The sequence below is a fragment of the Streptomyces sp. MAI_2237 genome, from assembly GCF_054189285.1.
The window spans coordinates 1028139-1085193 of the sequence record NZ_JAJPGQ010000009.1; the positions used below are offsets into that span (position 1 = coordinate 1028139).

Below are 57055 nucleotides of genomic sequence, written 5' to 3' on the forward strand. Positions count from 1 at the left end.
GCACCACGAGTTCACCGTGCCGGTCCCGGTCGACGACGCCTGGCGGACGCTCCTGGACGTCGAGCGGATCGCACCGTGCATGCCGGGGGCGAGCGTCGAGGAGTACGACGGCAAGACCGTCACCGGCTCGGTGAAGGTGAAGGTGGGCCCGATCACCGTGACCTACAAGGGCACGGCCGTCTTCGAGGAGCAGGACGACTCCGCGCACCGCATGGTGCTGATCGCCAGCGGCCGGGAGACGCGCGGGCAGGGCACCGCCCGGGCCACGGTCACCAGCACCCTGGCCGAGCGCGACGGCGGCACGGCCGTGTCGGTGCGCACCGACCTGACGGTGACCGGGCGTCCGGCGCAGTTCGGGCGCGGGGTGATGTCGGAGGTGGGCGACCGGATCATCGGCCAGTTCGCCGAGTGTCTGTCCCAGCGGCTGGGCGAACCGGCGGCACCCGAGCCCGCGGTGCGGGAGGAGCCGGAGGAGACCGAGCCGCTCGACCTGTTCCGCACGGCGGGGGTACCGGTGGCCAAGCGGGCGGCGGTGGGCGTCGCGGCGGCCCTGGTGGTGGCGGTGGTGTACGCCGGTCTGCGGCGCCGGAGGGGGCACTGAGACACCGGCCCGGCGCGGTCTCTTCGAAGCTCGGCGAAAAAGTGTGAAAAGCGCTCGAATGGGGTAGGGGGCAACAACGAGGCAGGCTGCCTCACCGCAGTGTCTCTGCGGGAAGGAGGTCCGTGAAAGCGCACACTCGAATCACCGGGCCGCTCGCCGCATCTGCAGCGGCCCGGACCCATGAGTCGCGCCGATCGGATCACCCCTCGCCTCCGGCACGCCTGACGGGGAGCAGCGCACCCGGCAGCACGGCCAGCGCGAGCACCGCGGCCGCCGTGTGGAGGCCCGCGGCGCCGAGCGCGACCGCGTGGAACCCCCGTACGAAACGCGGGCCGTCCGTGGGCGGTCCGGCGATAGCGCCCGCCACCGCGATGCCTATGGCACCCCCGGTCTGACGTGCGGTGTTGTTCACGGCCGAGGCCAGCCCCGAGCGACGGGCCGGTACGGCGGCGATCGCCGCGGCGACGACCGCCGGGGTCAGAAAGCCCATGCCGACGCCCCACAGCAGGAACGCGGGCGACAGCACCGCGTAGCCCGTGTGTGCCCCGGCGCGCACCAGCATACTGATGATCGCGAGCGTGCCCGGCAGCAGCAGGGCGGCGCCGACGCCCTGCACCACCCGGGCGGCGACCAGGACCGGTACGCCGGGGGCCAGTCCGCAGGCCAGCGAGCCGGCACCGAAGACGACGAGGCCGCCGAGCACCACGCGCCGGTGTCCGTACAGGTCGCCGGCCGTGCCGCTGTTCAGCATCAGGGCGGCGAGGGCCAGTGCGTAGCCGTCGACGACCCACTGCAGGCCGCCGACGTCGGTGCCCGGACGCGATCCGATCGCGGGCAGGGCGACGTTGACGATGGTGACGTCGAGCAGCACCAGGAAGTACCCGACGCACATCACGACGAGGACGGTGCGCGGCGAGCCTGCGTGCCGGGCGGGGTTCACCGCGCGTCGCAGGAGGGTTGCCGGTGTGACAGCCATGACTCTTCGACAGCAGCCGGGTCCGACAGCCCCTCGGACAGGGCGGGACCGTCGGCTGTGCCGGGTGCCCCGGGCCCGCTTCCGTGAAACCGGCCGCTAGCGCGGCGGCAGCCGGTGCAGCAGTACGTCCGTCAGCCGTCCGTCCTCGACGCCGGCGGTCATGTACGTGCAGTGCGGCTGGCGTCGGCGGTCGGTGGGCGAGCCGGGGTTGAGCAGGCGCAGGCCCCCGGGGGCCGTGGTGTCCCACGGGATGTGGCTGTGCCCGAAGACCAGGACGTCGAGGTCCGGGAAGCGGGCGGCGCAGCGCGCCTCTCGGCCCTGGGCGGCTCCCGTCTCGTGCACGACGCCGAACCGCAGCCCGCCGATCTCCACGCGAGCGACCTCGGGCAGCCGGGCGCGCAGGTCGGGACCGTCGTTGTTGCCGTGGACGCCGACGAGCCTGCGGCACCGGCTCTCCAGGAGGTCGAGGGTCGCGGTGTCGACCCAGTCCCCGGCGTGGAGGACGACGTCGGCGCGCGGCAGTTCGGCGAGGAGCGGCGCGGGCAGTTCCCTGGCCCGCTTGGGCAGGTGGGTGTCGGACATCAGGAGCAGGCGCACACGGCCAGGCTACGACCTCCGGATCTTCAGGTGAGGCTGAACAGTTTGAACTGGACAGCCTGAACTGGACAGTCCGAACTGGACAGTCTGAACTGAAGAAAATAGTGTGGGCCGCATGAGCGCAGCGACGCCCGGCTCCTCCGGCGGCATCACCGGCTCCGCCGCGCGGGCCGCACGCGACCTGCGGGTCGTCCTCAGCCGGCTGCGGCGGCGGATCCGGGAGGTCGCGGAGGACGACGAGCTCACCCCGCCGCAGGTCTCCGCGCTCACCCTGGTCGCCAAGCACGGTGCCGCCACGGCGAGCGCGTTGGCCACCGCGGAGGGCGTACGGCCGCAGTCGATGGCCACCACGCTCGCCGCTCTGGACCGGCACGGCCTGATCCGCCGCAGCCCCGATCCCGCCGACGGCCGCCGTCGACTGGTCACCCTCACCGAGGACGGGCACCGGCGCGTCGAGGGCGACCGGCTGGCGCGCGAGGAGTGGCTGGCCCGCGCACTGCAGGACCGGTTCACCGAGGACGAGCGGCAGACGCTCCTGGAGGGACTGGCCCTGCTGGAGCGGCTCACGCAACCGTGACCGCACCGCCCCGCAGCGGCGTTCTGCTTCCCTCTCACCGATGAAAGGCCCGACGTCATGACCGTCACCGCCCTCGACCCGCGCACCGCCCTCGTCGTGATCGACCTACAGAGCGGCATCGTCGGCGCGCCCACCCAGCCGTACACCGGCGCCGAGGTCGTCACCCGGTCGGCTCGACTCGCCGACGCGTTCCGCGCCCACGGCCTGCCCGTGGTCCTGGTGCGGGTCTCCTTCGCCGCCGACGGCGGCGACGCGGTCCCCGGCCGGACCGAGACGCCCCGGCCCGGCGGCGCCCTGCCCGAGGGCTGGGACCGGATCGTCGGCGAACTCTCCGGCCACGACGGCGACATCACCGTCACCAAGCACAACTGGGGCGCCTTCCACGGCACCGACCTCGACGTCCAGCTGCGCCGCCGCGGAGTCACCCAGATCGTGCTGACCGGCATCGCCACCAGCATCGGCGTGGAGTCGACGGCGCGCGCCGCGTACGAGCACGGCTACCACGTCACCCTCGCCACCGACGCGATGAGCGACCGGTCCGCCGAGGCCCACGCGAACAGCGTCGAGCGGATCTTCCCGCGGCTGGGCGAGACCGGCACCACCGCCGAGATCCTGGAACTGCTCGCCAAGACGCACGACTGACCGGCCGGCGACGGCACTTGCACGGGCGGGGCGGAGTGGGACGAGGCACCCGACCGGGTTAGCATCTGGCCACCGCCCGAACACATACGGCAAGCGAACCGAGGGGGCTCGGAAGCCCGATGCCGGTCAAGGTCAGCGTCATCGTCCCGGTCTACAACCCGGGGCCGTACATCGAGGACTGCATCGCCTCGCTGCTCGAGCAGTCCCTGCCGCCCGACGAGTACGAGGCCGTCTTCGTCGACGACGGCTCCACCGACGGCACCCCGGCCCGGCTCGACGAGCTCGCCGCCAAGGAGCCCCGGGTCCGCGTGATCCACCAGGAGAACTCCGGCTGGTCCGGCAAGCCGCGCAACGTCGGCATCGAGGCCGCCCACGGCGAGTACGTCATGTTCGTCGACAACGACGACAGCCTCGGCACCGAGGCCCTGGAGCGGATGTACGGCTATGGGAAGGCCAACGGCGCGGACGTCGTCGTCGGCAAGATGGCCGGCCGCGGCCGCTCGGTGCCGGTTGAGCTGTTCCGCCGCAACCGGCCGCGGGCCTCCGTGGAGGACGCCCCGCTCATCGACAGCCTCACCCCGCACAAGATGTTCCGCAAGGCGTTCCTCGACGAGACCGGCCTGCGCTTCCCGGAGGGCAGACGGCGCCTGGAGGACCATGTCTTCGTGGTCGAGGCCTACCTGCGCGCCGCCAACGTCTCCGTGATCGGCGACTACGTCTGCTACTACCACATCCGCCGCGACGACGCGGCCAACGCCGGCATCCAGCAGTTCGAGCCCGTCGGCTACTTCAAGAACCTGCGCGAGGCGCTCGACGTCGTCGAGCGGTACACCGAACCGGGACCGGTCCGCGACTCCCTGCACCGCCGCTGGCTGCGGGTGGAGATGGTGGAGCGGCTGCGCGGCAGGCGCTTCCTGAAGCTGGCGGACGACTACCGGCGCAAGCTGTTCGAGGAGATCCACCGCATCACCACCGAGCGCTTCGGCCCCGGTGTGGCGGCGGGTCTGCAGCCCACCCAGCAGGTGGTCGCCGCGCTGATCGCGGCTCATCGGTACGACGATGTCGTGGCCTTCGCCGAGTGGGAGGCCGGCCTCTCGCTGCGCGCCGTGCCCGGCGAGATCGAGTGGCGCGAGGGCGCGCTGCGCGTGGAGATCGCCGCGGAGTTCACGACGGGCGGCGCGCCGCTGACGTTCCCCGGCGGCGGGGGCCGCGCCCCGCTGGACGGCCCGCCGCCGAACGTCGCCGAGGCGGTGGCCTGGGTGGGCTCCGACGTGGTCGCCCGGTTCGGCAAGGCCGCCGTGGACCTGCTGGTACGCGAGCGGTCCACCGCCGCCCAGTACTTCCAGCCGGTCGAGGTCACCCGGGAGATCGTGCCCGTCGGGGACAGCGGGAACGTCCGGCTGGTACTGCGGGCCGCGGCGACCGTGGACCCGGCCGCCGCGGTGGACGGCGGGCCGCTGGGCGCGGGCCTGTGGGACGCCTACGCCCGGGTCAGGATGGGCGGCTGGAGCAAGGAGGCACGGATCGGCCCGGGCCCGCGCAAGGCACGTGCCGCCGCCTTCGCCGCCGTCGTCGGCGGGCATGTGGTGCTGCCGTACTGGACGGACCAGCACGACAACCTCTCCCTGGACGTCGACCGCGCGAACAAGCGCCTCGGCCTGGACCGCCTCGACCCCGAGACGGTCACCGTCTCCGGCGACCGGGTGCGCGTGCCGCTGCCGCTGCACGTCCCCGTCGACAGTGCCGTGCTGGTGCGGCTGACCTCGCAGGGCCGCTCGGTGGACACACCCGGCACGCTCGCCCCGGCCGGGGAGGGTGCCGTGCTCGAGGCGTCCCTGCCCGTGGGCGAACTGGGCGGCGGGACCTGGCGGACCGCGCTGTGCCCGGCACCCGGCGACGCGGACGCGCGGTCCCTGCCGCTGCCGCTCACCCTGCGGGCGGTCAACGGCTCGGTCACGGTGGTCCGCGCCCCGCGGCCCTCGGCCGTGGGGCGGCTGGCCCGCAGGGTGCGCCGTGCGCTCGCCGCGGTCCTCGGACGGCGTACGGCATCGGCTTCAAAGGCTCGAAAGGCGTGACAGCGTGCGATCACTGGGTATAGAAGGCGCTTGGGCGCTCGAACCGAAGATCTTCCACGACGAGCGGGGCAACTTTCACGAGTGGTACCGCGGAGCCGAGTTCCGCGAGGCGACCGGGTACGACCTGTCGCTGCGGCAGGCCAACCTCTCGGTCTCCCGCTGGGGCGTGGTGCGCGGCGTGCACTTCGCGGACACGCCGCCCGGGCAGGCCAAGTACCTCACCTGTGTGCGCGGGGCCGTCCTGGACGTGGTGGTCGACCTGCGCGTCGGCTCGCCGACGTTCGCGCAGTGGGAGGCGGTGCGCCTCGACGACGACACCCGGCACGCCGTGTTCATCGCGGAGGGGCTCGGCCACGCCTTCATGGCCCTGACCGACGACGCGACCGTGGTGTACCTGACGTCGGAGGGCTACGCGCCCGAGCGGGAGCACGCCGTGCACGCCCTCGACCCGGACCTGGGCATCACCTGGCCCGAGGGCATCCGTCCGGCGCTCTCCCCGAAGGACGAGCAGGCTCCGTCGCTGGCCGAGGCCCGGGAGACCGGGCTGCTGCCGTCGTACGAAGCCTGCTCCGCCTACTACGAGGAGCTGCGGGGCCGCTCGGTCAGCGACTGACGGCGAGCGGCTGCAGCGCGGACCTCAGCGGCTCCCAGCCCCGGGAGCGGCTGAGGCCCGCGGTTGCGGGCGCGCACCAGTGGCCGCCAGAAGTCGGCCTCCAGCAGGGTCTCCGGTGTGACCGCCTTGACGCGCTCCAGGACCGACTCGGGCACCTTCTGCGGGTCGGGCACGTCGAACTCGGCCATGATGTCGTCGTACTTGTCGTTCAGCACGGTGTTCTTCGGGTCGGCGCCGAAGACGACGAGCTGACCGGTGGGCTGGGTGTCCACCAGGACCGTCACCAGGTCCGGGCGGTAGCGGCCCAGAATCTCGATGACCTTGTAGACGTCGCCGGTCCAGGCCGTGGTGTGCCGGTCGCGGGCCGCCTCGTCGATGCTGCGCGGCAGCATGTCGTCGAAGACGATCACGCTGGACCAGTCGGAGTGCTTCTCGATGTTGATGAAGTCCCGCAGCGCGTACTCGAACAGGTGCATGCCGTCGATGAACGACAGGTCGAGCGTGGTGCGCCGCCAGTGGCCCAGCGGGCTGCGGCCCCGGCGCAGGTTGCGCAGCGGGTGGCGGCCGCCCTTGAGGTGCGCGAGGGGGTTGTCGCGGGCGAAGAAGTCGTCGCTGGTGGCCTTCACCAGGTGGACGTCGCACTTGATCTCCGTGACCACCTTGAAGGCCGGGTCGACGGCGATGCTGGGCACGCGCGACAGCTTCAGGCTGCGGCCGTCGTTGACTCCGATCTCCAGGTAGTTGCGGTTGGCGGTGGCCTTGTGCAGGCCCCGCAGGAACTCGTGGCGTTTCACGAAGGGGACTCCTTGCGGATCAGGGGAAGTGCCTCGTGCAGGGCGGCGCGCCAGTCGCGCAGCGGCGGCAGGCCCAGCTGCCGCCAGCGGTCGTGGCCGAGAACGCTGTACGCGGGCCGGGGCGCCGGACGGGGGAAGGCCCCGCTGCCGACCGGCCGTACCCGCTCGGGGTCGGCGCCGAGGCCGCGGAAGACCTCGCGGGCCAGCTCGCACCAGGTGGCCTCGCCGGAGCTGGTGGCGTGCAGGACACCGCTCGCGCCCCGGCCCACGTGAGGGCCGAGGTCGGCGACGCGTGCGGCGACGTCCGCGCTCCAGGTGGGCTGCCCGCGCTGGTCGTCGACGACGTCGAGGGTGTCGCGGCGGGACTCCAGGTCGATCATCGTGCGGACGAAACTACGCCCGTGGACCCCGTAGAGCCAAGCGGTTCGCACGATCGCGCTCGCTGCGGGGAGCTCCTCGGCCACGGCCCGCTCGCCGGCCAGCTTGGTGCGGCCGTAGGCGGTGCGCGGGCCCGTGGGGTGGTCCTCCGGGTAGGGGGTGCCGGCGTCGCCGGCGAAGACGTAGTCGGTGGAGACGTGGATCAGCCGGGCGCCGAACGCCGCGCAGGCGCGGGCGAGGTTGCGGGGGCCGTCGCCGTTGATGGCGAGGGCCCGTTCCTCGTCGGTCTCCGCGTCGTCGACGGCCGTGTACGCGGCGCAGTTGACGACCAGTTCGGGGCGGTGTCCGGCCAGCGCCGCCTCGACCGCGTCCGGCCGGGTGATGTCCAGGGCCGCGCGGTCGAGGCCGGTGACGTCCTCGCCGCGCCGGGCCAGTTCCTCGACGGTGTCCCGGCCGAGCATGCCGCCGGCACCGGTGACCAGCCACTTCATACCGACCGCCGCTTCAGGGGCTCCCACCAGGAGCGGTGGTCGCGGTACCAGGCGATCGTCTCGGCGAGGCCGGTGGTGAAGTCGTGGCGGGGGCGGTAGCCGAGCTCCTCGCGGGCCTTGCTCCAGTCGACCGAGTAGCGCAGGTCGTGGCCCTTGCGGTCCTCGACGTGCTCCACCATGTCCCAGTCGGCCCCGCAGGCCTCCAGCAGCAGAGCGGTGAGTTCCTTGTTGCTCAGCTCGGTGCCGCCGCCGATGTTGTAGACCTCGCCGGGGCGGCCCTTGGTGCGCACCAGGTCGACGCCGAGGCAGTGGTCCTCGACGTGCAGCCAGTCGCGGACGTTGAGGCCCTCGCCGTAGAGCGGGACCTTCTTGCCGTCCAGGAGGTTGGTCACGAACAGCGGGATGACCTTCTCGGGGTACTGGTGCGGGCCGTAGTTGTTCGAGCAGCGGGTGACGCGGACGTCCAGGCCGTGGGTGCGATGGTAGGCGAGGGCGAGCAGGTCGGAGGAGGCCTTGGAGGCGGAGTAGGGCGAGTTGGGCCGCAGCGGGTGGTCCTCGGGCCAGGAGCCCTGCTCGATCGAGCCGTAGACCTCGTCGGTGGAGATGTGCACGAAGGGACCCACGCGGTGGCGCAGCGCCGCGTCCAGCAGGGTCTGGGTGCCGACGACGTTGGTGAGGACGAAGTCGGTGGCGCCGCTGATCGAGCGGTCCACGTGCGACTCGGCCGCGAAGTGCACCACCTGGTCGGCCTCGGCGACCAGTTTGTCGACGAGTTCGGCGTCGCGGATGTCGCCCTGCACGAACTCCAGCCGAGGATGGTCGAGTTCGAGGTTGTCGAGGTTGCCGGCGTAGGTGAGTTTGTCCAGCACGGTGATCCGGGGCGCGTCGGGCGCTCCGGGGGCCAGCAGCATGCGGACGTAGGCGGAGCCGATGAATCCGGCGGCGCCGGTGACGAGGAGATTCATGTATGGATCTGCACCTTGCTGTGATCGCCGAGGACGAGACGGTGGGCGCTGGGGACACTGGGGGCGGGTGTCACCTCGACGTGCCGGCCGATGAGCGAGTTCTCGATGCGGCCCACGCCGAGGATGGAGGAGTCGCGCAGGACGATGGAGAACTCCAGCTCGCTGTCGGTGATCCGGCAGTTCTCCGCGACGGAGGTGAAGGGACCGACGTAGGAGTCCTCGACGACGGTGCCGGCGCCGATCACGACGGGCCCCACGATCCGTGAGCGCTCCACGCGTGCGCCCTCCTCGATCACGACGCGCCCTATCGTCTCGGACTCCTCGTCGACCTCGCCGTCGATACGGCGGTCGAGGCCCTCCAGGACGGTCCGGTTGACCTCGAGCATGTCGACGACGTTCCCCGTGTCCTTCCAGTAGCCCTTGATGACCGTACAGCGGACGTCGGCACGGGCGTCGATGAGGTGCTGGATGGCGTGGGTGATCTCCAGTTCGCCCCGCCAGGACGGGCGGATGGCGCGCACCGCCTCGTGGATGAGCGGGGTGAACAGGTAGACGCCGACGAGGGCGAAATCGCTCTTGGGGTGTTCGGGCTTCTCCTCCAGGCCGACGACCTGCCCGGAGGCGTCGAGTTCGGCGACACCGAAGGAGCGGGGATCGGCCACCTGGGTGAGCAGGATCTGGGCATCGGGGCGGTTCGTGCGGAACTCCTCGACGAGGCCGCTGATGCCTCCGACGATGAAGTTGTCGCCGAGGTACATGACGAAGTCGTCGTCGCCGAGCCAGTCCCGCGCGATCAGCACCGCGTGGGCCAGCCCGAGGGGCCGCTCCTGGGGGATGTAGGTGATCTCAAGGCCGAACTTGGATCCGTCACCGACCGCTTCCTGGATCTCCTCGGCGGTGTCTCCCACGATGACACCGACCTCGGTGATACCGGCCGCGGCGATGGACTCCAGACCGTAGAAAAGCACGGCCTTGTTGGCCACGGGCACGAGCTGCTTGGCCGACGTGTGCGTGATCGGCCTCAATCGAGTACCGGCGCCGCCGGACAGCACGAGAGCCTTCATTCGGTTCACCCTAGCGTCGATCGCCCTAAAGAGGGCGTTCGGTCAGGGCCTGCGGGAGGCAAAGGCGCTGCGCCGCCTCGGCGGCGGCGCAGCGGATGTCCTGGTGCGGGCGGGCGACCGGGGGACGGTCAGTCCTCGCCCCGCACGATGTTCCATTCGGTGTCCGGCAGGGCCGATCGGGTGGTGCTCGCGTCCACGACGGCCGGCAGGCAGGTGCGCACGCCCTCGCCGCGCAGCTGCCGTGCCTTCAACGAGCCGTTGTCCGGCCTGGCGAGGGCGGGTTTCTCGGTGGTGTGCGACGTCACGGCGGCTCATCTTCCTTCTGCCTCGATGCTGCTCGTGCGGGTCCCCCGCCGAGGTCGTGTCAAACACCGCCGGCAGCGGGAGGCCCCCCCCTGACGGCAGACACCAGGGCGTGGCGCGAGGGGTCGCCGCGGGTCGCGGCGGTAGCGTCGCCGCGGTTCGTGGAGGAGGACGATGACCGAGCCGCCGCAACTGTCGCAACCGACCGTCCCCGCGCCCAGCGCCTCCCGGAACACGCTGGGTGCGGCGCTTCTGCGCTGGGCCTCGACGACCGATCACAAGGTGATCGGGCGCCTGTACATGGTGACGGCGTTCTGCTTCTTCCTGTTCGCCGGGCTGCTGGCGCTCGCCATACGGGCCGAACTGGCCCGTCCGGGGCTGCAGTTCATGAACGAGCAGACCTACAACCAGCTCTTCACGATCCACGGCACGATCATGATGCTGCTGTTCGCGACGCCGATGTTCGCCGGGTTCGCGAACGCGGTGATGCCGCTGCAGATCGGCGCCCCGGACGTGGCGTTCCCGCGGCTGAACGCCCTGTCGTACTGGATGTACCTGTTCGGCGGGCTGATGGTGGCGTCCGGTTTCGTGGTGCCGGGCGGGGCGGCGGCGTTCGGCTGGTTCGCCTACGCGCCGCTCAACAGCTCCTACCACTCCCCCGGCGCGGGCGGGGACCTGTGGGTGATGGGCCTGGTGGTGACGGGCGTGTCGACGACGCTCGGCGCCGTCAACTTCATCACCACCGTCCTGTGTCTGCGCGCCCCCGGCATGACGATGTTCCGGATGCCGATCTTCACCTGGAACGTGCTGTTCACGTCGGTGCTGGTGCTGCCCGCGTTCCCGGTGCTGACCGCCGCCCTGCTGGCGCTGGAGGCGGACCGCAAGTTCGGGGCGCACGTCTTCGATCCGGCGAACGGCGGCGCGCTGCTGTGGCAGCACCTGTTCTGGTTCTTCGGCCACCCCGAGGTGTACATCGTGGCGCTGCCGTTCTTCGGGATCATCTCGGAGATCATCCCGGTGTTCGCCCGCAAGCCCCTGTTCGGCTATCTGCCGATGATCGGGGCGACCATCGCCATCACGATGCTGTCCGCGGTGGTGTGGGCGCACCACATGTTCGCCACCGGCGCGGTGCTGCTGCCGTTCTTCTCGCTGATGTCGTTCCTGATCGCGGTGCCGACCGGCATCAAGTTCTTCGCGTGGATCGGCACCATGCGCGGCGGGTCGCTGTCGTTCGAGACGCCGATGCTGTGGGCGTTCGGCTTTCTGATGTCGTTCCTGCTGGGCGGTCTGAGCGGGGTGCTGATCGCGTCCCCGCCGCTCGACTTCCACCTCACCGACTCGTACTTCATCGTCGCCCACCTGCACTACGTCCTGTTCGGCACCGTGGTGTTCGCGATGTTCGCCGGGTTCTACTTCTGGTGGCCGAAGTTCACCGGGAAGATGCTCGACGAACGGCTCGGCAAGGTGCACTTCTGGCTGCTGTTCCCCGCCTTCCAGCTGACGTTCCTGGTGCAGCACTGGCTGGGCGAGGCGGGCATGCCCCGCCGCTACGCCGACTACCTTCCCGCGGACGGCTTCACGCTCCTCAACACCCTGTCATCGATCGGGGCCTTCCTGCTCGGCGCCTCCACCCTGCCCTTCCTCTACAACGTCTGGCGCACCGCCCGGTACGGCCGCCCGGTCACCGAGGACGATCCGTGGGGCTACGGCCGTGGTCTGGAGTGGGCCACCGCCTGCCCGCCGCCGCGGCACAACTTCGTGGCCCTGCCCAAGGTGCGTTCGGAGTCACCGGCGTTCGACGTGCGCCATCCGGCGGTCGTGCGCGCGGCGAGCGAGGAGGCGGCGCGATGAAGGCGGAGTCGCTGTTCTTCGGTGGCGTGGCGCTGTTCTTCGCGGGAACCGCCGCGTTGTACGGCTGGTGGGCGCGGGAGCCCGCCGGGTCGGCGGTGCTCGCCGTCGCGTTCCTGATGGCCGCCCTGATCTCCTTCTTCACCGCGATCCAGTACCGGCGCAAGGGGCGGCGCCCGCAGGACCGTACCGACGCCGAAGTGGCCGACGCCGCGGGGCCGGTGGAGTTCTTCCCGCCCGGCAGCCCGTGGCCCGTCGTCACGGCGTTCGGTTTCTCGGTGACCGCGCTGGGGGTGGTCTACGGGCTGTGGCTGTTCCTCATCGGCTGCGCGGTGCTGGCCCGGGGCGTCACGGGGTTCGTGTTCCAGTACGTGCATCGGGGCGAGGGTCCCCGGGACTGACCGGGAGCCCGGGGGCGCCGGGCCGGATGTCGGTGACGGGGCGGTGACCGGTCTCGTAGCCGCCCTCGACGGTCTGCCGCACCTCGCCGGTCTCCTCGCCCTCGACGAGCCGTTCCCGCTCGGCGTCGGTGAGGGCGTGGCACAGGCGCCGGGTGAGCAGGAAGGCCGCGACCGGGGCGAGGACGAGGGCCGTGCGCAGGATCCAGGTGAGCGTGTTCACCGAGACGCGGAAGGTCTGCGCCATGACGTCGTTGCCGCCGGCCAGCAGCAGCACGACGAAGAAGGTGACGCCGGCGGCGCCGAGGGCGGTGCGGACGGGGCGGTCCCTGGGCCGGTCGCACAGGTGCCGTTCCAGGTGCCACTCGCCGGTCAGGCGCTGCTCGGCGAAGGGGTAGGCGAACAGGGCGAGGAAGAGCAGGCCGGGCAGGACGACCGCCGGGAGCAGGACGTTCCACATGAGGGTGTGGCCGGCGAGGTTCGTCTCCCACGGCGGTACCAGCCGCAGCGCGCCCTCCAGGAAGCCGACGTACCAGTCGGGCTGGGAGCCGGTGGAGGCCTGGTCGGGGCGGTAGGGGCCGTAGGTCCACACCGGGTTGATCTGGGCGAGGCCGCCGAGCAGGGCGAGCATGCCGAAGACGATCGCGGACAGGCCGCCCGAGGAGGCGGCGAACTGCGGGTAGAGGGGTTTGCCGACGACGTTGTCCGGTGTGTGCCCCGGTCCGCGCCACTGGGTGTGCTTGAGGTGGAACACCAGGATCAGGTGCACGGTGACCAGGCCGAGCAGCGCCCCGGGCAGCAGCAGGACGTGCAGGCCGTAGAGACGGGGGACGATGTCGTGGCCGGGGTACTGGCCGCCGAAGACGAACAGCGCGGTGTACGTGCCCACGACAGGGATCGACAGCATGATCCCTTGGGCGATGCGCAGGCCGGTGCCGGACAGCAGGTCGTCCGGCAGGGAGTAGCCGGCGAAGCCCTCGGCGAGGGCCAGGACGAACAGCGTGACGCCGATGATCCAGTTGACCTCGCGGGGTCTGCGGAAGGCGCCCGTGAAGAAGATCCGCAGCAGGTGGAGGCCGATCGCGGCGAGGAACACGAGGGCCGCCCAGTGGTGCGTCTGCCGGATGAGCAGGCCGCCGCGCACGTCGAAGCTGATGCGCAGGGTGGAGTCGAAGGCGTCCGACACGCGCACGCCCCGCAGGGGGACGTAGGAGCCGTCGTAGACGACCTCGCGCATCTCCGGGTGGAAGAAGAACGTCAGCCACACCCCGGTCAGGACCAGCACGAGGAGGCTGTAGAGGGCCAGTTCGCCCAGGAGGAACGACCAGTGGTCGGGGAACGCCTTGCGCAGCAGCGGGCCGCCGCCGTCGAGGAGGGGCAGCCTGGCGTCGGCGGCCTCGGCCGGCCGCTCCCCCGTACGTGCCGTCGAACGTCGCACTCCCGACCGCCTCCCTGACCAGCGTCGCCGTGATGTCCATCCCACGCGGCGGCGGGTGGGCAGTGCCGGGGAGGCGGAAAACCCTCGTTCGGGTGGTCAGTCGTTGGGCCGGGCCACGCTGATGTCCCCCAGGGCCGACTCCGGGTCGCGTTCCATGGCCAGATCGGCGAGGGAGACGATGCCGACGGGCCGGCCGTGGTCGACGACCGGGATCCGGCGTACGGCGTGCTCGCGCATGAGCGTGATCGCGCGGTCGAGGTCGTCGTCGGGGGCGACGGTGACCAGGTCGTCGCTGCAGGCGCCGGCCACGGTGCTCTCCTCGGGGTCGCCGCCCTCGGCGAGGGAGCGCACCACCAGGTCGCGGTCGGTGACCAGGCCGCGCAGCCGGTCGCCGTCCGTCACGAGGACGGCGCCGAGGTCCTGGTCGCGCATGATGCGGGCCACGGCGGTCACCGAGGTCTGCGGGCCGACCGTCGTCGGGTCGGCGGTCATGATGTCGCTGACGTGCTGGGGCATGACGTGCCCTCCTGGCTGCCGGACGGCGGCGCAGGTCGCCGCCGTCCGCTCCGGGTACCCGGGGCCGCGCCGGTCAGGCGGTGCCGAGCGCGGTGCGCAGGGTGGCGACGGCCTGGTTGATGGCGGCTTCGGCGGCGTGGGTCTCGCGCAGGGCGTTGAGCATGACGAAGTCGTGGATGATGCCCTGGTAGCGCACGGCGGTGACGGGGACGCCGGCGGTGCGGAGCTTGTTGGCGTAGGCCTCGCCCTCGTCGCGCAGCACGTCGGCCTCGCCGGTGATGACCAGGGCCGGGGGCAGTCCGGTCAGCTGCTCGGTGGAGGCGCGCAGCGGGGAGGCGGTGATCTGCGCCCGCTCGGCCTCGTCGGTCGTGTACTGGTCCCAGAACCACCGCATGCCGTCGCGGCGCAGGAAGTAGCCGGTGGCGAACTGGTGGTAGGAGGCGGTGTCGAAGCTCGCGTCGGTCACCGGGTAGAACAGCACCTGCTGCACCAGGGGTACGTCACCGCGCTCCTTGGCCATCAAGGTCAGTGCGGCGGTCATGTTGCCGCCGACCGAGTCACCGGCCACAGCCAGCCGTGCGGCATCCAGGCCCTGGTCGGCCCCCTCCCGCACGATCCACTGGGCGACGGCGTAGTTCTGCTCGATGGCGACGGGGTAGCGGGCCTCGGGCGAGAGGTCGTACTCGGGGAAGACCACGGCGGCGTTGGCGCCGACGGCGAGTTCGCGGACCAGGCGGTCGTGGGTGTGGGCGTTGCCGAACACCCAGCCCGCGCCGTGGATGTAGAGGATCACCGGAAGGGTTTCGGTGGTGCCGGCCGGGCGGACGACGCGCGCCCGGACGCTGCCGGTCGGGCCGCCGGAGACGGTGATCCACTCCTCGTCGACGGCCGGCTTGCCGATCTCGCCGGACTGCACCTCGTCGACCGTCTTACGGCCCTCGGCGGGCGGCAGGTCGAACAGGTAGGGCGGGTTGGCGGTGGCCTCGACGAAGGCCTGCGCGGCGGGTTCGAGGACGGGGCGGGGTGCGGTGCTGTCGGTCATGACGGCCTCCTCGGGTCGGGTGCCGCGGGCGCGCCCCGGCGGGGGCACCGGGCGGGTGCGGCACGAGAAGAAGAGTAGCGCTCGATTAAGTCGCACACAACTTAATCGACTCCGACATGATGGCGTTCGATTCAGTCGAACGCACTGGAACGCTAGACTCGGTGATCGCCGTGGACCGCACCGCACTCGGGAGCCGCACCGTGAGCCCAGCCCCAGGGGAGCCCAGCGAGGGCTCGCTCCTCCTCGACGACCAGCTCTGCTTCGCGCTCTACGCCGCCTCGCGCGCCGTCACCGCGCGCTACCGCCCCCTGCTCGACGAACTCGGCCTGACCTACCCGCAGTACCTGGTGATGCTCGTCCTGTGGGAGCGGGACTCGATCTCCGTGCGCGATCTCGGCGCGTCCCTCCAGCTGGAGTCCAACACCCTGTCCCCCCTGCTCAAGCGCCTGGAGGGCAACGGGCTGCTGCGCCGGGAACGGCGCGCGGAGGACGAGCGGTCCGTCGCGATCCGGCTCACCGAGGCGGGCGCCGCGCTGCGCGAGCGGGCCCTGGCCGTCCCGCTCGCCATCGGCGACGCCATGGGGCTGACGCCCGAACAGGACGCCCTGGCCAAGCAGTTGCTGCGACTGATCACGGCCAACGTCAGCGAACGCTGAGCGCCACCTCGGCCCACACCTGCTTGCCCCCGCTGACCGGCACGGTCCCCCAGGTGTCCGACATGGCCTCCACCAGGAGGATGCCGCGGCCGCCGGTCGCCTCCCAGCTGATGCTCGTCGGCTTGGCCGGGGTGCGGGGCGAGGCGTCGGCGACCGCGACGCGCAGCCGGTTGTCGAGGAGGGTGAGGTCGAGCCGGACGCGGCCGTCGGTGTGCACGAGGGCGTTGGTGACCAGTTCGGAGACGATGAGCAGGGCGGCGTCCCGGTTCCCCGCGGGCACGCCCCAGGAGCGCAGGGTGCGCCGGGTGAAGCGGCGGGCGTGCCCGACGGCCTCGGGAACCCGCCACACCGTCCAGCCCTCGCGCAGCGGCCGCAGGGCCATGCCGTCGTAGCGCAGCAGGAGCAGGGCGATGTCGTCGGCGCGGTGCGCGTTGCCGAGCAGGGCGTCGGCGACCAGGCCGAGGTGGTCGGGGTCGGAGGCGGCGAGTTCGCGGGCCAGGCGGTCCATGCCGGTGTCGATGTCGGCCTCGGCGGACTCGACCAGCCCGTCGGTGGTCAGCGCGACGACGGTGCCGGGGCTCAGCCGCAGCACGCTCATCGGAAAGTCGGCCCGCTCCATCACCCCCAGCGGGGGCCCGCCGTCGGATTCGGGGATCTCGGTACGGCCGTCCGGGTGACGCAGCACCGGCGGAAGGTGGCCGGCGCGGACGTACCAGGCGGAGCCCTCCTCCATGTCGACGTCGACGTAGCAGCAGGTGGCGAAGAGGTCGGTCTCGATGTCCAGCAGCAGGCGGTTGGCGTGGGAGACGACGACGTCCGGCGGGTGGCCCTCGACGGCGTAGGCGCGCAGCGCCGTGCGCATCTGGCCCATCAGGGTGGCCGCGGCCGTGCTGTGGCCCTGGACGTCACCGATGACGAGGGCCACGTGGTTGTCGGGCAGCGGGATCACGTCGTACCAGTCGCCGCCCACCTCCAGGCCGGCGGTGGCGGGCAGGTAGCGGGCGACGGCGACCGCGCCGGGCAGCGTGGGCAGGCGGCGCGGGAGCAGCTGGCGCTGGAGCATGCCGACCAGCTCGTGCTCGGCGTCGAAGGCGTGGGCGCGCATCAGGGCCTGTCCGGCCAGACCGGCGGAGGCGGTCAGCAGGGCGCGCTCGTCGGGCCCGAAGTCGTGCGGGGTGTCCCAGCCGATCAGGCAGGCGCCGGCCATACGGCCCGCGGCGGACAGCGGCAGCACGGCGAGGCCGCCGGGACCGACATCGGCCAGCGCGGGCTCCAGGGCGGTGCCGGCGGGCCAGATCTGCGCCCGGCCCTCGCGCAGCGCGGCGGCCAGCGTCGGCATGGCGCGCACCGGGGCGTCCGGCCACTCCGAGCGCCACTCCAGCTGCCACAGCTCGGGCCAGGACTCCGGCTCGGGCGGGTCGAGGACCGTGACGACGAGCCGCTCCCCCTCCAGCTCGGCCAGCGCGATCCGGTCCGCCCGCAGCGGCTTGCGCAGGGCGGCGACCACGGCCTGGCTGACGTCCCGGACGGTGCCCGCGGTCGCGAGGGCGGCGGCCAGGCGCTGGACCCGTGCCACGTCCGTGACGTCGGAACGCAGCGAGGAGGCGTCGGCGACCGTGCCCACGAGCCGGGCCGACCGGCCCTCGCCGCCGGGCAGCAGACGGCCGCGCAGCCGCAGCCACTTCGGCGGGCCCGCGGGCTGCAGCACCCGGAACTCCAGCTCGCGCTCGCCAATGGACATGTGGTCGGCCTCGACGACGGACATCAGCGAGGGCAGGTCCTCGGGCACGGTCAGGCCCAGCAGGGTCTCCACCTTGCCGTCGAACTCGGCGCGGGTGAGGGCGAACAGGTCCAGGATGTCGTCCCCGACCTCGACCCGGCCGCTGTCCATGGCCAGGCTGAAGGAGCCCGCGGGCAGCTCCCCGCCCTCCTGGGCCCGGGCCGGGGCGGGCGCGCCGACGGCGTCGGCGATCAGCTCCAGGCACTTGCGGTCGTCGGTGTCGAAGCCCTCGCGGCGCTCGCTCACCGCCAGCAGACAGCCGCCGCTGTCGTCCCCGCGCACGGGCAGCGCCGCCACGGAGAAGTCCCGGGACGGCGTCCGCCGGGACTCGGCGTGCTCGGCGAGCTGCTCGGGTCCGAGCCACACCGCGTTGCCCGAGCGGTGGGCGTCGGCCACCGCGGAGTGGCCGGAGCGGGGATAGCCGTCCCGCAGCCCGAACAGGGTGCGCGGCACCCCCGCCGACTCCACCAGGCACAGCACGTCCGGGTCCTGACCCGGCGTGTACAGGGCGACACAGGCCGCACCGGCGTAGACGAGTCCCTGCTCCAGGACGCGGCGCACCCTTTCGAGCGAGGCCGGACCGCTCATGAGCGCTTTCAGGGCGCCTTCGGCACGCAGGAGTCGCGTTCCGCGTCCCTCCGTGCCCTCACTGACCACGTCCGTCATTACAGCGCGTATGAGCCGCCCGCGCAGCCCCTGTGAGCGTTCAGCGGAGGTCAGAAGGCGTGTCAGGTCGAAACGCGCCGAACATGACTTAACCCATGCGTACCGCACGGTGGTCTCGTGACACACGTGACTGTCCGGGGCCCCGCCCGGCTGGAAGTCTCGATGGCGGGCCACGGAGGGGGTTCGATGGACAAGCGGTACGAGGTGTACGCGCTGGCGGACAGACACTTCTACGAGACGCCGGACCGGCTCTCGGCGAGCGGTGAGCGGTCCGCACCGGAGTTCGACACGGCGCGCCGGGCGGTGCCCGAGGGCTGGGACGCGGCGCGGATCGGCGACTGGCTGACGCTGACGCCGCTCGAGGCGGACGGCAGCGTGGTGGCCGGCCCCTCGCAGGGCTGGAAGATCCACGCCTCCGCCACCCGGGCGAACGCCGAGCGGATCGCCGCGATCGTGTGGGACTACTGCGTGCCGCGCCGCATCCCGTTCAAGTTCGTGCCGGCCCCGCATCTGCTGCACCTGCGCAACACCAAGTACGCGGGCCGCGACAACAGCGGCAAGTTCGTCACCGTCTACCCGGCCGACGAGGAGCAGCTGCACCTGGTGCTGCGCGAGCTGGGCGAGCTGCTGAAGGGCTTCGAGGGGCCGTACATCCTCACCGACCTGCGCTGGTACGACGGCCCGCTCTACGTCCGCTACGGCGCCTTCGCCCGCGCCTTCACCGTCGACGAGCGCGGCTCCCTGGTGCCGGCGGTGCGCGACGGCGGGGGCCGGCTGGTGCCCGACCGGCGGGCGCCGTCCTTCCAGGTGCCCGACTGGGTGACCCTGCCTGACTTCCTCCAGCCGCATCTCCAGGCCCGCAACACCACGACCGTGGGCGACCTGCCCTACCGGATCGAGAAGGCGCTGCACTTCTCCAACGGCGGCGGGGTGTACGCGGGCACCGACACCCGCAGCGGGCGCAAGGTCGTTCTGAAGGAGGGGCGGCCGCACGCGGGGCTGGCCTCCGACGGGGCCGACGCGATCACCCGGCTGGAGCGGGAGAAGCGGGCTCTGGAGCAGGTGGCGGGGACCGGTGTGGTGCCGGAGGTGCGGGACTGGTTCACGCTGGGCGACCACCGGTTCCTGGTCATGGACTTCGTCGAGGGACGCCCCCTGAACTCCTTCTTCGCCGAACGCCATCCGCTGCTGTCGTCCGACCCCGATCCGGACGCCGTGGCCGCCTACACGCGGTGGGCGGTGCGCATCCACGGGGCCGTGGAGCGCGCGGTGGAGGCGGTGCACGAGCGCGGAATCGTCTTCAACGACCTGCACGTGTTCAACATCATGGTCGCGCCGGACGAGGAGTCGGTCTTCCTGATCGACTTCGAGGCGGCGGCGCCGGTCGAGGAGGGCGGCCGCCAGGTCGTGGCCCACCCCGGCTTCTTCGCGCCGCCCGACCGCACCGGAGCCGACGTCGACCGGTACGCCCTGGCCTGTCTGCGCCTCGCCCTGTTCCTTCCCGTGACGACGCTGTTCGTGGTCGACCGGGGCAAGGCGGCCCACCTCGCCGAGGTGATCGCCGAGCAGTTCCCGGACGTGCCGCGCGCGTTCCTGGACGAGGCGGTCGCCGAGATCACACGGGGTGTCGAGGCGCCGGCCTTCGTACGGCCCGACGACTGGCCGCACAGCCGGGACTCGATGGTCAAGGCGATCCTCGCCTCGGCCACCCCGGACCGCGACGACCGGCTCTTCCCGGGCGACATCGCCCAGTTCTCCGACGGCGGCGGACTCGGTCTCGCCCACGGCGCGGCCGGCGTGCTGTACACGCTCGCCGCCACGGGCGCGGAGCGCTTCGAGCAGGGCGAGCGCTGGCTGCTGGCCCACACGGACCCGGCGCCCGCGGGCACCCCGCTCGGGCTCTACGACGGTCTCGCCGGCGTCGCCCACGTCCTGGACCTCCTCGGCCACCGGCAGCGGGCCCTCGATCTGGTCGAGGGCATCCTGGCCGAGAAGTGGCAGCGGCTGTCCTCCGACCTCAACGGCGGACTGGCCGGGCTGGGCCTGGTCCTCGGTCGGCTGGCCGAGTCCACGGGTGAGCCGGAGCTGCGCGAGCGGGCGGCCGAGGCCGCGGACATCCTTGCGGGACGGCTGGCCGAACCGCTGCCCGAGACGCGCGCACGGCGCCGGGCCGGGCTGCTGCGGGGCGCGAGCGGGCCCGCGCTGTTCCTGCTGCGGCAGTACGAGTGGACCGGCGACGAACGGTTCCTCGACGCGGCCGGCGCCGCCCTCCGCCGCGACCTGGACTGCTGCGTCGTCCAGCGCAGCGGTGGCGGACTGGAGGTCGACGAGGGCTGGCGGACCCTGCCCTACCTCGGCGACGGCAGTGCCGGCATCGGCATGGTGCTCGACGACTACCTCGCGCATGCCTCGGACCCGGAGTTCGAGAAGGCGCGGGCGGGCATCGTCACCGCCGCCACCTCCCGCTTCTACGCCCAGCCCGGTCTGTTCCAGGGCCGCGCCGGAATGATCCTGCACCTGGCCCGCACCACCGAACCGAGCGTGACCAGGCGGCAGTTGACCGAACAGATCGCCGCACTCGGCTGGTACGCGATGGCGTACGAGGGCCAACTGGCCTTCCCCGGGCACCAGATGATGCGGCTCTCCATGGACCTCTCGACCGGAACGGCGGGCTGTCTGCTCGCGCTCGACGCGGCCGCCTCGGGCACCGCCCACCTGCCGTTCCTCCCGCCGCCACGGCGGCCCACATGACGCGGCTCCGCAATCTGACGGAGTCGTGACCCAACCCCGTCCCCACGGGTGGACAGAGAAGGAAAGGGAAAAGAAATGGCACTGCTCGACCTGCAGACCATGGAATCCGACGAGCACACGGGCGGTGGCGGCGCCAGCACGGCCAGCCTGCTCTCCTGCATCAGCGCCGCGAGCGTTCTGCTCTGTCTCTGACGCTCTGAACACCGTGCGCACACGGCCCCGGGCGGTCCGCTCCCACCAGGGAGGGGCCGCCCGTGGTCCGTTGCCGCCCCTTCGAGACTGGATGCGAGGCCGCGGCCGTATGACGACTGGTGTCGCCCCCGGACAAGCACCGCCGCTGACGCGGCTCGCCACCCGGCACAGCCGGGCCCGCTGCGTGACCCTGTGCCTGGTGAGCGCGGCCTCCACCGGAGCGGGCCTGCTGCTGCCCGCCGCGCTGGGCCGCACTCTCGACCTGCTGCTCGCCCACGCCCCGGCGACCCGCTGGGTGCTGTGCTGCGCTGCGCTGATCCTGCTGATCGCCCTGCTCGACTCAATGGACACGGTGCTCACCGGCACCGTCGACGCCCGCACGACGGCGTGGCTGCGGCGCCGGCTGACCGGCCATGTGCTCGCCCTGGGCCCCCGCGCCACCGACCGGTTCGGGCCGGGCGACCTCATCGCCCGCCTCGTCGGCAACGCCGCGCAGTCCGGTACGGCCCCGGCCGCGCGGGCCGCGCTGCTCGCCGCCTTCGCCGGTCCCGTGGGAGGTGTGGTGGCGCTCGCGCTGGTGGACCCGTGGCTGGCGGCCGTCCTGCTCGCCGGCGCTCCCGTACTGACCTTGCTGCTGCGCGCGTTCGCCCGGGACACCACCCGGTGCGTGGCGGACTACCAGCGGGTGCAGGGGCGTATCGCGGGCGCCCTGTCGGAGGCGGTGGACGGTCACCGCACCGTCCGGGCGGCGGGTACGGCGGACAAGGAGACGGCGCGGATCCTGCGCCCCTTGCCGGAGCTGTCCCGCGCCGGTCACCGCATGTGGCGGGTGCAGGGCCGGGCCGCCGGGCAGGCCTCCGCCGTCGCGCCGCTGCTGCAGCTCGGCGTGGTCGCCGTCGCCGGTGTGCTGCTCCTGCGGCACCGGCTCACCGTCGGCGAGGTGCTCGCGGCGTCCCGGTACGCGGTACTGGCGACCGGTGTGGGCGTCCTGGTCGGCCAGTTCGCGAGCCTGGCCCGCGCCCGTGCCGCCACCGACCGCCTCGCCGAGGTGCTGACGCAGGCGCCCCCGGTCCACGGCGACCGCCGGCTGCCCGCCGGGCCCGGCAGGCTGGAGTTCCGCGCCGTGACGGCGCGCCGGGGCGAGCGCACCGTCCTCGTCGGCCTCAACCTCGTCGTCCCCGGTGGCACGACCCTCGCCGTCGTCGGCGGCTCCGGCAGCGGCAAGTCGCTGCTCGCCGCCCTCGCCGGCCGGCTGACCGACCCCGATGCCGGGGAAGTCCTCCTCGACGGCGTCCCGCTGCGCGAGCTGTCCCACGACGAGCTGCGCCGTGCCGTCGGGTACGCCTTCGAACGCCCCGCCCTCCTCGGCAGCACCATCGAGGACGCCATCGCCCTCGGCCGGTCCTCCCCCTCCTCCGCACGCGTCCGCGAGGCGGCCCGTACGGCTCACGCCGACGAGTTCGTCCGCCGCCTGCCGCAGGGGTACGGCACCCGGTGCGCCGACGCCCCGCGCTCCGGCGGTGAGTCCCAACGCCTGGGCCTGGCACGGGCGTTCGCCCACGGCGGTCGGCTGCTCGTTCTCGACGACGCGCTCTCCAGCCTCGACACGGTGACCGAGGCCCGCATCGCACAGGCACTGTCGGCCCACGGCTCGGGCGGCACCCGCCTGCTGATCGCCCACCGGGCGGCGACGGCGGCCCGCGCGGACGCGGTGGCATGGCTGGACGGGGGACGGGTGCGGGCGGTCGGGCCGCACGCGGAGCTGTGGCGCGAGGCGGAGTACCGGGCGGTGTTCGGCGACGGGAGCGGTGAGACCGTGAACGAGGCCCACTCGGCCGGGGGCACGGCATGAGCGCCGGGGTCCGGTCGCGGGGGACGCGTTTCCTGCGGGCCCGGTGGCGAATCGTCGTGCGGCTCGCCTGCTGGTCCGTGCTGGAGACCGGGCAGACCTTCCTGACCGGGTACGCCCCGGCGCGCGCGCTCGACGAGGGGTTCCTGGCCGGGCGGGCCGGGGTCGGACTGGCCTGGCTCGGGGTGGCCGGCATCGGCGTGGTCCTGGGCGCGTACGGCACCGCGCGGGTGTACGCGGCCGTCGCCGCCCTGGTGGAGCCCCTGCGGGACCGGCTGGTGGAGGGCGTGGTCCGGCGGGGGGTGCGGGAGGCCGACCGCGGGGCGCTGTCCGGGCTGACCCAGCAGGTGGAGATCGCGCGGGACACCTTCGCCGGGCTGGTGATGGTCTCGCGGTCGTTCGTGTTCACCGCGGCCGGGGCGCTGGTCGGACTGTTCTCGCTCGCCCCGCTCCTGCTGCTCGTCGTCGGACCGCCGCTGGTGGCCGGCGTGGCCCTGTTCGCGGCGACGCTGCGGCCGCTGGCCCGCCGGCAGGAGGCGTTCCTGGTGGCCGACGAGGCGCTGGCCGACCGGCTCGGGACCGTGTGCCCGGGGCTCCGGGACGTCACGGCGACCGGGGCGGAGGAGCAGATCGCCGCCGACACCGGCCGCCTCGTCGACGCCGAGTTCGGCGCGGCCCGCTCCCTGGCCCGCTGGAGCGTACTGCGCGTGGCGTCCCTCGCCGTCGGCGGACAGCTTCCCCTCGTCCTGCTGCTGGCCGCCGCCCCCTGGCTGCTGGCCCGCGGCGTGACCACCGGTGCCCTGGTCGGCGCCCTCGCCTACGTCACCCAGTCGCTTCTGCCCGCCCTCCACAACCTCGTCCACGGCCTCGGCACCAGCGGCTCCCGCCTGACGGTGGTGCTGCGCCGCCTGACGTCGGCGGGCACCGATGACGCGCCGGGTGGAGAGGTCACCCTGCCGGAACCCGAACCCGAACCCGAACCGGAACCAGAACCCGAACCAGAACCGGAACCAGAACCGGCCGCCCGGCGCCCCAAGGGCGCAGCCCCGCGAGAGGCGACGGCCGCTCCCCCCGCCCTCTCCCTGTCCGGCGTCACCTTCGCCTACGGGCCCGCCTCCGCTCCCGTCGTCGAGGAGTTCGGCCTCGTCCTTCCGCCCGGGTCGCATCTGGCCGTCGTCGGTCCCAGCGGGATCGGCAAGTCCACGCTGACGGCCCTGGTCGCGGGGCTGCTGCGGCCCGCGAGAGGCCGCATCGAGGTGTGCGGGGAGCCGGTGCCCTCACCGGCAGCAGCGGCACGGCGCGTGCTGATCCCGCAGGAGGCGTACGTCTTCACCGGCACCGTCGCCGACAACCTGGGCCACTTCCGGGCGGACCCCGTGCCGGAGGCGGAGCTGCTCGCCGCGGCGGAGGCGGTCGGCATGGGCCCGCTGCTCGAACGGCTCGGCGGGCCGGGTGCCGTCGTGGACCCGGCGGCGCTGTCGGCGGGTGAGCGGCAGCTCGTCGCGCTGACCCGGGCCTACCTGGCGCACGCCCCGCTCGCCCTCCTCGACGAGGCGACCTGCCATCTCGACCCGAGGACCGAGGAACGCGCCGAGCAGGCCTTCGCGGCCCGGCCCGGCGGCACGCTGGTCGTCGTCGCCCACCGCATCAGCTCCGCCCGGAGGGCGGACCGGGTCCTGGTGATGGACGGCACGGGCACGGCCCTGCGGGACGCACCGCGAACTGCTGGACGTCTCGCCGCTGTACCGGGATCTGGTCGGCAGCTGGACTCCGGTGTCGGCCCCCCGCTCAGAGCCAGCCCTCGCCCTGCGAGATACGGATGGCGTCGATGCGGTTGCGCGCCCCGGTCTTACGGGTGATGGCCGCCATGTAGTTGCGCACCGTCCCGTTGGACAGGTGCAGGCTTCCGGCGATCTCGGCGACGGAGGCTCCCTCCGCCGCCAGCGATAAAACGCTCAACTCGCGGCGCGTCAGCGGCATTTCGGCGGCCTTGAGGAAACCGAAACCGAGCGAGTCGTCGACGAAACGTTTTCCCTCCGCAACGCGCCGGATGCCGCGCACGAGGTGCTCGGGCGAGCCCTCTTTGCCGACGTAGCCGAGCGCCCCCGCCTCCAGCGCGCGCTTCAGCAGGCCCGGCCTGTTCGCACCGGCAAGCACCAGAAGTCTCGGTGGGACCAGGCCCGGGGTGCGCGGGCACAGCTCGCCCAGTGGCGGCATGCCGTAGGCGTCCGCGCATTCCAGGTCCACCGCGCAGACGTCGGGCCGCATCGCCCTCGCCCTGCCCGGTGCGCTCCCCCACGGCGTGTCCTCCACCCGCAGATCGGGTTCCCGGCGGAGCCACTCCGCCAGGACCGACCGCACCAGACACTCGTCGTGCACCAGAAGTACCCGGATCACTCCCCGCCCCCTCGATTCACGTACGCCGGTTCCATGGTGTTGAGCGCGTGCCCATTGTTGGCGCCCGTCATCACCCGCGGGCGCGAAGAACCGGCCATCGGGTTGCGCGGGGGCGCACGCGAGGCGCCCGCACGCTGCGACGCGCATCGGTTGGGGTGGCATGGGTCCGAGGCGGACGGGTACTCGCGGCTCGCCGCCGCAGGGCGGTCACGCATGCCCGCGTACGGGCCCGGATGCGGCGGCGAGGACTCCGCTTCCCCCGTGCCGGCCCGGGCGGGTCGGGCTGCCGGCGGGCGCATCGGGTTCGCCTCGGTCTGTCGCCCGGCCGCGCGGGGAAGCGAGGGGCATGCCCACCGGGCACATGTCGGCGCATGTCCCGGTGGATGTGCGGGGGCGGAGGGGTCTGGTGCGGCGCCGTTCGGCGCGGCCGGCCGACATTGACCGAAAGCGGTGGCGGACACGACGCGGTCCGGCCCTCCCGCCGGAGGGCCGGACCGTCCACTGTCGACCGGAACCGCGCGTGAGGCCGATCAGTGGGTCTGCGAGAGCGAGGACGAGCCGTTGTCCTGCGCACCGGCACCGGACTGGTCACCGGTGCCCGCACCCGACTGGTCGCCGACGCCGGACTGGTCCCCGGCACCGGACTGGTCGCCCACGCCCGCGCCGGACTGGTCGCCCGTGCCGTCGGTCGCGCTCGCCGACGGGTCGGCGCCGCCGCCCACCGCGTCGCCGCCGCCGGCCTGGTCACCGGCGCCCGCGGCGTCGCTCGCGGAGGCCGACGGGTCGGCCGAGCCGCCCTGGTCGCCCGCGCCCGCACCCGCACCCGCGCCGCCGTCGCCCAGCGTGGCGCCCGTGGCCTGCAGGGCCGCGGTCACCGGCTGGAAGAAGGTCTCGCCGCCCGCGGTGCAGTCGCCGCTGCCGCCCGAGGTCATGCCGACCGCGCTGCCGTCCTGGGTGAACAGGGAGCCGCCGCTGTCGCCCGCCTCGGCGCAGACGTTGGTCTGGATGAGGCCGGTGACGGTGTCGACTCCGTTGGGGTCGGTCTCGCTCTGGAAGTTGACCGTGGCGTCCAGACCGGTGACCTGGCCGTTGTGCAGACCGGTGGTGCTGCCCATCCGGAAGACCGTCTCACCGACGGTGGCGTCGGCGGCGGCGGTGATCTGGACGGTCTGCCCGTTGCCGACGTTGACCTCGCTGGCCGCCTGGGTGTTCGGGTCGTCGTACTTGACCAAGGAGAAGTCACCGGCGCCGGGGAAGGTGGCCTGGTCGACCGTGGCGATGGGCTGGCCGGTCTCGGAGTCGGACCACTGCTTGGCGGCCACACCGCAGTGACCGGCGGTCAGGAACGCCGGACTGCCGTCACTGGCCTTGACGTTGAAGCCGAGGGAGCAGCGGACCGTGCCGCCCTGTGCCTGGGCGAAGATGGCGTCGCCGCCGGACACGAGGGTCTTGAAGGTGCCCGAGGAGCGCTTCACCGTCGCCATGTCGGCGCCGAGGCTCTTGACCGTCGAGGTCAGTCTGTTCCATGCGGCGCCGGTGACGGTGGAGTCCGCGGTGACCGCCAGCTTGTTGGTCTTCGGATCCATCGCCCAGGCCGTGCCCGGTATGGTCGCCTTGGCCTTCAGGGTCTGGGCACCCGACTTCAGCGCCGCGAGGCTGTTCTTGACCTCACGGACCTTCGCACCGGCCTTCTTCGCCTCGACGACCACCTTGTTGTTGTCGCCGGGCACGACGTTCACGACGAGCTGCTGCGCGGCGGAGTCGTAGTAGGAACCGGCGAAGGCCTGGCCGAGCACGTTCTGGAGCTGGGCGGCGAGATCCGAGGCGTCCGCGGCCTTCAGGGTCTTGGGGGCGGCGCCGGCCGACGAGCCGTCCTGGGAGGCGTTGGCGTTCGGCAGCAGGATGGCCGCCGCGCCGAGCGCCACGACACCGCCTGCCGCGATAGCGGCCTTGCGCTTCGGGATTCGCTTGTGACTCAAACTTCTCGACCTCCTGGGGGACCGGAGTCTGTGCCGCCGTTCGGCAGCTGTTGTCGTTCTGGGCGCCTGGATGGCTGTTGGTACGCAGGGGCCGCGCGGTGCGTTCAATTCCGTTTGCCAACTCGCTTTGCCCGGAGCGGAATCGGCCATGACCCGGGTCCGGCGCGGCGGCTCGGGGAACAATCGCCCATATGACGATGACGACCGCCGAAGGCGACACGATCCTCTCCGCCTGCTTCGCCCCTTGGATTCTCGAACTGGGCCTCGCGGTGGAGGCGGTGGGCGAGGACCGGGCGACCCTGCGTCTTCCCTGGTCGGACCGGCTGGCGCGGGAGGGCGGCGGACTGTCGGGGCAGGCGCTGATGGCGGCCGCGGACACGGCGACCGTGATCGCGGTGTCGGCGGCGCGTGGCGGGTACGGGCCCATGACGACGGTTCAGCAGTCGACGTCGTTCCAGCGCGCGGTGACCGGATCGGATGTCCTGATCGAGGCGGTGGTCACCAAGCTGGGCCGCCGCATGGCGTTCGCGAACATCACGATGACCGAGGAGAGCTCGGGGGCGGTGGCGGCGACGGCTAGCACGGTCTACGCGCTGCTGGGCTGACAGGCTCCCGTGCACGCACACGCGCCTCGACCATTCCGATACGCTCCGCAGCCGGTCGGCGACGGTCCGTCGTGATCGCCGCTCCCAATCCCGGCTCCTGAGAATCTGCACATTGAATACTCAACGAAGTCACGGGGGCCGAGAGTTCTGCACAGGCGGCCGGACGCCCCCACGCCATTGCGGCGGGAGTGTCGGATTCGCACGACGATCAGCAAGCGCTCGGACGAGCCGATGCCGTGACGCATGTGAAGAAGCTGCCACCGACGCGTGCAGAGTCCTGCACGCGTCGGTACCGCAGCGACGCAAGTTGCCTGGTGAGACCGGTGGTTGATTGGAAGGGCGGACCGGGAGCGTGCTTTGATCCATCGCACTGCGGGGGCCGCGGGGCTTCGGAGACGGAGCCCGGGTGCCTGCGGTCGCGGTGCCGCTCTGTCCCCCAGAGGGGGCCGCTCCCCCCTTGTGAATATCCATATGAAGGGAAGTTCCATCATGAACTCCACCCCCCAGGTTGAGACCGTCGAGATCTCCGACGCCGAGCTCGACAACGTCTCCGGCGGCCTGGCCGTGAACGCCCTCGGCACCGTCACCGGCCTGGTGGACGGCGTCGCCCCGGTTTCCGGCCTGGTCGACACGGCTGTCGGCACCGTCGAGGGTGTCACCGGTCTGAACACCGCCCCGGTCACCAACCTGGTCGCCGGTCTCTGATCGCACCCTTTGTGATCGTTGAGTCCCGGAGCCTCTTGTCGGCTCCGGGGCTTCCCGATGCCCTGAACCAGCCGGCTCGCGCGAGCCGGTCCTTCCTCGTTACCAGGTGAGGGAAATCCCGTGCAGTTCCGCCAACAGGCCCTCGCCAAGCTGCAGTCGCCGGAGGAGCTCGACCTTCCGGTGCGCTTCGCCCGCCCCCAGGGCTGGCTGGTCCTCTCCGTGACCGTGGCCGCGGTGGCCGCCGCCTCGGTGTGGGCGGTGACCGGCTCGGTGGCCTCCACGGTCAGCGCGCCCGCCATCCTCACGCACGGCGAGGGCAGTTACATCCTGCAGAGCCCGGTCGCGGGCCAGGTCACGGCGGTTCTCGCCAAGCAGGGCGAGCGGCTGCCGGCCGGCGCCCCCGTCCTGAAGGTCCGTACCGCCCGGGGCGACTCCGTCGTCCGCACGGTCGCAGCGGGCCGCATCACCGGCCTCGCCGCCACCATCGGGCAGATCATCCAGACCGGGGCCAACGTCGCCGCGGTCGAGAAGGTCGCGCACGCCTCGGACCCCTTGTACGCCACCGTGTACGTGCCCGCCGAGAACGCGGCCTCCATACCGGACCACGCCGCCGTCGACCTCACCGTCTCCTCCGTGCCCACGCAGGAGTTCGGCGTGCTGCGCGGGCATGTGAAGTCGGTCGACCGCTCCGCCGAATCCGCCCAGCAGATCGCCGCGTTCCTCGGCGACAGCCAGCTGGGCGAGCAGTTCACCAGGAAGGGGCGCCCGGTGGCCGTGACGGTGAAGCTGGACACGTCGTCCACCACGAAGAGCGGCTACCAGTGGTCGTCCAAGGACGGGCCGCCCTTCGCCCTGACCTCCATGACGACGGCCTCGGGCTCCATCCGGCTGGCCGACCAGCGTCCCGTCGATTGGCTGCTGCCGTGAGTACCACCCAGGAGACGCGGAGCAGACGCCGCGCCGCCCCGCCCAAGCGTCCGGTCCCCACGGGGAAGGCGAAGACGGTCCGCACCCCGACGGTGCTGCAGATGGAGGCCGTCGAGTGCGGCGCCGCCTCCCTGGCCATGGTGCTCGGCCACTACGGCAGGCACGTCCCGCTGGAGGAGCTGCGCATCGCCTGCGGCGTCTCGCGGGACGGCTCGCGGGCGAGCAACCTGCTGAAGGCGGCCCGCAGTTACGGCCTGACGGCCAAGGGCATGCAGATGGACACGGCCGCCCTCGCCGAGGTCAAGACGCCGGCCGTGCTGTTCTGGGAGTTCAACCACTACGTCGTCTACGACGGCATGGGCCGACGCTTCGGCCGGCGCGGAGTGTTCATCAACGACCCCGGCAAGGGCCGCCGTTTCGTGCCCATGGAGGACTTCGACGGCAGCTTCACCGGTGTGGTGCTGGTGATGGAGCCCGGCGAGGGCTTCGCCAAGGGCGGCCGCAAGCCCGGCGTGCTGGGCGCGATGCCGGCCCGGCTGCGCGGCACGGCGGGCACGATGCCGGCCGCGGTGCTGGCGAGCCTGCTGCTGGTGCTGGTCGGCGCCGCGGTGCCCGCGCTCAGCCGCACCTACATCGACATGTTCCTGATCGGCGGTCAGACCTCGCTGCTGGGCGTGCTGTTCGCGTCCATGGGCGCGTGCGTGCTGCTCACCGTGATGCTGACCTGGCTGCAGCAGGCGAACCTGCTGCGCGGCCGCATCATCTCCTCCACCCTCTCCAGCGCCCGCTTCCTGCGCCATCTGCTGCGGCTGCCGGTGACGTTCTTCGCCCAGCGCAGCCCGGCCGACCTGGTGCAGCGGCTGCAGTCCAACGACCAGGTCGCCGAGACGCTGGCCCGCGACCTCGCGGCGGCGGGTGTGGACGCGGTGGTCGTGGTCCTCTACGCCGTACTCCTCTACACGTACGACCCCCAGCTCACCTTCGTCGGCATCGGCGTCGCCCTGCTCAACATCGTCGCCATGCGCGTGGTGATCCGGCTGCGCGCCACCCGCACGGCGAAGCTGCGCGCCGACAGCGCCCGTCTGACCAACACGGCGTACACCGGGCTGCAGTTGATCGAGACGATGAAGGCGACCGGCGGCGAGGACGGCTACTTCCGCAAGTGGGCCGGGCAGCACGCCACCACGCTGGAGGAGCAGCAGCGCCTCGGTGCGCCGAGCGCCTGGCTGGGCGTGGTCGCGCCGACGCTGGCCTCGCTCAACAGCGCGGTGATCCTGTGGATCGGCGGTATGCGCGCGGTCGAGGGCGGCATCTCGGTGGGCCTGCTGGTGGCCTTCCAGTCGCTGGTCACCCGCTTCACCGCGCCGATCACCCGGCTCAACGGCGTGGCGGGCCGCATCCAGGACTTCGCGGCCGACGTGGCCCGGCTGAAGGACGTCGAGAACTTCCAGGCCGACCCGCTCTACGGGCGCCCCGGTGCCGGTGACTCCACGCGCCGGCTGCACGGGCACGTCGAGCTGCAGAACATCACCTTCGGCTACAACCCGCTGGACAAGCCCCTGCTCACCGGCTTCGACCTGACCGTCGGCCCCGGCCAGCAGGTCGCCCTGGTCGGCGGCTCAGGCAGCGGCAAGTCCACGGTCTCCCGGCTGATCTCGGGCCTGTACACGCCGTGGGAGGGCGTGATCCGCATCGACGGGCAGCGCCTGGACGACATCCCGCGCGGGGCGCTGGCCGCCTCCGTCTCCTTCGTGGACCAGGAGGTCTTCCTGTTCGAGGGGTCGGTGCGCGACAACGTGGCGCTGTGGGACCCCTCGATCCCGGACGACGCGGTGGTGGACGCGCTGCGGGACGCCGCCCTCTACGACGTCGTGCTGCGCCGCCCCGGCGGCATCCACAGCAAGGTCGAGCAGGACGGCCGCAACTTCTCCGGCGGTCAGCGCCAACGGCTGGAGATCGCACGGGCGTTGGTGCGCAGGCCGAGCATCCTGGTGCTGGACGAGGTGACCAGCGCGCTGGACGCGGAGACCGAGCAGGTCGTCATGGACAACCTACGCCGGCGCGGCTGCGCGTGCGTCGTGATCGCGCACCGGCTCAGCACCGTCCGCGACAGCGACGAGATCGTCGTCCTGCAGCACGGCACGATCGTGGAACGCGGGCGACACGAGGACCTGGTGGCACGCGGCGGCGCGTACGCGGCGCTGGTCAGGGAGCGATGAGATGACGACGGCACACGAAGGCGACCTCGTCCTCGGCGCTCTGGGGTCCATGGGCACGCCGGTCGACTGCTCGGGGCTGACCCGGTTGGACCTGGAGGGCCCGCAGGTGCTGTGGCTGGTCGCGGCCGGCAGCCTGGACCTGTTCGCGGTGGACGCCGTGCAGCAGGGCCACTGGCACCACCTCGGCCGGCTGGAGGCGGGCTCACTGCTCCTGGGACCCGTCGCCGGACCGCAGCACACGCTGGTGGCACGGCCGTTGCGCGACTGCGTGGTGCACCGCATCGGCCTGCGCGAGCTGTACCAGACGGCCGACACCCAGACCTGGTCCTACGACGAGTACGGCAACCCCCAGTACGTGCCGCCGACGACGAGCCCGCTGGAGTACGCCCTGGCCCTCGGCGTCGGCCGCAGCCTGTCCGTCCTCTTCCAGGCCCCGATGGCGACGGAGCGGGCCGCGGACATCACCGACGACGACGTCTTCTGGATGCAGGTGCCGCCCGGCAGCGTCCAGTACGGCTCCCTGTACGGCGCCGAGGCCGCCGCCGACCTGCTGATGGACCCGGCGGTCTGGCAGAGCATGGTCGACCAGCAGTACCGGCTGCTGACCACGCTGGACCGCTGGATCGAGCAGCTGGAGCGGACCCACGAGACGCGCACCGCTGCCGGCATCAGAGCCGGTGAGGCGGTCCGCGCCCAGGCCGACCGGACGCTGCTGGCCTCCATCGGCAAGTCCTCGTCGAAGCGCACGACCGCCGCCGACGCCGACGCGACGTACGCGGCCTGCAAGCTCGTGGCGGAGGCGGCCGGCATCCAGCTGGCCGACCGCACGCAGGCGGGCACGGGCAGCGACCGGCTCGACCCGGTGGAACAGGTGGCGATCGCGTCCCGCGTGCGGACCCGGGCGGTGCGCCTGGACGGTGCCTGGTGGCGGGACGACGTCGGCCCGCTCGTCGGTCACCGGGCCCTGTCGGGCGCCCCGGTCGCGCTGCTGTGGCGACGTGGCGGCTATGTGGCCGTGCATCCGGCGACCGGCCGGGAGACCCCGGTCGAGAAGGCCAACGCCGAGGAGTTCGAGCCGCGCGCGGTGATGTTCTACCGGCCGTTGCCGGACCGGACGCTGAGCCCGCTGCGGCTCCTGCGGTTCAGCATGCGGGGCACCAGAAGCGACCTGGTGAACCTGCTCCTCAGTGGCCTGGTGACGGTCGCCATCGGCGCGCTGGTGCCGGTCGCGACCGGCAAGGTGCTGGGCGAGTTCGTGCCGAGGGCCCAGACGAACCTGATCGGGCAGGTCTGTCTGGCGGTGATGGTGACGAGCCTGGTGGCGGCGGCCTTCATGCTGCTGGAGAACCTCACCATCCTGCGGCTGGAGGGCCGTATCGAGGCCACCCTGCAACCTGCCGTCTGGGACCGGCTGTTGAGGCTGCCCACGAAGTTCTTCACCGAGCGTTCCACCGGTGAGCTGGCGAGCGCGGCGATGGGCATCAGCGCGATGCGCCGCATGATGGCGGGCATCGGGCCGGTCGTCGCCCAGTCGGTGACGGTCGGTGCGATGAACCTGGGGCTGCTGTTCTGGTACAGCCCGTCGATGGCGCTGGCGGCGATCGGCATGCTCGTCGTCATCGCGGGCGCGTTCCTGGGGCTCGGCCTGTGGCAGGTGCGCTGGCAGCGCAAGCTGGTGGTGCTCGGCAACAAGCTCAACAACCAGGCGTTCCAGACGCTGCGCGGCCTGCCGAAGCTGCGGGTGGCGGCGGCCGAGAACTACGCCTACGCGGCCTGGGCGTCGGAGTTCGCGCGCAGCCGTGAACTGCAGCAGAAGGTCGGCCGCATCAAGAACCTCACGACGGTCATGGGCGCGGTGTACCTGCCTCTGTGCACGCTGCTGATGTTCATGCTGCTGGCCGGCCCGGCGCGCGGTTCGATGTCGGCGGCGAGCTTCCTCACCTTCAACACCTCCGTCACCATGCTGCTGACGTCGGTCACCCAGCTGACCGGCGCGTTCGTCTCCGCGGTGGCCGCGCTGCCCCTGTTCGAGGAGATCAAGCCGGTGCTGGAGGCGACGCCGGAGGTGCGCACGGGGAGCACTCGGCCGGGCCCGCTGTCGGGGGCGATCGAGGCGCGCCGGCTGTCCTTCCGGTACGCCGACGACGGTCCGCTGGTCCTGGACGACGTGTCCTTCGAGGTGGGCGCGGGCGAGTTCGTGGCGATCGTCGGCCCCAGCGGCTGCGGCAAGTCCACACTGCTCAGGCTGCTGATCGGCTTCGACAAGCCGGTCTCGGGCAGTGTCCTGTACGACGGCCAGGACCTGGCCGCGCTGGACCAGTCGGCGGTGCGCCGCCAGTGCGGTGTGGTGCTGCAGCACGCGCAGCCGTTCACCGGTTCCATCCTGGACGTCATCTGCGGCACCGAGCCGTACACGCCGGAGGAGGCGATGGCGGCGGCCGAGATGGCGGGGCTGGCCGAGGACATCAAGCGGATGCCCATGGGACTGCACACGATCGTCTCGGGCAGCGGTGCCGTCTCCGGCGGCCAGCGCCAGCGCCTGATGATCGCCCAGGCGCTGATCCGCCGGCCGCGGATCCTGTTCTTCGACGAGGCGACCAGCGCTCTGGACAACGAGACCCAGCGCACGGTGATCGAGTCGACCAAGGCCCTCAACGCCACGCGGATCGTCATCGCCCACCGTCTGTCGACCGTCCTCGACGCCGACCGCGTGATCGTCATGGAGGACGGCAAGGTCGCCCAGCAGGGCCCGCCGGCGCTGCTGCTGGCGGACACGGGCGGGCGGCTGCACGAGCTGGTGCGGCGCCAGATGGCGTGAGGAGCGGTCAGTCCATGCTGGGAACGGGGGCCCCGGAGGGCACGCCGGCCTCGACGTAGGCGTCGTAGTACTCCTTCCACAGCGCGCTCGGTCCGGCGTGCGGTTGTTCGGACCGCTCGCCGCGCGCGCGTGCGTCGAGTGCGGCCAGGCAGACCTCCCAGCCGGCGGCGTTGCGGGCGGCGGTGTCGGCGGCCCGCAGGATGTTCGTCAGGGTGAAGCGGGTGCGCCCCTCGTCCAGTGCCTCCAGGTCGAAGCGGAGTTCGTCGCCGCCCCAGTCGAAGGACAGGTGGCGCGGTTCGTCCAGGCCGAGCACCCGGCCGGTGGACTCCGGCATGTCCGGGTCCGGGCCGAAGGTGATCGTGCCGCCGGGGCGCGGGTCGATCTCGGCGCGGGAGGGGAACCAGTGGGCGAGTTCCCCGGCGTCGGTGACGAACTGCCAGACCCGCTCGACGGGCAGGTCGTAGGTGCGGGCGAAGCGGACGGCCCGGCGGCCGTCGTCCAGGGTCGGGCAGGTACCGGTGAGCGCGGCGGCCATGTGATCAGTCCTCCTGGGACAACGTGGCACGGCCCGGAAGAGACCGACACCACACCTAGCGAAACGTTGCCGTTTCGCTGGAACGCGGTCTAAGCTGTATCTGTACGAAACCGTTTCGTTCCGTGGTTTTGTGCTTCCGCATCCCGAACGGCTTCCCTGGAGTGGTTCCCCCATGACCCAGAAGACCCTCACCGACGGCACCCGCACGGGTGCCGTCGAGGCGCCCGGCGCGCCCACGGCGAAGAGATGGTGGATCCTCGCCGTCGTCGCCATCGCGCAGCTCATGGTGGTGCTCGACGCCACCATCGTGAACATCGCCCTGCCCTCGGCCCAGGCCGACCTCGGGTTCTCCGACGGCAACCGGCAGTGGATCGTCACCGCGTACGCCCTGTCGTTCGCCTCGCTGCTGCTGCTCGGCGGCCGCATAGCCGACCTGTTCGGACGCAAGACGGCCTTCCTGGTCGGCGTCGTCGGCTTCGCCGCCGTCTCCGCGCTCGGCGGAGCCGCCAACGGCTTCGGCATGCTCGTCACCGCGCGCGCCCTGCAGGGTGCCTTCGGCGCGCTGCTCGCGCCGGCCGCGCTGTCCCTGCTGAACACGACCTTCACCGACGCACGGGAACGCGCCCGGGCGTTCAGCGTGTACGGGGCCATCGCCGGCGCCGGCGGTGCCGTGGGCCTGCTCCTCGGCGGTGTGCTGACCGACGCCTTCGACTGGCGCTGGACGCTGTACGTGAACGTACTGATCGCCGTCGTCGCCTTCGTGGGCGGCTGGATGCTGCTGACCAACCACCGCGACGCCGAGAACGGCAAACTGGACGTGCCCGGCACGATCCTCGTCGCCGCGGGCCTGTTCTCGCTGGTCTACGGCTTCTCCAACGCCGAGACCCACGACTGGGGCTCGGCGCTCACCTGGGGCTTCCTGACCGCGGGCGGGCTGCTGCTGGCCGCCTTCGCCTGGTGGCAGACCCGGGCCGCGCACCCGCTGCTGCCGATGCGCATCCTGCTCGACCGCAACCGGGCCGCCTCGTTCCTCGCCGTGCTGATCTCCGCCGGCGGCATGTTCGGCGTGTTCCTCTTCCTCACCTACTACCTGCAGCTCAACCTCGGCTTCAGCCCGACGAAGACCGGTGTGGCGTTCCTGCCGATGGTGGGTGCGCTGATGGTGGCCGCGCAGCTCGGCACCACGGTCCTGCTGCCGCGCATCGGGCCGAAGGTGGCCGTCCCGCTGGGCTTCGCCGTCGCCGCGGCCGGCATGGCCTGGCTGACCGGCATCGGCAACGGCTCCAGCTACGTCAGCGCGGTCCTCCCCCAGCTGATCGTGACCGGCATCGGTCTGGGTCTGGTCATGCCGGCCTCCATGCAGCTGGCCACCGGCGGGGTGACCGCCCAGGACGCGGGCGTCGCCTCCGCGACGGTCAACGCCATGCAGCAGGTGGGCGGTTCGATCGGTACGGCCCTGCTGAACACGCTCGCCGCCGGCGCCGCGACCGACTACCTGGCCGGCCGGGACGCCACCAGCAAGCTGGTGCAGGCCCAGGCGACGATCGAGAGCTACACCACCGCCTTCTGGTGGTCGGCGGTCATGTTCGCCGCGGGCGCGGTCATCGCCTTCCTGCTCTTCCGCCGCGGGGTGCCGGAGCAGGACCCGGACGCCGCGCCGGTCGTCCACATGTGAGCACCCGCCAAGAGCCGCTCGGCATCAGGGGCCGCCGTCCGCAGGGAGACGGCGGCCCCTTCGCGCGCCACGGCGACGGCGGTTATCGGCCAGGACCGGCGCCCTGGGGCGCGATGAGCGTTGGCGCGCTCAGAAGTGGGTACCCACCGGCCCATGCGGATCAGCGTGGTGGATGTGGGGTCGAACACGGTACGTCTGGTGGTTTCGGATGCCGATGGCGGGGTACCCCTGCCCGTCCACACGGCCAAGTGGCGACTGCGGCTGTCGGAGCACGTGCGGCCGGGGTGCGACATCCCGGAAGAGGACGTCGAACTGCTCGTCCGTGCCGTCACCGAGGCGAGCCGGACCGCCACACGCTGGGGCGCGGCCGGCCCGCTGGCCTTCGCGACCGCCGTGGTGCGCAGCGCCCCGAACCGCCTGGAGGTCCTGCGTGCCGTCCGCTCCCGGACCGGCGTGCCGCTGTGCACGCTGCCCGGCGAGCTGGAGGCCGAGCTCACCTTCCTCGGGGCGCGGCGCTGGATGGGCTGGCGTTCGGGCCCACTGGCGCTGCTGGACATCGGCGGCGGCTCGCTCGAGGTCGCCTTCGGGCGCGGCCGGATGCCGGACTTCGTGGCCTCGCTGCCCCTGGGCGCGGGCCGGCTGACCCACGAGTTCTTCACCACCGAGGGCCCGCCCACCCGGGAACAGCTGCGGGCGCTGCGCCGCAAGGTCCGCCACCAGCTGCGGGACGTGGCGGCGCGGATCCGCTGGGAGGGCCCGCGCACCGCGGTGGCCACCTCCCGGACGTTCCAGCAGCTGGGCCGGTTGTGCGGTGCCGCCCCGGGGCGGCACGGACCGTTCGTGGAGCGGCAGCTGCGCCGCACGGACCTGCGGATGGCCGTCGACCGGCTGGCCGCACTGCCCGCGAACGAACGCGCCCGGCTGCCCGGCATCTCCGCGCCGCGCGCCGCACAGAGCCTGGCCGGCGCGCTGGTCGGGCACACCGCCATGAAACTGACCGGCCTGAGCGCCGTCACCGTCTGCCCCTGGGCGATCCGCGAGGGCGTCATGCTGCGCCACATCGAGGACGGCCCGGGCTGGTGGGCGGAGGTCAACCGGCTCGACGAGTCGCCCGCCGCCCCCGAGCCGCTGCCCCTGCGGATCGCCACCGTCGGCCACTGAGAGAAAGGGAGCCACCGTGCCCGAGAACCACGAGAACACCGAGCGACCGCCGAAGACCGCCCTGGAAGAGGTCCTGCGGGAGGCCGAGGACGCCGAGGTGTCCGGCGAGAAGCGGGACGACGAGGGCCAGGCGGCCGACGCCATCACGCCCAACCGGCACGCGCAGGAGGAGTCCGAGGGCAGGTGAGACCGGACGTCACGGCTGGTCGCACGCTGTCCCGGCCCGACGGAAGACGTTGGTGACGGCCTTGCCGGGGTACCCGGCCGGCATGTCGTACGACCATGAAGGGCCGTTGTTCCCGTCACCCCGAGGGCCGGTCTCGGCCGGTGTGCAGGGGTATCTGCTGGACAGCGGCCCACTGCCCCGGCCCGAGACCGTCGCCGCCGCCGACCCGTACGGGGACGACCTCCAGCTCGCCCTGTACCTCTGTTACGAACTGCACTACCGGGGTCTCGCGGGCGTCTCCCCGGAGCGCGAGTGGGACACCGACCTGCTGCGCACCCGGGCGGCGCTGGAGCACCGCTTCCTGACCACCCTGCGCGCCGACACCACGGTGCACGACACCGTCGAGGACGCGCTGGGCGACCTGCTCGTCGAGCCCGTGGAGGGCAGCGGTGTCAGCCACTTCCTGCGCGAGGAGGGCGAGTTGTGGCAGGTTCGCGAGTACGCCACCCATCGCTCGCTGTACCACCTCAAGGAGGCCGACCCGCACGCCTGGGTGCTGCCGCGGCTCACCGGGCGCGCCAAGGCGGCCATGGCGGCGGTGGAGTTCGACGAGTTCGGCGGCGGCCGCGCCGACCGGCTGCACGCGCAACTCTTCGCGAACCTGATGACGGACCTGGGCCTGGACACGACGTACGGCCGCTATGTCGACGCGGCGAGCGCGGAGATGCTCGCCACGGTCAACCTGATGTCCCTCTTCGGCTTGCACCGGGCCCTGCGCGGCGCCCTGGTCGGCCATTTCGCGGCCGTCGAGATCACCTCGTCGCCGGGCTCGCGCCGGCTGGCCGACGCGATGCGCCGCACGGGGGCCGGGCCGGCCGCCGAGCACTTCTACGACGAGCACGTGGAGGCCGACGCCGTCCACGAGCAGGTCGTACGGCACGAGGTCATCGGCGGTCTGCTGGAGGAGCAGCCGCATCTGGCACCGGACGTGGTGTTCGGCATCGACGCGACGGGCCATGTCGAGGACCGGTTCGCCGCCCGGCTGCTCAAGGACTGGCGGGCGGGCCGTTCCTCCCTGCGCTCTTCGGATCTTTCCGAAATCTCCCATATTTACTGATTGCCGGGGTACTGGGGTCGGGTGAATCCACTGGTACCGCCGGGTGTCTACTCCCCGCAGGAAGACACCGATCTGCTGACCGAAGCCCTGTTCGAAGAGCCGTTGCCGCCGGGCGCGGACGTCCTCGACGTCGGTACCGGCACCGGCGCCCTGGCCCTGGCCGCGGCGCGCCGCGGCACGCGGGTGACCGCGGTGGACGTGTCGTGGCGGGCGGTGTGCGCCGCACGCCTGAACGCCCGGATGGCGGGGCTGCCGCTGCGCATCCGGCGCGGGGACCTGTTCGCACCGGTGCGCGATCAGCGGTTCAACCTGATCCTGTCCAACCCGCCCTACGTGCCCGCGCCCGCCGAGCGCGCCCGGCCGCGCGGGGCGGCCCGCGCCTGGGACGCGGGCGGGGACGGCAGGCTCATCCTGGACCGGATCTGCCGCGAGGCCCCGGACCTCTTGCGACCCGGCGGTGTCCTGCTGATGATCCACTCCGCGCTCAGCGGCCCGGAGCGGACCCTCGACCATCTGCAGGACGCGGGAATGCGGGCGTCGGTGACGCAGCGTCACTTCATCCCGTTCGGTCCCGTGCTGCGGCAGCGGGCCGGCTGGCTGCGCAGACAGGGCCTGCTGACCGCCGACGACGAGAAGGAAGAGCTGGTGATCGTCCGTGCCGAACTCCCCGTCTGACAGCGCGCGCCGCCTCACGGTCCAGCGCCGCGGCCCCCTGCTCGTCGAGGGCCCGGTCGAGGTGGAACTCGAGGACGGCAGCATCGTCCGCTCCGACCGCTTCCGGGTCGCCGTGTGCACCTGCCGGCGGAGCCGCCGGTTCCCGTGGTGCGACACCAGCCATCGCGACCGCGCGTAGCCACACATCGGAAAGTCAAGCGCTTTCACTTCAATTCACCAGGTCGGGTGAACCGGCTCTTGCGTGCCGCCGTCCAGGGATGTTCGCCGTCGCATCGGGGTAACTACGGAGACCGAATGGGCCCCTTGCCGAGGTGGAGCGGCCATGACCCCGGATGCGGACGACCGTGCGGGCGCAGTGCCCGCGGCGAACTCCCACGCCCGCACCCGGTTCGAGGGCCGGTTCACCGTGGTCGAGGCCGTCGGCGAGATCGATCTGGCGACGGCGGGGGCGCTCGGGGAGCATCTGGACGCCGCGACCGCCGGGGCGCGGCCGGACGTGCTGGTGGATCTGCGGCACGTGGAGTTCTTCGACTGCTCGGGGCTGCGTGTGCTGTGCCGGGCCGAGGCACGGGCGAGGGAGCACGGCGGACGGCTGCGCGTCGTCTCCGACCAGCCCCGCATCCGCAGACTGCTGGCGGGGACCGGGCTCCTCAGACGCTTTCCGCCCCTCCCCGGTACGTCCGGGGAGGGGCGGAGGTGACCCGGGGATCGGCGGGCGGCCCCACTCCGCCCGTCCGACCCCCGGGGGCGAGATCGTCGTCGCCCCGCGGCGAGTGCCCGCACTCCCCATCCGCGAGCCGCTCAGGTCGACCACGGGGTCCACGCGATCCCGGTCTCTCGGCAGCCGGTCTCTCAGAACTCGAAGACGTCGGCTCCGTAGGCGTACTTCAGGCAGGAGTTGGAGAAGGTGCGCTCGTAGGAGACGCGCTTGCCCTGCCAGACACCGTCGGCGGTGACCACGACGGGGTCGTACTGCTTGGTGCACAGCACGTCGGATCTCGGCGCCAGTCCTTCGAGGCCGCCCGCGGCGCGCAGTTCGGAGCAGGCCAGGTCGGCGGCCGGGTGGGTGCCGGAGGGCGTGGGCGCGCAGCTGAGGGTCACCGCCCGCAGCGGGGTGGCCTCGGCGGCGCTGTCGCCGTGGGCGACGGTCAGGACCAGGGCCGAGGGGGCGTACAGCGAGGCCGGCGTGGCGAGAGCGGCCCCGGTGAGGGGTCCGCAGACGGCGGTGGCGGTGAGGGCGAGGGTCGCTGCCCAGCGCGCGGTGTTCCGCATCGTGTGCATCCTTCCGCAGGATTCGAGGGTGAGCCGGACCGTTCAAGGGTGGTGCCGGAACCGGCGAGCGCGAGTCTGCCGAGTCCGCGACGGAAACACACCTCGACCCCATGCGATTCAGTAACCTTGCGTGTTGAATCAGTGGCGTGAAGTCACGGAAATCGAACAGGTCGGGCCCGCAACTGAGCGGTTCTTGATCGCCTGAAGCAGCCAAGTGGCCGGTTTCCATCGCTTCGTTAATAGGCTTGAAACATTCCGGTTGAGCTCTCGGCTGACTTCCCAGCAGCCTCTTGCGTTCATGAAGTCGTCGAGTAATCGTCATTACATGATTACGAACGAGCAGCGAGAGAATCTGCGCGGCTGGCTCAGCGGCCGCCTGCCGGACGACTTCTTCGAGGAGCCGGCCGAGGTCACGGTCGACCGCGAGGAGATCACCGTGATCGGCCGGATCCCCGCGCCCCGGCTCGCCGAGGACGCCTCGGACGCCGAGCGGGAGGCCGCGGTACAGGGCCGCATCCAGGAGTTCCGGGAGCGGACCCGCGAGGCCCGGATCGAGGTGGCCCGCGAGGCGGAGCACCGCTATCGCCGCAAGGTGTCCTGGGGCGTGGAGTGCGACGGCAGGCGTGCCCTGTTCACCCATGTCGCCGCGCCCGTCATGACCCGGCTGCGCCAGCCCGAGCGGCAGGTCCTCGACACCCTCGTCGCCGGCGGGGTCGCCCGCAGCCGCAGCGACGCCCTCGCCTGGTGCGTACGCCTGGTGCAGCGCCACACCGACGACTGGCTCACCGAGCTGCGCGAGTCCCTCGAACACGTCCAGCGGGTACGGGAGCAGGGGCCCGACACCGAACCGGAGGACGCGCCGACGGACGACGAGTGAACGAGACCGCCGAGAGGACGGCCATCACGCCCCCGGCCGCATGACCTGAGACGACGGCCGGTGTCCGGCCCCGCGCATACCGCCGAGTATGGTCACCACGGCGCGTACTCGACCACGAGAGGCGGGACGTACGGATGGCCAAGCACTGGGCGGACTTCCAGTACGAGATCTATCTCAACGGGCTGTCAGGTGCCGTGCCGCGCCTGCCGACCGATCTGACCCGGCTGGAGGAACTGACCGAGCAGCGGCTCGGCCCCGGCCCGGTCGGCTATGTGGCCGGAAGCGCGGGCGACGGCAGCACCGCACGCGCGAACCGGGCGGCCCTGGAGCGGCGCCGGATCGTGCCGCGCATGCTGCGGGACGTGCACGAGCGGGACCTGTCGGTCGAGGTGCTGGGCCGGGCGCTGCCCGCCCCGCTGGCCCTGGCGCCGGTCGGCGTGCTGTCGATCATGCACCCGGAGGCCGAGTCGGCCGCCGCCCGCGCCGCCGCCGCGCAAGGGGTGCCGTACATCCTCTCCTCCGCCTCCAGCACACCGATGGAGCAGGTCGGCGAGGCGATGGGGGACGCCGAACGCTGGTTCCAGCTGTACTGGCCCAAAGACGTCGAGGTGGCCCGCAGCTTCCTCAACCGGGCCAAGGCCGCCGGGTTCACCGCGCTGGTCGTCACCCTCGACACCCCGTTGCTGGCCTGGCGCCCGCGCGATCTCGACCAGGCGTACCTGCCCTTCCTGCACGGCGTCGGCACCGCCAACTACTTCTCCGACCCCGCCTTCCAGGCGGCCCTGGCCAAGCCGGTGCACGAGGACCCGAACGCGGCGGTGCTGCACTTCGTGGGCATGTTCGCGGACCCGGCCAAGACGTGGCCGGATCTGGAGTTCCTGCGGGCGAACTGGGACGGCCCGATCGTGCTCAAGGGCATCCTGCACCCCGACGACGCCCGGCTCGCCGCCGACGCCGGGATGGACGGGGTCGTCGTCTCCAACCACGGGGGCCGCCAGGTCGCGGGGTCCGTGGCCGCCGCGGACGCGCTCCCCCGCGTCGCCGAAGCCGTCGGCGACCGGCTGACCGTCCTGTTCGACAGCGGCGTCCGCACCGGCGACGACATCTTCAAGGCACTCGCCCTCGGCGCGCGGGCGGTCCTCGTGGGACGGCCGTACGTCTACGGGCTCGGCCTCGACGGACAGCCGGGCGTGGAGCACGTGATCCGCTGTCTGCTGGCCGAACTGGACCTCACCCTCGCCCTGTCCGGGCACGCCACCCCCGCCACGATCGGCCCCGCCGACCTGGTCGAGGAACCAGAGCGACCGTGATGGTCGCGCGGGGCGGCCGGGGAGGACCCCGCCGCCCCGCGCGACACCCGTAGGGCCAGCCAACACCCCCATCCCGCAAGGGGGTTGGCAGGAGACAGGGTCAGGTGCCCTGCCCCGCCGCCCACCGGGCCTGGGGCCGCTCCGTGCCGGTGATCGACAGTGATCCCGGGCTCGCCGAGGCCCCCGGATCGGCGAGCCACCGCTGGGACGGGGAGCCGTCGCGGACCTTGACGACGATGTCGGCGTCCGTGCCGGTCGTCGTGGCCGCCAGCGCGAGCCGCTCGTCCCAGCGGGGCAGCAACTCCCCCTGCACGGTGAGGTCGTAGCGCACGTCGTCGCGCCGCGTCCCCTTGTCCCCGGCGCACGGGCCCAGCACGACCACACCGGCGTCGACGTGCGAGTCCAGGCACAGATCCGGGTCCGCCTCGCTGCGCAACAGCCCGTCGGCCTCGTACGACCACTGCTGGGTCACCCCGCGGGAACACCGCGCCAGCCCGGTCCCGGCGCCCTCCTTCACCTCGCCGACGATGTCCAGGCACAGGCCGGCCCCGGCGTTGCGCAGCCGGGAGGTTCCCGGCGCCGCGGGAAGGTGCGCCGTGCCGGGCGTGGCCCCCGGCCCGGTGCCTGGCGCCGTGCCGTCGCTCGCGCTGTTGGACGCGGCCGGGTCGACCCCGTCGTCGTGGGACCACAGGCCGACGACGGCGAACACGGCGAGCAGTCCGGCCGAGGCGACGCCCACGCCGGTCAGCACGGCCCGCGACGTGCGCGGGAAGCCCTCGGGTCCGCGGCCGGGGATCGGGATGCGGGGCAGGATGCGCGGGCGGCCGCCGCCGTGCCGGGCGGAACCCCGAGGGCGCGCCGGCAGATTCGTGCGCCCCGGTCTGGAGTCCAGGTAGCGGCGCGCGCCCCAGCCGAGCACCGCCTCGGCAAGAAGAACTCCCAACCCGCCTTCGAAATGACTCAGTTGTTCAGCGGCGAATCGGCAGTAGCGGCACTCCGTCAGATGGTGCTGCACATCGGGCAGCAAGGCGCCGCCCCGGCGAATCGGAACATCGAGGAGACGGTTGTAGAACCGGCAATCCTTGGTCGGCGCCAGTTCCCTGTGGGCTTGTACACAACCTTCGCGGAATTTCTCCCGCGCTTGTTCGAGGGTGGCCGACGCGGTCTCGGTATCCATACCCAGCAGGCCGGCGGGCACGGATATCGGTTCCGCCTCCACCTCGGTGTGCCAGAGCAAACACCGGCCGACTCCCGGAAGAGCCTGGAACGAACGGTCGGCCAGCTTTCGGTTCTCCGGCGTCATGAACTTCGCCGAACGCATGCCGCGGGCTCCGGCGGGCTTGCGCAGTTCCGGCACCACGCCGGCCAGCCGCTCCTCCGCCGCCCATGCCCGCACCGTGTCGCGCACGGCGACGAGTAAGCGGGGGCGCAGGGCGACGCCCGGCTCGCCCAGTGCCAGCCGGTCGAGTACCTGGTGGAAGGCGGCGGACGTGACCATGGCGGCCGGTTCGCCGCGGGTGGACAGACAGATGCCCGCGTAGTCGCGGGCCGGTTTCCAGTGGCGTGTCATGAGCAGCGCCACGGAGTGGGACACCTCCGGTTCGGGGCGGCCTCGGAGCCGGGCGGCGACGTACTCGTCGGATTCTCCGGGAACCGCGCCGGCGGGCGGGTGGGGTGGACGAGGGGGGTGGGGGGTGGGCACTGAGCGGGATCCTTCCCAGGCGCATAGGACACTCGGGCACAGTGGCCGCCGCAAAGGCCCCCTGTTGGTGCACACCTTTTGGACGGCGGGCGCGCGGAGCGTGAATTCGGGTACGTCCGTCCGACCCGGCTCCCCCCGGGTGGCACGGACAAGACCCGGACATTCCCCCCGCACGGCTAGCTCACCCTTGCACAACGCACCTGAGCCAACAAGGCACTTGAGCAACATCCGCCTCGTTGAAAGAAAGTCAGACACGAGGGCGGCATGCCGTGCCCGCTGGCACTTTCCGCATTTCATGCGCCCCGTGTGAAAGAGGCGCACGCGCCGGCGCCCCGCGCACGCTCCCGGCGCGCACCACCCCGTAGTGCACTGGGTACCGGCCCCTTCGTGAAGGCCACGCGCAGGACGGCGGCTCTCCTGCGCCGAACGGGCCGCCGACCTTGATCCTCCCGCCCTCGGTCGGCGGCCCTGAAGGGTGTCTCAGATCTGCCAGGAGCGCAGCCGGTCGGCCGCTCCGTAGACGTCGGCCTTGCCGGACATCAGGTCGCGGGCGAGGTCGACGAGGGCTCCGTAGGGCGGATCGATGCCGGCGCCGCTGACGAACATGTAGGCCACCGCGGTCGCGCAGGCGAACCGGGCGTTGGCCGAGGGCAGCGGCTTGAGCAGCGCGAGGGTGTGCAGCAGGGCCGCGGCACGCCAGGCCGGGTCGGAGTCCACGCCCAGGCGGGGCGGGTCGACGCGGTGGCGGGCGACGGCGGCGACCAGTGCGGAGAAGTCGTTGACGGTCGGCTGGTCCGGGAGGACCTCTTCGTGACGCTGGAGCAGCCAGGGCACGTCGATGTGGATGACGGATGCCATCGGTCAGGCGACCCGTCCCTCGCCCGCGGCGGGCGGTTCGTCGTCGGGGAAGGCGGCCGCGAATTCGTCGGCGTGGGAGGCGAAGAAGCGGCGAAACGCTTCTGCACCTTCTTGCAGGGCCCGGTGCCGGGCTATGTCCGCGGCGGCGGCCTCCCGCACGAGCGCCTTCATCGACGTGCCCCGTTCCTTGGCGATCTGCCGCAGGTCCTCGAGCTCCCGATCGCTGAACTCCACATTCAGTGCTGGCATGCCCTCACGGTACCGCCGGGGTACTGGATCGTAAATACCCCCTGCTCAGAGCACCTGCGAGGGGGTACCTTCCAGGTCAGACCGGGATCCGCGCCGTAGGTGACACGCGCCCATTCCCCTGAGAGCTGGGTCACATTCCTGCCTCCGGATGTCACATCCGGCCCCCTCCACGGCCTCGCAGTAGTGAGCACGCCGACGGGGAGGCCCCAGATGACACAGAGCTCGGGAAGTCCGGTCACGGACGAGGCGACCGATGTCTACCTGGCACATCGGGAGCTGTTGTTCAGCCTCGTCTACAACGTGCTGGGCTCGGTCGCCGACACAGAGGACGTGCTGCAGGAGACCTGGCTGTCCTGGACCGGCCGGGGCCCCGACGGGATCGCCAACCCGCGTGCCTACCTCGTCCGCATCGCCGTCAATCACGCCCTGCAGCGCCGCACCGCGATCAGCCGCCGACGCGAGACCTACGTCGGCCCCTGGCTGCCCGAGCCACTCGTCACCGACGCCGAGGGGGCCGAGGACCCCGCGCTGCGCACCGAGTCCGTGTCACTGGCGATGCTGGTGGTCCTGGAGTCGCTGACGCCGCTGGAACGCGCGGTGTTCGTCCTCAACGAGGTCTTCGGCTATCCCCACACCGAGATCGCGGAGATCATCGGCCGCACCCCGGCGGCCGTACGGCAGCTCGCGCACCGTGCGCGCACCCATGTGCACGCACGGCGGCCGCTGTACCGCGCCCATCCGCGGGTGCGCCGGGAGGCGACCGAGCGGTTCGTGCGGGCCGCGCTCGGCGGCGACATCGGGGAGCTGATGGAGATCCTGGCACCGGACGTCACGGTGTGGACGGACGGCGGCGGCAAGCGCAAGCCGGCCGGTCTGCGCCCGGTGCACGGCCGGGACAAGGCGGTCCGCCTCATCGCCTCCTACGCCGGCCGGCCCGAGGCCCAGGACCTGGAGCTGCGCTACCGCCGGGTCAACGGCGACGACGCGGCCGTGGTGTTCCAGGGCGACTCCCCGTACGCCGTGATGGTCATGGACCTCACGCCCGAGGGCGACCGGGTCAGCGGCGTCTACATCGTCACCAACCCCGACAAGCTCACGCACGTGCACAAGGAGGAGGAGTGACCGACACCCGCACGCCCGCCCGGGGCGAGCGCGTCGCCGACTGGCTCGACGGCCGGCTCGGCATCCACACGCTCGGCCGGAAGTACCTGCGCAAGGTCTTCCCGGACCACTGGTCCTTCCTGCTGGGCGAGATCTGCCTGTACAGCTTCGTCGTCCTCGTCCTGACCGGCGTCTACCTCACCCTCTTCTTCCACCCGTCGATGAACGAGGTGACGTACCACGGCAGTTACGTCCCGCTCAACGGCGTCCGCATGTCCGAGGCGTACGCCTCCACGCTGCACATCAGCTTCGACGTGCGCGGCGGGCTGCTGATCCGGCAGCTGCACCACTGGGCGGCGCTCGTCTTCGTCGCCGGGATGGTGACGCACATGATGCGGCACTTCTTCACCGGCTCCTTCCGCAGGCCGCGCGAGGTCAACTGGCTGTTCGGCTGGCTGCTGCTGTTCCTCGGCCTGTTCGAGGGCCTGTTCGGCTACTCGCTGCCGGACGACCTGCTGTCGGGCACGGGCCTGCGCTTCGTCAACGGCGCGCTGCTGTCGGTGCCGGTCGTCGGGACGTACCTGTCGATGTTCCTGTTCGGCGGCGAGTTCCCGGGCCACGACATCGTGGCGCGCTTCTACTCGCTGCACATCCTGCTGATCCCGGGCATCATGGCGGCGCTCGTGGTGGCCCACCTCATCCTGGTCGTGTACCACAAGCACACCCAGTTCGCGGGTCCGGGACGGACCGAACGCAACGTGATCGGCACCCCGTTCATGCCGGTCTACCTGGCGAAGGCAGGCGGTTTCTTCTTCCTCGTCTTCGGCGCGCTGTCCCTGGTCGCGGCGGTGGCGACGATCAACCCGGTGTGGGTCTACGGCCCCTTCCGCCCCGACCAGGTCTCCACGGGCGCCCAGCCGGACTGGTACCTGGGCTTCGCGGAGGGCCTGGTCCGGGTGATGCCGGGCTGGGAGGTCACGCTGGGGGGCCACACCCTGGTCCTCGGGGTGCTGATACCCATCGTGGTGTTCCCGCTGCTGCTGGTCTTCATAGGCGTCTACCCGTTCCTGGAGGCCCGGGTCACCGGCGACCGCAGCGAACACCATCTGCTGGACCGCCCGCGCAACCGCCCGGTCCGCACCGCGATCGGCGCGGCCTGGATCAGCCTCTATCTGATCCTGCTCGCCGGCGGCGGCAACGACATCGTGGCGACCCGGCTCCACCTGTCCATCAACACGGTCACCTGGACGGTGCGGGTCGCCGTCTTCGTGCTCCCGGCGGTCGTCTTCGTCGTCACCCGCCGCGTCTGCATCGGTCTTCAACTCCGCGACGCGGAGCTGGTGTCGCACGGCCGGGAGACCGGCGTGATCAAGCGGCTGCCGCACGGGGAGTACGTCGAGGTGCACCAGCCGCTCGACCAGGCCGAACTGCACACCCTCACCGCACACCGGCGGCCGAGGGAGCTCGTGGAACACGAGCCACGGCCCTGAGGGACCTCAGCCCTGGTCCGCCACGAAGGAGGACATCCGGGCCAGGGCCGCGTTCCAGTTGATGGCCGTCTCGTTCGTCGACCAGGACTGGATGTCGTCGATGTAGCAGAACTGACCGACACAGCCCTGGAGTTTGCTCTGCGCGTAGGGGTCCTGGATGGAGGAGTTGGCGCCGCCGGCCAGGGTCCCGCTCGGCGGGTTCGGGAGGTTCGGGTCGAGTTCGTGTGCGTACCAACGGCTATGCTGGTTGTGGGAGTTGACCTCGCCGTAGCCGGTGACGTACGAGATGTTCAGGGCGTTGCGGCCGAGGATGTAGTCCATGGTCTCGACCGCGCCGTCGCGGTACTTCGACGCCCCGGTGATGTCGTAGGCGGTGGCCAGGACGACTCCGTTGTTGAGGACCTGGTGGCTGGAGCCCCAGTCGTAGAGGTTGTCGACGGGGGCGTACGGCATTCCGTACGGCTGTGCCGCGAGCGTGGCCAGGTAGCGGTCGGCGCCCTTGACCACGGACCGGCGGATCTTGTCACGGCCGGGCAGCTTGCTCGGCACCGTCGCCAGGTCCAGGCGTCCGGCGGCCGCCGTCCGGCCCCAGTCGAAGCCGTTGGGGCCGAAGATGTCGGCCGTGTTCTGGGGTGAGTTCAGCACGTAGTCGGCGAACTGCTTCTCCCCGGTGGTGAGATACAGCTCCGCAGCCGCCCAGTAGAACTCGTCGGTGGCATTGGTGTCGTCGTACGCGCCGCCTCCGGTGGCGTCGTTCGGGGAGGCGTACATGGCCGGGTGAGCGAGTGCCGCGGTCCAGGCCTTGCGGGCGGCGGTCAGGGCCTTGGCCGCGAAGGCGCGGTCGTAGGGCCGGTACAGGCGGGCGGCCTGCGCCGCGGTCGCGGCCAGGTTCAGCGTCGCCTGGGTGGACGGCGGGTGCAGTTCCCGCTTCTGCGGGTCGTCGCTGGGCAGCAGGGGCAGGCCCGTCCACTGCGCGTCGTGGATCTTGTGGTGGGCCATGCCGGCCAGCGGCTGTCCGTCCGGGACCTGCATCTTCAGCAGGAAGTCCAGCTCCCAGCGGGCCTCGTCGAGGATGTCGGGAACCTTGTTGCCGCTCTCGGGGATGGCCAGGGTGCCGTCGCCCAGTCGCGCCGCCTCCCCGGTGCGGGCCAGGCGTTCGCGCTCGTAGGTGCTCAGCAGCTCCCAGGTGGCGATGCCGCCGTTGACGACGTACTTGCCGTGGTCGCCCGCGTCGTACCAGCCGCCGGTGACGTCGAGCGTGTAGTCGCACACGCCGGGCTGGCAGGGGACGTTCGCGTCGCCCTGGTTGGGCGCCGCGTTCAGGTGCCCGGCGGCTCTGCCGTAGCCCGGTCGCAGGTCGTCGCGGATCGCGATGCCGCTGCGCTGGGTGTAGTAGTACTTCACCGCGTCCAGCCGCAGCCGCTCGTACGCGCTCCGGCCGATGTCGAACGGCCGGCTGGTCTCGCCGTCCGCGACCAGCGTGAAGCCCTTGCCGGCCTTGCGGAAGCCGCCGAAGTCGATGGAGTGGACGTTCTGCCCGGAGGAGACGTCGGTGCCGCGCGGCACGGTCCAGCCGTGGGCGACCGTCGCGCCGCCCGCGTTCCTCAGCTGCCAGGGAAGCTTCGTCGTGGCGTCGGTGACCAGGGTGGCGTTCTTGGGGCCGGAGGGCAGATAGGCGACCTGGTTGACGCGCACCCGTGGCCCGGTGTCGGGGTGGTACACCTCCGGCGGGACCCCGCCGAGCAGCGAGGCGTCGTCCATGCACAGCCGCCAGGCGTCCGCGCTGCCACCGGCCTGGAGGGCGACCTGTGCCTGGGTGGTGTCGACGGGCGAGGTGAAGGTGTACGCGTAGGTGTCGCCGGAGACGCTGAGCTGGGGGCTCACCTCGAAGTAGGTGTCGTAGGGTGACACCTGCAGGCCCACGATCGCCCGCACCACGTGCCCCGCGGGAGAACCGGACGCCTTGAAGCTGAACTTGTACGACTCCCCCTTCACGAGGGTGACGTCGTTCTGGCCGACGGCCGCGTCCCAGCGGTTGGTGGTGCCGCCGGGCACGTCCGCGCAGAGCTGCCCGCCGGACAGTCCCGCGGTGACGTTGGGCGTCGTCCACCAGGGATCGGTGGTGGCGTCGAAGGTGCCGTTCTTGAGCTGCTCGACCTCGTCGGCGGCGGCCGGGCCTGCGGGCAGGCCGGTCAGCGCCGCGCCCAGCAGGGCGGTCAGGGCCAGCAGGACGGTTCTGCGTCGTTTCACGTCTGGGCTCCTCGGGTGGAGGTGCGGGTAACGCTCCCATCACCCCAGAGATGGGAGCGCTCCCAGATGCGGACGCAGCTCATGCTTGTTCGCGCCATGACACCGCGTCAACGGTCCGGACGGCACTGGTTTGCCGTCCGACCGCCGACCGGCATGTCAACCGGCCGACACCTCCAGCTTGCTGATGCGTACGGCGCCGGTGGCTTCACCGGGGTGACGGCTGGTCAGGGTGAGCCGCAGCCGGGAGCCCGTCACCGCGTCGAAGGTGAGGACGCTCGGCGCGTCCGAGGCGGTCGCCCACTCCACGGACGCCCCCTCGACCGGCACGAACGCCTCGCCGTCCCACACGGCCGCCTCGACGGACGCCGGCAGGCCGTGCGTCGCGTCCACCGTGAAGGAGACCTCCACCCGGCTCATGCTCCGGCGCCGCCCGAAGTCCACCGACACCCAGTCTCGCGGCCGGGCTCCGCCGAACGCGGGCAGCAGGGCGGTGGCCGACTTGGCGAAGGCGTTGGACCAGCCGGTGGCCGCGTCGCCGTCGAGCATCGCGGCGGGCAGGGTGTCCGGGCGTCCGCAGTAACTGGCGTCCGCGATCGGGTAGTTCGGGGCGATCGGCTGCTCGGGGGCGAACTTCGGCGGAGGCGTCGTCGCGGCCGAGCGGGCCGGGGTGGTGCGCACGGTGGCCGTACCGGCCCGCAGGCCCTGTGCCCGCGCCGTCACCTTCAGGCGGCCGGACCGGGTGCCGGAGCGCACGATCGCGAGCGCCTTGCCGTGAAAGGCGGTCCGGGTGGTGGCCTGGTAGCGCTCGGCGCTCTCCTGGCGGCCGTTGTCGAGTCCGGCGAGGGAGCCGCCGTCGACGGCGAAGGTGATCAGGTCCTCGGCGTCCGGCACGACCACTCCGTGCGCGTCGACGATCTCGGCGGTCACGAACACGAGCGACCGCCCGTCCGCGGCGACGGACGCCCGGTCGGCGGTGAGCCGCACGGCATGCGCCCTGCCCGCGGTGCGCAGCACGTCGGTCGCGACCGCCTTGCCGTCCCGTCTGGCCACCGCCTTCAACTCGCCCGGGGCGAAGGGGACTTTCCAGGTCAGGTGGAGTTTTCCGGCGCTGCCGTTCGGACTGGTGTAGCTGCCGGGGTAGGGGCCGCCGGTGAAGGTCTTGTCGTCGCCGGTCGCCTCCGTGGTCTCCAGGTAGGTGCGGCCGTCGACGGTCTTCTTGGTGTCGAACGAACGGGTGCCGAGGGACGTGCCGTCGAGGAACAGCTCGACGGTCGCGACGTTGGAGTACGCCCACACCTCGACGGTGTCGCCCTCCTCGTGGTTCCAGCTCATGGGCAGCAGGTGCACCATCGGCTCGGCCGTCCACTGGCTGCGGAAGAGGTGGTACATGTCCTTGGGGAAACCGGCGGTGTCCACCGCGCCGAAGAAGGACGCCTTCACCGGGAAGACGTTGTACGGGGTCGGCTCCCCGATGTAGTCGATGCCCGACCACAGGAACTGCCCGGCGAACCACTTGCGGTCCCGGTCCTTCTTGTGGCCGTACTCGCCGCTCATGGTCCAGGAGGCGAGGTTGTTGTCGTACGAGGAGGTCGCGCGCCCGCCCGGGGTGTGGTTCTCGCCGGTGTTGAGGTGCTCGGGCTCCTGGTACGTCGAGCGGGTCGAGGTCTCCGACGACGACTCGGACTCGAAGAGGAACAGGTGCGGGTAGGCCGCGTGCAGGGCGTCGACCGACCTGGCGGTGTTGTAGTTCAGGCCGAGCCCGTCGAGCTTGGCCAGCATCAGGTCGGCGGCGGAGCCCTTGGCGGGCGGGGTGCGGTACTTGTCTGAGCCGATGACCAGGGGCCGGGTGTCGTCGGCGGCCTTGATCGCGCCGATGATCCGGTCGGCCATGGCGAGCCCGGCGGTCGAGGTGGAGTCCGGTATCTCGTTGCCGATGGACCACAGCACCACCGCGGGCGAGTTGCGGGCGGCGAGAACCATCTCCGTGGCGTCCTTCTCGCACCACTCGTCGAAGAAGCGGCCGTAGTCGTACGTGGTCTTGCCGGTCCTCCAGCAGTCGAAGGCCTCGACCATCATCACGATGCCCAGTTCCTCGCAGACCTGGATCATCTGCGGCGAGGGCGGGTTGTGGGAGGTGCGGAAGGCGTTGACGCCCATCGACTTCATGAGGGTCATCTGCCGGCGGACCGCGTCGAGGCTGACGGCCGCGCCGAGGGCGCCCTGGTCGTGGTGGAGGTCGACGCCCCTGATCTTGGCGGGGGTGCCGTTGAGGGAGAAGCCCTCGTCGGGGTCGAAGCGGTAGCCGCGGATGCCGAACGTGGTGCGGCAGGTGTCGACGGGCTTCCCGCCGACGCGCAGTTCGGTCACCAGGGTGTAGCGGTGCTCCGGAGTGGCGAAGTCCCACAACAGGGGCTTCGGCACGGTCAGTTCGTGGGTGTCGGCACCCTTGTCGGTGACCGTGACCGTGGTCGCCGCGCGGGCCACCGTACGGCCGCGGGGGTCCTTGACCGCCGACCTGATCTCCACCGCGCGCGCGGCCCCCGACTCGTTCACCACCGCGGTCCGCACCCTGACCACGGCCCGCTCGGCCGTGATGTCGGGCGTGGTGACGTACGTGCCCCAGCGCTCCACGTGCACCGGATCGGTGATCACCAGGCGCGCCTCGCGGTAGATGCCGCTGCCCGAGTACCAGCGGCTGCTGGGGAGCCGGTTCTGGACCCTGACGGCGATCACGTTCGTGGACGTGCCGTCGGCGTGCACGAGGTCGGTGAGGTCGAGGGCGAAGCCGGTGTAGCCGTAGGGATGGCGGCCGACCTGCGTGCCGTTGCAGTAGACGGAGGAATCCATGTAGACACCGTCGAACTCCACCGAGATCCGCTTGCCGGCGAGCGCGGGCGGCAGGGTGAAGGCCAGGCGGTACCAGCCGAGGCCGCCGGGGAAGAAGCCGGTGCCGCTGGTGGTGCCGTGCTCGGTGGTGGGGGTCTGCTCGATGCTCCAGTCGTGCGGCACGGCGACCTCACGCCACGCCGAGTCGTCGTAGGCGGGGTCGGCGGCGTTCGCGTAGGCACCGGTCGGATCGGTGATCCCGCCCGGGTCGACCAGCGCGAAGCGCCAGCCGTCACGCAGGGCGACCGTCAGCCGGCCGGACGCGCCCCCGGCGGCCTCGGCGGCCCGGGCCGCCGGGGTGGCGAGGAGCACTCCGGCCGCCGGCGCGGCGGTGGAGGCGAGCAGAACCGATCTGCGAGTGACCGTCATCGCGGCTTCTCCCTCATCAGGGCCCAGAAGTACTCACAACTGATCGTGAACAAACAGATTCTGACGGTGGGCCACGCGGCGGCGTCAAGGGTTCGGCAAGCGCGTTCTGTCGCAGGAGGGCGCGGTGGCCGGATTTCCCCCTTGACCCGCCCGCCGCGCGGGCGACGGGGTTCGCCGTCCTCGCCGGGCGCCGACGGACTAGTCTGGAACCGAAGTGACCCAGCGGTTCACTGTGAGTGTGCGCGATGGAGTGGCGATGGGCCCGGAGTATCCGTTCGACGATGCCGCGACGGCTCGGGCCGTCCTCGACGACTCCGGCACGCTCGTCGAGTGGAACACGGGCGCCGAGCTGCTGCTGGGCTGGCCCGCGGCCGAGGTCGTCGGGCGTCCCGCCCAGCGGCTGCTGGCCGCGGCGGACGCCGTCGCGCCCCTGGGGCCCCGCTGGGACGGCACCGTCACACTGCGCCACCGCGACGGCCACGAGGTCTCCGCGTGGCTGCTCGCCCATCACCGGCCCGCACGGCTAGACAGCCCCGGCCGCTGGCTGGTGGTCAGCCCCCTGGACGGTGGCGGTCCGCCCTCCGAGGACGACCCGCTGGCCACCGCGGCGCTCACCCAGTCGCCCTGCGCCGTGGCCGTCTACGACGACCGGTTGCGGCTGCGCCGCGTCAACGACGCCATGGCCGACGTGATCGGGCTGCCCGAGCACCTCATCCAGGGCATGCGGCTGCCCGAGATCGGCGGCAAGCCCGAGAGCGAGGAGCTGGAGCAGCACATGCTCCAGGTGCTCACCAGCGGCCGGGCAGTGGACGTGCAGACATGGATGCGGACCGGTGGCGAGGACCGCGCGCACGCCTGGCTGGCCCGGCTGGCCCCGATCACGGACGCCGGGGGACGGGTGCGGGGGGTGTGCCTGGCCGCACACGACTTCACCGACAACTACCTCGCCCGGGAGCGGCTGCAACTGGTCAACGAGGCGAGCGTGCGCATCGGCTCCACCCTCGACGTCACCCGCACGGCGCAGGAGCTGGCCGACGTCCTCGTCCCGGCGCTGGCCGACCTGGTCAGCATCGACCTGCTGGACCCGACGGAGCACGGCGAGCCCGCGCCCCGGCTGAGCGCGCCGATCGGCCTGCGCCGCGCCGCGCACGCCTCGGTGAACCCCGGCACCCCGGAGGCCGTCCTCAAACCCGGGCAGATCGAGCACTACCCCGCGGGCTCGCCCCAGGCCGACTCCCTGATGGCGGGCCGCACGATCGTCGCCTCGGTCGCCGCCGGCGACATCGACCAGTGGCTGAGCTGGCACAAGGCGCGCGCCGACCGCGTCAGGGAGTACGGCATCCACTCCACGATGTCGGTGCCCATCCAGGCCCGCGGACTGACCCTCGGGGTCGCGGTGCTGACCCGGTTCCGGCGCCCCGACCCGTTCACCGCGGACGACGCGCTGCTGGCGGAGGAGATCACCGCGCGGGCCGGCGTGTGCGTCGACAACGCCCGCCGTTTCTCCCGCGAGCGGGAGACCGCCCTCGCCCTGCAGCGCAGTCTGCTGCCCCGCTCGCTGCCGCGCACGGCCGCCGTGGACGCCGCCTCGCGCTACCTGCCGGCCGCGCGCGCCGGGGTGGGCGGCGACTGGTTCGACGTGATCCCGCTGTCCGGGATGCGGGTGGCCATGGTCGTCGGCGACGTCGTCGGGCACGGCATCCAGGCCTCGGCCACCATGGGCCGCCTGCGCACCGCCGTCCGCACCCTCGCCGACATCGACCTCGCCCCGGACGAGCTGCTGACCCACCTGGACGATCTGGTGGTGCGGCTGTCCGACGAGGCCGGAGGCGACGGCAGCCCCGGCGAGGTCGGCGCCACCTGCCTGTACGCGGTCTACGACCCGGTCTCGCGGCGCTGCACGCTCGCCCGCGCCGGCCACCCGCCGCCCGTGGTGGTCCGGCCCGGGGGCGTGCCCGAGCAGGTCGAGCTGCCGGCCGGACCCCCGCTGGGCCTGGGCGGGCTGCCGTTCGAGTGCGCCGAGCTGGAGCTGCGCGAGGGCAGCGTGCTGTCGTTCTACACGGACGGTCTGATCGAGACCCGCGAGCGGGACGTGGACGCCGCCCACCGGCTGCTGTGCGACGCCCTGGCGACGTACTCCGACTCGCTGGACGAGACCTGCGACCGGATCCTGCACGCCCTGCTGCCGCCGGGCGGCGCCCAGGACGACGTGGCGCTGCTGCTGGCCCGCACCCGCGGCCTGCCCGCCGCCCAGGTCGCGACCTGGCACATTCCCGCCGACCCGGCGCTGGTCGGCCCGATCCGCAAGCAGGTCGTCGAGCAGCTGGACACCTGGAGCATGCAGGAGGCCGCGTTCACCGCCGAGCTGGTGGTGAGCGAGCTGGTCACCAACGCGATCCGGTACGGCGCCCATCCCATCCGGCTCCGGCTCATCCACGACGCGGCCACGCTGATCTGCGAGGTGTCGGACACCAGCCACACCGCCCCGCACCTGCGCCGC

General features: G+C 72.2%; 48 protein-coding genes and 1 pseudogene (2 of these 49 only partly in view). 29 read left to right on the forward strand and 20 right to left on the reverse strand.

Annotated features, from left to right (window positions below; translation table 11 throughout):
• Positions 1-601, forward strand: partial view of an SRPBCC family protein gene (locus LN251_RS40045; RefSeq protein ID WP_458249053.1) — the 3' portion only. It extends 8 nt beyond the left edge of the window; 601 of the gene's 609 nt are visible here — the last part of the coding sequence; the start codon falls outside the window, past its left edge; the stop codon is at positions 599-601.
• 199 nt (positions 602-800) lie between these two features.
• Here LN251_RS40045 and LN251_RS40050 read toward each other — a convergent pair whose 3' ends face one another.
• Together LN251_RS40050 and LN251_RS40055 are read right to left on the reverse strand one after the other, a co-directional pair.
• Positions 801-1577: an MFS transporter gene (locus LN251_RS40050; RefSeq protein WP_458249054.1), complete on the reverse strand. Its 777-nt coding sequence runs from the start codon at positions 1575-1577 to the stop codon at positions 801-803.
• A gap of 96 nt (positions 1578-1673) precedes the next feature.
• Positions 1674-2174 carry a metallophosphoesterase family protein gene (locus LN251_RS40055; protein WP_058921336.1) on the reverse strand — a complete coding sequence of 167 codons (501 nt, stop codon included), beginning with the start codon at positions 2172-2174 and terminating at the stop codon, positions 1674-1676.
• Between the two features lie 115 nt (positions 2175-2289).
• Here LN251_RS40055 and LN251_RS40060 point away from each other — a divergent pair, with 115 nt between their 5' ends.
• From LN251_RS40060 to rfbC, 4 genes are all read left to right on the forward strand, one after another.
• The gene (locus LN251_RS40060) at positions 2290-2751 is read left to right on the forward strand and encodes a MarR family winged helix-turn-helix transcriptional regulator (protein ID WP_458249055.1); all 462 of its coding nucleotides are present in this window, start codon (positions 2290-2292) and stop codon (positions 2749-2751) included.
• Between the two features lie 57 nt (positions 2752-2808).
• Complete coding sequence (locus tag LN251_RS40065) at positions 2809-3393, forward strand: hydrolase (protein WP_458249056.1); 585 nt, start codon at positions 2809-2811, stop codon at positions 3391-3393.
• A gap of 119 nt (positions 3394-3512) precedes the next feature.
• Positions 3513-5468, forward strand: coding sequence for a glycosyltransferase family 2 protein (locus tag LN251_RS40070; RefSeq protein WP_458249057.1), 1956 nt, complete (start codon positions 3513-3515; stop codon positions 5466-5468).
• A 4-nt stretch (positions 5469-5472) separates the two neighbouring features.
• Positions 5473-6081 carry a dTDP-4-dehydrorhamnose 3,5-epimerase gene (gene rfbC, locus LN251_RS40075; RefSeq protein WP_458249058.1) on the forward strand — a complete coding sequence of 203 codons (609 nt, stop codon included), beginning with the start codon at positions 5473-5475 and terminating at the stop codon, positions 6079-6081.
• Here the strand turns inward: rfbC and LN251_RS40080 are convergent.
• The 5 genes and pseudogenes from LN251_RS40080 to LN251_RS40100 form a co-directional block, all read right to left on the reverse strand.
• Positions 6071-6875 (reverse strand): annotated as a pseudogene (locus LN251_RS40080) (class I SAM-dependent methyltransferase). The gene rfbC and the pseudogene LN251_RS40080 overlap by 11 nt on opposite strands.
• On the reverse strand, positions 6872-7744 hold the full coding sequence (gene rfbD, locus LN251_RS40085; RefSeq protein ID WP_458249059.1) for a dTDP-4-dehydrorhamnose reductase: 873 nt from the start codon (positions 7742-7744) through the stop codon (positions 6872-6874). The pseudogene LN251_RS40080 and the gene rfbD overlap by 4 nt, the downstream one beginning before the upstream one ends.
• Positions 7741-8709, reverse strand: a complete 969-nt coding sequence (gene rfbB, locus LN251_RS40090; RefSeq protein ID WP_458249060.1) for a dTDP-glucose 4,6-dehydratase — start codon at positions 8707-8709, stop codon at positions 7741-7743. The genes rfbD and rfbB overlap by 4 nt, the downstream gene beginning before the upstream one ends.
• On the reverse strand, positions 8706-9773 hold the full coding sequence (locus LN251_RS40095) for a glucose-1-phosphate thymidylyltransferase (protein ID WP_458249061.1): 1068 nt from the start codon (positions 9771-9773) through the stop codon (positions 8706-8708). Before LN251_RS40095 ends, rfbB begins: the two co-directional genes overlap by 4 nt.
• A gap of 128 nt (positions 9774-9901) precedes the next feature.
• Positions 9902-10078, reverse strand: a complete 177-nt coding sequence (locus LN251_RS40100) for a hypothetical protein (protein ID WP_458249062.1) — start codon at positions 10076-10078, stop codon at positions 9902-9904.
• Positions 10079-10250: 172 nt separating this feature from the next.
• Here LN251_RS40100 and ctaD point away from each other — a divergent pair, with 172 nt between their 5' ends.
• On the forward strand, positions 10251-11927 hold the full coding sequence (gene ctaD, locus LN251_RS40105; protein WP_458249063.1) for an aa3-type cytochrome oxidase subunit I: 1677 nt from the start codon (positions 10251-10253) through the stop codon (positions 11925-11927).
• Positions 11924-12325: an aa3-type cytochrome oxidase subunit IV gene (gene ctaF / locus LN251_RS40110; RefSeq protein ID WP_458249064.1), complete on the forward strand. Its 402-nt coding sequence runs from the start codon at positions 11924-11926 to the stop codon at positions 12323-12325. The genes ctaD and ctaF overlap by 4 nt, the downstream gene beginning before the upstream one ends.
• On the opposite strand, the gene qcrB (LN251_RS40115) is transcribed toward ctaF, so the two are convergent.
• The 3 genes from qcrB (LN251_RS40115) to LN251_RS40125 all read right to left on the reverse strand — a co-directional run bounded on the left by qcrB (LN251_RS40115) (position 12273) and on the right by LN251_RS40125 (position 15318).
• Positions 12273-13760 (reverse strand): cytochrome bc1 complex cytochrome b subunit, encoded by a 1488-nt coding sequence (qcrB, locus tag LN251_RS40115; RefSeq protein WP_458249065.1) that lies wholly within the window; start codon positions 13758-13760, stop codon positions 12273-12275. The genes ctaF and qcrB (LN251_RS40115) overlap by 53 nt on opposite strands.
• A 96-nt stretch (positions 13761-13856) precedes the next feature.
• On the reverse strand, positions 13857-14276 hold the full coding sequence (locus LN251_RS40120; protein WP_458249066.1) for a CBS domain-containing protein: 420 nt from the start codon (positions 14274-14276) through the stop codon (positions 13857-13859).
• A gap of 73 nt (positions 14277-14349) precedes the next feature.
• Positions 14350-15318 (reverse strand): alpha/beta hydrolase, encoded by a 969-nt coding sequence (locus LN251_RS40125; protein WP_458249067.1) that lies wholly within the window; start codon positions 15316-15318, stop codon positions 14350-14352.
• Positions 15319-15518: 200 nt separating this feature from the next.
• On the opposite strand from LN251_RS40125, the gene LN251_RS40130 reads away from it, so the two are divergent.
• The gene (locus LN251_RS40130) at positions 15519-15974 is read left to right on the forward strand and encodes a MarR family winged helix-turn-helix transcriptional regulator (protein ID WP_458249068.1); all 456 of its coding nucleotides are present in this window, start codon (positions 15519-15521) and stop codon (positions 15972-15974) included.
• On the opposite strand, the gene LN251_RS40135 is transcribed toward LN251_RS40130, so the two are convergent.
• Positions 15961-18420: a SpoIIE family protein phosphatase gene (locus LN251_RS40135; RefSeq protein ID WP_458249069.1), complete on the reverse strand. Its 2460-nt coding sequence runs from the start codon at positions 18418-18420 to the stop codon at positions 15961-15963. The two genes, LN251_RS40130 and LN251_RS40135, sit on opposite strands and share 14 nt — an antisense overlap.
• Positions 18421-18606: 186 nt before the next feature.
• On the opposite strand from LN251_RS40135, the gene lanKC reads away from it, so the two are divergent.
• The 4 genes from lanKC (at position 18607) to LN251_RS40155 (ending at position 25071) form a co-directional block, all read left to right on the forward strand.
• Entirely contained in the window at positions 18607-21171 is a 2565-nt protein-coding gene (gene lanKC / locus LN251_RS40140; RefSeq protein ID WP_458249531.1) for a class III lanthionine synthetase LanKC, read from the forward strand.
• A gap of 75 nt (positions 21172-21246) precedes the next feature.
• Positions 21247-21363: a SapB/AmfS family lanthipeptide gene (locus LN251_RS40145; RefSeq protein ID WP_030937754.1), complete on the forward strand. Its 117-nt coding sequence runs from the start codon at positions 21247-21249 to the stop codon at positions 21361-21363.
• A gap of 109 nt (positions 21364-21472) precedes the next feature.
• Positions 21473-23215 carry an ABC transporter ATP-binding protein gene (locus LN251_RS40150; protein WP_458249070.1) on the forward strand — a complete coding sequence of 581 codons (1743 nt, stop codon included), beginning with the start codon at positions 21473-21475 and terminating at the stop codon, positions 23213-23215.
• Positions 23212-25071 carry an ATP-binding cassette domain-containing protein gene (locus LN251_RS40155; protein WP_458249071.1) on the forward strand — a complete coding sequence of 620 codons (1860 nt, stop codon included), beginning with the start codon at positions 23212-23214 and terminating at the stop codon, positions 25069-25071. The genes LN251_RS40150 and LN251_RS40155 overlap by 4 nt, the downstream gene beginning before the upstream one ends.
• Here the strand turns inward: LN251_RS40155 and LN251_RS40160 are convergent.
• Complete coding sequence (locus LN251_RS40160; RefSeq protein WP_458249072.1) at positions 25001-25609, reverse strand: LuxR C-terminal-related transcriptional regulator; 609 nt, start codon at positions 25607-25609, stop codon at positions 25001-25003. The two genes, LN251_RS40155 and LN251_RS40160, sit on opposite strands and share 71 nt — an antisense overlap.
• Positions 25610-26139: 530 nt before the next feature.
• Positions 26140-27588: a S1 family peptidase gene (locus LN251_RS40165; protein ID WP_458249073.1), complete on the reverse strand. Its 1449-nt coding sequence runs from the start codon at positions 27586-27588 to the stop codon at positions 26140-26142.
• 191 nt (positions 27589-27779) lie between these two features.
• On the opposite strand from LN251_RS40165, the gene LN251_RS40170 reads away from it, so the two are divergent.
• The 5 genes from LN251_RS40170 (at position 27780) to LN251_RS40190 (ending at position 34862) form a co-directional block, all read left to right on the forward strand.
• The gene (locus LN251_RS40170; RefSeq protein ID WP_458249074.1) at positions 27780-28193 is read left to right on the forward strand and encodes a PaaI family thioesterase; all 414 of its coding nucleotides are present in this window, start codon (positions 27780-27782) and stop codon (positions 28191-28193) included.
• A gap of 489 nt (positions 28194-28682) precedes the next feature.
• On the forward strand, positions 28683-28898 hold the full coding sequence (locus LN251_RS40175; protein ID WP_058921350.1) for a hypothetical protein: 216 nt from the start codon (positions 28683-28685) through the stop codon (positions 28896-28898).
• A 120-nt stretch (positions 28899-29018) separates the two neighbouring features.
• Positions 29019-29825, forward strand: coding sequence for an HlyD family efflux transporter periplasmic adaptor subunit (locus LN251_RS40180; protein ID WP_458249075.1), 807 nt, complete (start codon positions 29019-29021; stop codon positions 29823-29825).
• Positions 29822-32044 (forward strand): NHLP family bacteriocin export ABC transporter peptidase/permease/ATPase subunit, encoded by a 2223-nt coding sequence (locus LN251_RS40185; RefSeq protein ID WP_458249076.1) that lies wholly within the window; start codon positions 29822-29824, stop codon positions 32042-32044. The genes LN251_RS40180 and LN251_RS40185 overlap by 4 nt, the downstream gene beginning before the upstream one ends.
• A gap of 1 nt (position 32045) precedes the next feature.
• Positions 32046-34862: an NHLP bacteriocin export ABC transporter permease/ATPase subunit gene (locus LN251_RS40190; RefSeq protein ID WP_458249077.1), complete on the forward strand. Its 2817-nt coding sequence runs from the start codon at positions 32046-32048 to the stop codon at positions 34860-34862.
• A gap of 7 nt (positions 34863-34869) precedes the next feature.
• Here LN251_RS40190 and LN251_RS40195 read toward each other — a convergent pair whose 3' ends face one another.
• Positions 34870-35397 carry an SRPBCC family protein gene (locus LN251_RS40195; protein WP_458249078.1) on the reverse strand — a complete coding sequence of 176 codons (528 nt, stop codon included), beginning with the start codon at positions 35395-35397 and terminating at the stop codon, positions 34870-34872.
• A 172-nt stretch (positions 35398-35569) separates the two neighbouring features.
• On the opposite strand from LN251_RS40195, the gene LN251_RS40200 reads away from it, so the two are divergent.
• From LN251_RS40200 to LN251_RS40230, 7 genes are all read left to right on the forward strand, one after another.
• Positions 35570-37072: an MFS transporter gene (locus tag LN251_RS40200; RefSeq protein WP_458249079.1), complete on the forward strand. Its 1503-nt coding sequence runs from the start codon at positions 35570-35572 to the stop codon at positions 37070-37072.
• A gap of 153 nt (positions 37073-37225) precedes the next feature.
• Complete coding sequence (locus LN251_RS40205) at positions 37226-38233, forward strand: Ppx/GppA phosphatase family protein (protein ID WP_458249080.1); 1008 nt, start codon at positions 37226-37228, stop codon at positions 38231-38233.
• A 16-nt stretch (positions 38234-38249) separates the two neighbouring features.
• A complete protein-coding gene (locus LN251_RS40210; RefSeq protein WP_458249081.1) occupies positions 38250-38420 on the forward strand; it encodes a hypothetical protein in 171 nt (56 codons plus the stop codon).
• Between the two features lie 82 nt (positions 38421-38502).
• Positions 38503-39516 carry an iron-containing redox enzyme family protein gene (locus LN251_RS40215; protein WP_458249082.1) on the forward strand — a complete coding sequence of 338 codons (1014 nt, stop codon included), beginning with the start codon at positions 38503-38505 and terminating at the stop codon, positions 39514-39516.
• Positions 39517-40191 carry a HemK2/MTQ2 family protein methyltransferase gene (locus LN251_RS40220; protein WP_458249083.1) on the forward strand — a complete coding sequence of 225 codons (675 nt, stop codon included), beginning with the start codon at positions 39517-39519 and terminating at the stop codon, positions 40189-40191.
• On the forward strand, positions 40172-40369 hold the full coding sequence (locus LN251_RS40225; RefSeq protein WP_458249084.1) for a CDGSH iron-sulfur domain-containing protein: 198 nt from the start codon (positions 40172-40174) through the stop codon (positions 40367-40369). Before LN251_RS40220 ends, LN251_RS40225 begins: the two co-directional genes overlap by 20 nt.
• Positions 40370-40513: 144 nt before the next feature.
• A complete protein-coding gene (locus LN251_RS40230) occupies positions 40514-40891 on the forward strand; it encodes an STAS domain-containing protein (RefSeq protein WP_458249085.1) in 378 nt (125 codons plus the stop codon).
• Positions 40892-41043: 152 nt separating this feature from the next.
• Here the strand turns inward: LN251_RS40230 and LN251_RS40235 are convergent, their stop codons facing one another.
• Positions 41044-41463 (reverse strand): subtilase-type protease inhibitor, encoded by a 420-nt coding sequence (locus tag LN251_RS40235; RefSeq protein WP_458249086.1) that lies wholly within the window; start codon positions 41461-41463, stop codon positions 41044-41046.
• Positions 41464-41788: 325 nt separating this feature from the next.
• Between LN251_RS40235 and LN251_RS40240 the strand changes: the two genes are divergently transcribed.
• Both LN251_RS40240 and LN251_RS40245 read left to right on the forward strand, forming a co-directional pair.
• Positions 41789-42340, forward strand: coding sequence for a hypothetical protein (locus LN251_RS40240; RefSeq protein ID WP_458249087.1), 552 nt, complete (start codon positions 41789-41791; stop codon positions 42338-42340).
• Positions 42341-42474: 134 nt separating this feature from the next.
• The gene (locus LN251_RS40245; protein WP_458249088.1) at positions 42475-43650 is read left to right on the forward strand and encodes a lactate 2-monooxygenase; all 1176 of its coding nucleotides are present in this window, start codon (positions 42475-42477) and stop codon (positions 43648-43650) included.
• 100 nt (positions 43651-43750) lie between these two features.
• On the opposite strand, the gene LN251_RS40250 is transcribed toward LN251_RS40245, so the two are convergent.
• The 3 genes from LN251_RS40250 to LN251_RS40260 form a co-directional block, all read right to left on the reverse strand.
• Entirely contained in the window at positions 43751-45352 is a 1602-nt protein-coding gene (locus LN251_RS40250; protein ID WP_458249089.1) for an RICIN domain-containing protein, read from the reverse strand.
• Positions 45353-45832: 480 nt separating this feature from the next.
• Positions 45833-46210, reverse strand: a complete 378-nt coding sequence (locus LN251_RS40255) for a toxin Doc (protein WP_249840693.1) — start codon at positions 46208-46210, stop codon at positions 45833-45835.
• A 3-nt stretch (positions 46211-46213) separates the two neighbouring features.
• Positions 46214-46459, reverse strand: a complete 246-nt coding sequence (locus LN251_RS40260) for a hypothetical protein (RefSeq protein WP_249840694.1) — start codon at positions 46457-46459, stop codon at positions 46214-46216.
• A 210-nt stretch (positions 46460-46669) separates the two neighbouring features.
• Between LN251_RS40260 and sigJ the strand changes: the two genes are divergently transcribed.
• Entirely contained in the window at positions 46670-47581 is a 912-nt protein-coding gene (sigJ, locus tag LN251_RS40265; RefSeq protein ID WP_458249090.1) for an RNA polymerase sigma factor SigJ, read from the forward strand.
• The gene (gene qcrB / locus LN251_RS40270; protein WP_458249091.1) at positions 47578-49050 is read left to right on the forward strand and encodes a cytochrome bc1 complex cytochrome b subunit; all 1473 of its coding nucleotides are present in this window, start codon (positions 47578-47580) and stop codon (positions 49048-49050) included. The genes sigJ and qcrB (LN251_RS40270) overlap by 4 nt, the downstream gene beginning before the upstream one ends.
• A gap of 6 nt (positions 49051-49056) precedes the next feature.
• Here the strand turns inward: qcrB (LN251_RS40270) and LN251_RS40275 are convergent, their stop codons facing one another.
• Both LN251_RS40275 and LN251_RS40280 read right to left on the reverse strand, forming a co-directional pair.
• Complete coding sequence (locus LN251_RS40275; RefSeq protein WP_458249092.1) at positions 49057-51300, reverse strand: glycoside hydrolase family 9 protein; 2244 nt, start codon at positions 51298-51300, stop codon at positions 49057-49059.
• Between the two features lie 156 nt (positions 51301-51456).
• Positions 51457-54555 (reverse strand): glycoside hydrolase family 2 TIM barrel-domain containing protein, encoded by a 3099-nt coding sequence (locus tag LN251_RS40280; RefSeq protein ID WP_458249093.1) that lies wholly within the window; start codon positions 54553-54555, stop codon positions 51457-51459.
• 256 nt (positions 54556-54811) lie between these two features.
• On the opposite strand from LN251_RS40280, the gene LN251_RS40285 reads away from it, so the two are divergent.
• Positions 54812-57055: the 5' portion of a SpoIIE family protein phosphatase gene (locus tag LN251_RS40285; RefSeq protein ID WP_458249094.1), read on the forward strand. It continues 129 nt past the right edge of the window; the window shows 2244 of its 2373 coding nt (coding positions 1-2244); the start codon lies at positions 54812-54814; the stop codon falls past the right edge of the window.

What these genes read in the sequence shown, in the direction of transcription:
- LN251_RS40260 (WP_249840694.1), bottom strand. Translation starts at nt 46,459, where the DNA reads ATGCCAGCACTGAATGTGGAGTTCAGCGATCGGGAGCTCGAGGACCTG.
- LN251_RS40215 (WP_458249082.1), top strand. Translation starts at nt 38,503, where the DNA reads ATGTCGTACGACCATGAAGGGCCGTTGTTCCCGTCACCCCGAGGGCCG.
- LN251_RS40230 (WP_458249085.1), top strand. Translation starts at nt 40,514, where the DNA reads ATGACCCCGGATGCGGACGACCGTGCGGGCGCAGTGCCCGCGGCGAAC.
- ctaF (WP_458249064.1), top strand. Translation starts at nt 11,924, where the DNA reads ATGAAGGCGGAGTCGCTGTTCTTCGGTGGCGTGGCGCTGTTCTTCGCG.
- LN251_RS40065 (WP_458249056.1), top strand. Translation starts at nt 2,809, where the DNA reads ATGACCGTCACCGCCCTCGACCCGCGCACCGCCCTCGTCGTGATCGAC.
- LN251_RS40255 (WP_249840693.1), bottom strand. Translation starts at nt 46,210, where the DNA reads ATGGCATCCGTCATCCACATCGACGTGCCCTGGCTGCTCCAGCGTCAC.
- LN251_RS40095 (WP_458249061.1), bottom strand. Translation starts at nt 9,773, where the DNA reads ATGAAGGCTCTCGTGCTGTCCGGCGGCGCCGGTACTCGATTGAGGCCG.
- LN251_RS40200 (WP_458249079.1), top strand. Translation starts at nt 35,570, where the DNA reads ATGACCCAGAAGACCCTCACCGACGGCACCCGCACGGGTGCCGTCGAG.
- sigJ (WP_458249090.1), top strand. Translation starts at nt 46,670, where the DNA reads ATGACACAGAGCTCGGGAAGTCCGGTCACGGACGAGGCGACCGATGTC.
- LN251_RS40205 (WP_458249080.1), top strand. Translation starts at nt 37,226, where the DNA reads ATGCGGATCAGCGTGGTGGATGTGGGGTCGAACACGGTACGTCTGGTG.
- LN251_RS40050 (WP_458249054.1), bottom strand. Translation starts at nt 1,577, where the DNA reads ATGGCTGTCACACCGGCAACCCTCCTGCGACGCGCGGTGAACCCCGCC.
- LN251_RS40120 (WP_458249066.1), bottom strand. Translation starts at nt 14,276, where the DNA reads ATGCCCCAGCACGTCAGCGACATCATGACCGCCGACCCGACGACGGTC.
- LN251_RS40145 (WP_030937754.1), top strand. Translation starts at nt 21,247, where the DNA reads ATGGCACTGCTCGACCTGCAGACCATGGAATCCGACGAGCACACGGGC.
- lanKC (WP_458249531.1), top strand. Translation starts at nt 18,607, where the DNA reads ATGGACAAGCGGTACGAGGTGTACGCGCTGGCGGACAGACACTTCTAC.
- rfbB (WP_458249060.1), bottom strand. Translation starts at nt 8,709, where the DNA reads ATGAATCTCCTCGTCACCGGCGCCGCCGGATTCATCGGCTCCGCCTAC.
- LN251_RS40195 (WP_458249078.1), bottom strand. Translation starts at nt 35,397, where the DNA reads ATGGCCGCCGCGCTCACCGGTACCTGCCCGACCCTGGACGACGGCCGC.
- LN251_RS40175 (WP_058921350.1), top strand. Translation starts at nt 28,683, where the DNA reads ATGAACTCCACCCCCCAGGTTGAGACCGTCGAGATCTCCGACGCCGAG.
- rfbD (WP_458249059.1), bottom strand. Translation starts at nt 7,744, where the DNA reads ATGAAGTGGCTGGTCACCGGTGCCGGCGGCATGCTCGGCCGGGACACC.
- LN251_RS40060 (WP_458249055.1), top strand. Translation starts at nt 2,290, where the DNA reads ATGAGCGCAGCGACGCCCGGCTCCTCCGGCGGCATCACCGGCTCCGCC.
- LN251_RS40070 (WP_458249057.1), top strand. Translation starts at nt 3,513, where the DNA reads ATGCCGGTCAAGGTCAGCGTCATCGTCCCGGTCTACAACCCGGGGCCG.
- LN251_RS40170 (WP_458249074.1), top strand. Translation starts at nt 27,780, where the DNA reads ATGACGATGACGACCGCCGAAGGCGACACGATCCTCTCCGCCTGCTTC.
- LN251_RS40155 (WP_458249071.1), top strand. Translation starts at nt 23,212, where the DNA reads ATGAGCGCCGGGGTCCGGTCGCGGGGGACGCGTTTCCTGCGGGCCCGG.
- LN251_RS40135 (WP_458249069.1), bottom strand. Translation starts at nt 18,420, where the DNA reads ATGACGGACGTGGTCAGTGAGGGCACGGAGGGACGCGGAACGCGACTC.
- LN251_RS40150 (WP_458249070.1), top strand. Translation starts at nt 21,473, where the DNA reads ATGACGACTGGTGTCGCCCCCGGACAAGCACCGCCGCTGACGCGGCTC.
- LN251_RS40125 (WP_458249067.1), bottom strand. Translation starts at nt 15,318, where the DNA reads ATGACCGACAGCACCGCACCCCGCCCCGTCCTCGAACCCGCCGCGCAG.
- LN251_RS40235 (WP_458249086.1), bottom strand. Translation starts at nt 41,463, where the DNA reads ATGCGGAACACCGCGCGCTGGGCAGCGACCCTCGCCCTCACCGCCACC.
- ctaD (WP_458249063.1), top strand. Translation starts at nt 10,251, where the DNA reads ATGACCGAGCCGCCGCAACTGTCGCAACCGACCGTCCCCGCGCCCAGC.
- LN251_RS40240 (WP_458249087.1), top strand. Translation starts at nt 41,789, where the DNA reads ATGATTACGAACGAGCAGCGAGAGAATCTGCGCGGCTGGCTCAGCGGC.
- LN251_RS40245 (WP_458249088.1), top strand. Translation starts at nt 42,475, where the DNA reads ATGGCCAAGCACTGGGCGGACTTCCAGTACGAGATCTATCTCAACGGG.
- LN251_RS40280 (WP_458249093.1), bottom strand. Translation starts at nt 54,555, where the DNA reads ATGACGGTCACTCGCAGATCGGTTCTGCTCGCCTCCACCGCCGCGCCG.
- LN251_RS40190 (WP_458249077.1), top strand. Translation starts at nt 32,046, where the DNA reads ATGACGACGGCACACGAAGGCGACCTCGTCCTCGGCGCTCTGGGGTCC.